The 40,523-nt window shown below is 61.5% G+C and carries 35 protein-coding genes and 1 riboswitch; of the genes, 14 read left to right on the forward strand and 21 right to left on the reverse strand.

What is annotated here, in order from left to right:
• Positions 1-298: type 1 glutamine amidotransferase family protein (locus ACYP01_RS05330; RefSeq protein WP_459678841.1), on the reverse strand; the 298-nt coding region annotated here is incomplete at its 3' end.
• A 35-nt stretch (positions 299-333) separates the two neighbouring features.
• Positions 334-909, reverse strand: a complete 576-nt coding sequence (locus ACYP01_RS05335) for a TetR/AcrR family transcriptional regulator (protein WP_058039359.1) — start codon at positions 907-909, stop codon at positions 334-336.
• A gap of 61 nt (positions 910-970) precedes the next feature.
• Between ACYP01_RS05335 and ACYP01_RS05340 the strand changes: the two genes are divergently transcribed.
• The 7 genes from ACYP01_RS05340 (at position 971) to ACYP01_RS05370 (ending at position 8,607) form a co-directional block, all read left to right on the forward strand.
• Positions 971-2,263: an NADH:flavin oxidoreductase/NADH oxidase family protein gene (locus ACYP01_RS05340; RefSeq protein WP_459678843.1), complete on the forward strand. Its 1,293-nt coding sequence runs from the start codon at positions 971-973 to the stop codon at positions 2,261-2,263.
• Positions 2,264-2,388: 125 nt separating this feature from the next.
• Entirely contained in the window at positions 2,389-3,300 is a 912-nt protein-coding gene (locus ACYP01_RS05345) for an acetoacetate decarboxylase family protein (RefSeq protein ID WP_459678844.1), read from the forward strand.
• Between the two features lie 38 nt (positions 3,301-3,338).
• Positions 3,339-4,931 (forward strand): succinic semialdehyde dehydrogenase, encoded by a 1,593-nt coding sequence (locus ACYP01_RS05350; protein WP_459678846.1) that lies wholly within the window; start codon positions 3,339-3,341, stop codon positions 4,929-4,931.
• A 70-nt stretch (positions 4,932-5,001) separates the two neighbouring features.
• Complete coding sequence (locus tag ACYP01_RS05355) at positions 5,002-5,973, forward strand: NAD(P)H-quinone oxidoreductase (protein ID WP_081558892.1); 972 nt, start codon at positions 5,002-5,004, stop codon at positions 5,971-5,973.
• Between the two features lie 97 nt (positions 5,974-6,070).
• Positions 6,071-6,508 (forward strand): nitroreductase/quinone reductase family protein, encoded by a 438-nt coding sequence (locus tag ACYP01_RS05360; protein WP_459678848.1) that lies wholly within the window; start codon positions 6,071-6,073, stop codon positions 6,506-6,508.
• 68 nt (positions 6,509-6,576) lie between these two features.
• Positions 6,577-7,332, forward strand: coding sequence for an alpha/beta fold hydrolase (locus ACYP01_RS05365; protein ID WP_269750113.1), 756 nt, complete (start codon positions 6,577-6,579; stop codon positions 7,330-7,332).
• A gap of 300 nt (positions 7,333-7,632) precedes the next feature.
• Positions 7,633-8,607 (forward strand): alpha/beta hydrolase, encoded by a 975-nt coding sequence (locus ACYP01_RS05370; protein WP_063316911.1) that lies wholly within the window; start codon positions 7,633-7,635, stop codon positions 8,605-8,607.
• A 290-nt stretch (positions 8,608-8,897) separates the two neighbouring features.
• Here ACYP01_RS05370 and ACYP01_RS05375 read toward each other — a convergent pair whose 3' ends face one another.
• The 5 genes from ACYP01_RS05375 to ACYP01_RS05395 form a co-directional block, all read right to left on the reverse strand.
• Entirely contained in the window at positions 8,898-9,461 is a 564-nt protein-coding gene (locus ACYP01_RS05375) for a recombinase family protein (protein ID WP_459678849.1), read from the reverse strand.
• Positions 9,458-10,360, reverse strand: a complete 903-nt coding sequence (locus ACYP01_RS05380) for a Fic/DOC family protein (RefSeq protein ID WP_459678850.1) — start codon at positions 10,358-10,360, stop codon at positions 9,458-9,460. The genes ACYP01_RS05375 and ACYP01_RS05380 overlap by 4 nt, the downstream gene beginning before the upstream one ends.
• Entirely contained in the window at positions 10,357-10,578 is a 222-nt protein-coding gene (locus tag ACYP01_RS05385) for a hypothetical protein (protein WP_459678852.1), read from the reverse strand. Before ACYP01_RS05385 ends, ACYP01_RS05380 begins: the two co-directional genes overlap by 4 nt.
• 313 nt (positions 10,579-10,891) lie before the next feature.
• Complete coding sequence (locus ACYP01_RS05390) at positions 10,892-11,245, reverse strand: hypothetical protein (RefSeq protein ID WP_099698358.1); 354 nt, start codon at positions 11,243-11,245, stop codon at positions 10,892-10,894.
• Positions 11,246-12,288: 1,043 nt separating this feature from the next.
• Positions 12,289-13,299 carry a plasmid pRiA4b ORF-3 family protein gene (locus ACYP01_RS05395; RefSeq protein WP_347570840.1) on the reverse strand — a complete coding sequence of 337 codons (1,011 nt, stop codon included), beginning with the start codon at positions 13,297-13,299 and terminating at the stop codon, positions 12,289-12,291.
• A 243-nt stretch (positions 13,300-13,542) separates the two neighbouring features.
• On the opposite strand from ACYP01_RS05395, the gene ACYP01_RS05400 reads away from it, so the two are divergent.
• Complete coding sequence (locus tag ACYP01_RS05400) at positions 13,543-14,133, forward strand: T3SS (YopN, CesT) and YbjN peptide-binding chaperone 1 (RefSeq protein ID WP_099698356.1); 591 nt, start codon at positions 13,543-13,545, stop codon at positions 14,131-14,133.
• Positions 14,134-14,175: 42 nt separating this feature from the next.
• On the opposite strand, the gene ACYP01_RS05405 is transcribed toward ACYP01_RS05400, so the two are convergent.
• The 7 genes from ACYP01_RS05405 to ACYP01_RS05435 all read right to left on the reverse strand — a co-directional run bounded on the left by ACYP01_RS05405 (position 14,176) and on the right by ACYP01_RS05435 (position 24,488).
• Positions 14,176-15,171 carry an HNH endonuclease gene (locus tag ACYP01_RS05405; RefSeq protein WP_099698355.1) on the reverse strand — a complete coding sequence of 332 codons (996 nt, stop codon included), beginning with the start codon at positions 15,169-15,171 and terminating at the stop codon, positions 14,176-14,178.
• A gap of 176 nt (positions 15,172-15,347) precedes the next feature.
• A complete protein-coding gene (locus ACYP01_RS05410; RefSeq protein WP_459678853.1) occupies positions 15,348-15,839 on the reverse strand; it encodes a hypothetical protein in 492 nt (163 codons plus the stop codon).
• Positions 15,836-16,690 (reverse strand): ParA family protein, encoded by an 855-nt coding sequence (locus ACYP01_RS05415; protein WP_003940667.1) that lies wholly within the window; start codon positions 16,688-16,690, stop codon positions 15,836-15,838. The genes ACYP01_RS05410 and ACYP01_RS05415 overlap by 4 nt, the downstream gene beginning before the upstream one ends.
• 33 nt (positions 16,691-16,723) lie before the next feature.
• A complete protein-coding gene (locus tag ACYP01_RS05420) occupies positions 16,724-19,648 on the reverse strand; it encodes a Z1 domain-containing protein (RefSeq protein WP_459678854.1) in 2,925 nt (974 codons plus the stop codon).
• Positions 19,645-21,162 (reverse strand): ATP-binding protein, encoded by a 1,518-nt coding sequence (locus ACYP01_RS05425; protein WP_459678856.1) that lies wholly within the window; start codon positions 21,160-21,162, stop codon positions 19,645-19,647. Before ACYP01_RS05425 ends, ACYP01_RS05420 begins: the two co-directional genes overlap by 4 nt.
• Positions 21,155-23,278 (reverse strand): hypothetical protein, encoded by a 2,124-nt coding sequence (locus tag ACYP01_RS05430; protein WP_459678857.1) that lies wholly within the window; start codon positions 23,276-23,278, stop codon positions 21,155-21,157. Before ACYP01_RS05430 ends, ACYP01_RS05425 begins: the two co-directional genes overlap by 8 nt.
• Before the next feature lie 109 nt (positions 23,279-23,387).
• Positions 23,388-24,488: an LLM class flavin-dependent oxidoreductase gene (locus tag ACYP01_RS05435; RefSeq protein ID WP_042447952.1), complete on the reverse strand. Its 1,101-nt coding sequence runs from the start codon at positions 24,486-24,488 to the stop codon at positions 23,388-23,390.
• Between the two features lie 297 nt (positions 24,489-24,785).
• Between ACYP01_RS05435 and ACYP01_RS05440 the strand changes: the two genes are divergently transcribed.
• Positions 24,786-25,787 carry an MBL fold metallo-hydrolase gene (locus ACYP01_RS05440; protein WP_029255764.1) on the forward strand — a complete coding sequence of 334 codons (1,002 nt, stop codon included), beginning with the start codon at positions 24,786-24,788 and terminating at the stop codon, positions 25,785-25,787.
• A 42-nt stretch (positions 25,788-25,829) separates the two neighbouring features.
• Here ACYP01_RS05440 and ACYP01_RS05445 read toward each other — a convergent pair whose 3' ends face one another.
• Positions 25,830-26,750 carry a universal stress protein gene (locus ACYP01_RS05445; RefSeq protein ID WP_459678858.1) on the reverse strand — a complete coding sequence of 307 codons (921 nt, stop codon included), beginning with the start codon at positions 26,748-26,750 and terminating at the stop codon, positions 25,830-25,832.
• Positions 26,747-28,192 carry an amino acid permease gene (locus tag ACYP01_RS05450; protein ID WP_007729264.1) on the reverse strand — a complete coding sequence of 482 codons (1,446 nt, stop codon included), beginning with the start codon at positions 28,190-28,192 and terminating at the stop codon, positions 26,747-26,749. The genes ACYP01_RS05445 and ACYP01_RS05450 overlap by 4 nt, the downstream gene beginning before the upstream one ends.
• 160 nt (positions 28,193-28,352) lie before the next feature.
• On the opposite strand from ACYP01_RS05450, the gene ACYP01_RS05455 reads away from it, so the two are divergent.
• Positions 28,353-30,146, forward strand: coding sequence for an alanine racemase (locus tag ACYP01_RS05455; protein WP_047269829.1), 1,794 nt, complete (start codon positions 28,353-28,355; stop codon positions 30,144-30,146).
• A gap of 31 nt (positions 30,147-30,177) precedes the next feature.
• The gene (locus ACYP01_RS05460) at positions 30,178-31,020 is read left to right on the forward strand and encodes a hypothetical protein (RefSeq protein ID WP_047269828.1); all 843 of its coding nucleotides are present in this window, start codon (positions 30,178-30,180) and stop codon (positions 31,018-31,020) included.
• Here the strand turns inward: ACYP01_RS05460 and ACYP01_RS05465 are convergent, their stop codons facing one another.
• The gene (locus ACYP01_RS05465) at positions 31,021-31,995 is read right to left on the reverse strand and encodes a TauD/TfdA dioxygenase family protein (protein WP_047269840.1); all 975 of its coding nucleotides are present in this window, start codon (positions 31,993-31,995) and stop codon (positions 31,021-31,023) included. It abuts the gene before it with no gap.
• Between the two features lie 111 nt (positions 31,996-32,106).
• Between ACYP01_RS05465 and ACYP01_RS05470 the strand changes: the two genes are divergently transcribed.
• Complete coding sequence (locus ACYP01_RS05470; protein ID WP_231783527.1) at positions 32,107-32,655, forward strand: nuclear transport factor 2 family protein; 549 nt, start codon at positions 32,107-32,109, stop codon at positions 32,653-32,655.
• A gap of 3 nt (positions 32,656-32,658) precedes the next feature.
• Here ACYP01_RS05470 and ACYP01_RS05475 read toward each other — a convergent pair whose 3' ends face one another.
• A complete protein-coding gene (locus ACYP01_RS05475) occupies positions 32,659-32,892 on the reverse strand; it encodes a hypothetical protein (RefSeq protein WP_047269827.1) in 234 nt (77 codons plus the stop codon).
• A gap of 280 nt (positions 32,893-33,172) precedes the next feature.
• Here ACYP01_RS05475 and ACYP01_RS05480 point away from each other — a divergent pair, with 280 nt between their 5' ends.
• Positions 33,173-34,666, forward strand: coding sequence for a stealth family protein (locus ACYP01_RS05480; protein ID WP_459678860.1), 1,494 nt, complete (start codon positions 33,173-33,175; stop codon positions 34,664-34,666).
• Positions 34,667-34,717: 51 nt separating this feature from the next.
• Here ACYP01_RS05480 and ACYP01_RS05485 read toward each other — a convergent pair whose 3' ends face one another.
• The 3 genes from ACYP01_RS05485 to ACYP01_RS05495 form a co-directional block, all read right to left on the reverse strand.
• On the reverse strand, positions 34,718-36,085 hold the full coding sequence (locus ACYP01_RS05485) for an NtaA/DmoA family FMN-dependent monooxygenase (protein ID WP_047269826.1): 1,368 nt from the start codon (positions 36,083-36,085) through the stop codon (positions 34,718-34,720).
• Between the two features lie 20 nt (positions 36,086-36,105).
• Positions 36,106-37,452 carry an LLM class flavin-dependent oxidoreductase gene (locus ACYP01_RS05490; protein WP_047269825.1) on the reverse strand — a complete coding sequence of 449 codons (1,347 nt, stop codon included), beginning with the start codon at positions 37,450-37,452 and terminating at the stop codon, positions 36,106-36,108.
• A riboswitch (SAM riboswitch) is annotated at positions 37,435-37,548 on the reverse strand. Its footprint overlaps the gene before it by 18 nt.
• A gap of 78 nt (positions 37,549-37,626) precedes the next feature.
• Positions 37,627-38,532 (reverse strand): phosphodiesterase, encoded by a 906-nt coding sequence (locus ACYP01_RS05495; protein ID WP_081558138.1) that lies wholly within the window; start codon positions 38,530-38,532, stop codon positions 37,627-37,629.
• A 339-nt stretch (positions 38,533-38,871) separates the two neighbouring features.
• Between ACYP01_RS05495 and ACYP01_RS05500 the strand changes: the two genes are divergently transcribed.
• Entirely contained in the window at positions 38,872-40,245 is a 1,374-nt protein-coding gene (locus ACYP01_RS05500) for a dicarboxylate/amino acid:cation symporter (protein WP_003940669.1), read from the forward strand.
• Positions 40,246-40,523: the final 278 nt, after the last annotated feature.

Raw genomic sequence — 40,523 nt, forward strand, 5'->3', positions numbered from 1 at the left:
AGATCGCATCGTAGTCAGCGGAGTCAACCTGTTCGGGGCTGGCGGTGGAGTCGAGTAGCGCCATCCGAGCAGGGTTGGACCGCCATGCCTTTGCGCTCTTGTCGTAGTTCGGGAACTTGAGCGATCGCGGTTCCAAGGGCACCGCTCCGCCCTCGGGGCTGACTAAAGTCTGCTCGAAACCGTGGTCGTCGAAAACCTGCCAGGCATGACTGAGCTCGGACAGCCACAACCCGGTCTTATGAGACGGATCGTCGTAGTGGCCGACGTTGGTGACTACGTTCAAGATTCGCTTGGTCATCGAACTCTTCTCTCGATCGCTTTGGTCAGTGGATCTCACCCTTGTACCGCCAGAATCGCAGCAAAAGCTGCTCGCACCCGATCTGCAGCCTCACCGGCCGTGGCCGTCGACATTTTGCCGTCGAGATGCAGACAAGCCAAACCGTGCGCCAATGCCCATGCCGCCGACGCCAACGCCTCGGAATCCGCATCCGGAAAGACAAGCGTCATCCCCATCTGCATCAACAGATGAATCTCTCCAGCCGCTTGCACGCGCTCGTCGTTACCCGTGTCGCACTCGTTGCCGAACATCAACCGGAAGAGCGCCGGTCGCCGCAGCGCGAACTCGACGTAGGCGACTGCGAATTCGGCAAGATCCGCCGACGTCGACGGTAGCTCGCGGCCGTCTGTCAGGTCCGCCTTCAGATCGCGCAACCCTTGCGCGGCGAGAGCAGATTCGAGCGCTTCACGATCAGCGAAATGTCGGTACGGCGCAGTCGCCGACACACCGACCTCGCGCGCGATCGCGCGCATCGAAAACGGCTCACCTGCCTCGAGCATGCGCATCGCCGACGCCAGCAGCGAGGCCTTCAGATCACCGTGATGGTAGCCACCCTTGACTGATGTTGACACCGTTAACTTTCCTTTCTACGCTCATGTGAGCAATGTAAACATACCGCATTCAGGAGCGCCGATGCCATTCACCGACCCTGCACCCGACAAGTTGGAGACTGACAGCACAGTCTCTCCGGTCTTCGCCCCGTTCACTCTTCCCAGTGGGGCGACACTCCCCAACCGGATGGTCAAGGCAGCCATGGAGGAGAACATGGCCGCAGCTGGACAGCTCCCCGGCAAAGAGCTGTTCGAGCTGTACCACCGCTGGAGCCGAGGAGGGGTGGGAACGATCATCACCGGCAACGTCATGGTTCACGCGGAGGCGCTGACCGGGCCGGCCGGCGTCGTTCTCGACGCACAATCCCCAATCGGGCCGTTCCGCGAATGGGCGGATGCCGCAAAGGGCGGAGGTGCGAAAGTGTGGATGCAGATCAATCACCCCGGTCGGCAGATTCAAGCCGACATGCCCGGTGTCGCATGGTCTCCGTCCGCCACTCGCGTCGAACTCGGCAAGAACAGCAAGCGATTTGCGCATCCCCAGGCCATGACCGCCCTCCAGATCAACGACACCGTCAACCGTTTCGCAACAACAGCACGTCGCGCAGAGGAAGCTGGTTTCGACGGCGTGGAAATCCATGCCGCACACGGCTATCTGCTCTCGCAGTTTCTCTCTCCGTTGGTCAATCAGCGCACCGACGAATGGGGCGGCACCCTAGAGAACCGAGCGCGATTGCTCCTCGACATCGTCCGCACAGTGCGCAGGGTTGTCGACCCGACGTTCACGGTTGCCGTCAAACTCAATTCCGCGGATTTCCAGCGCGGAGGATTCGACTCCGACGACGCAGCGCAAGTGATCGCCATGCTCACACCACTCGGTGTCGACGTCGTCGAACTGTCCGGAGGGAGCTACGAAGCACCGGCCATGACCGGCCAAGGCCCGGACGATCGCACCCTCGCTCGGGAGGCCTACTTTCTGACTCTTGCAGAGGAACTGGCCGAGGCCAGCCCGGTGCCGTTGATGTTGACCGGCGGTGTGGTTCGGCGACCTGTTGCCGAGCAGGTCCTGGCGAGCGGTGTGGATTTGGTCGGCATGGGCAGTGCGTTGGCGATCGATCCCGATCTGCCGAATCGGTGGCGCCTCGATGCCGCAGCCTCCGTCGAATTAGCCCCGGTGACCATCAAGGACAAGGCCATGGCGTCGGCGGCGAGCATGGCTCGCGTGCGACAGCAGCTTCGACGATTAGGGCGAGGCAAGTCCACGCGGCCGACGGCCAGCCCTGTGGTCGCACTATTGAAAGAGCAGCTGCTGCAGCGCCGCGCGCTCCGGCGGTATCGCCGCTGGTTACAGCACCGCACCCCCTCGATCGGGTAATGCGGACAGTTTCCCGTCATTTCGGCGGCGAACCCAGACAGTGTTGACAGTGCTTACATTCACCTTTAGCCTGATGTAAGCAATGTAAACATTGAATGGTCGACAGAACGAACGGAAGCATGAAAATGACGAACACAGCGACAACCGTCAAGGTCGATCTGGGCGGCCGGACCGTCGAAATCCCGAAGGAGGGCCTGTTCGACCGCTACCGGATGGATGTGCCGCTCGACAAGGTCGCCGCCGACCCGCGGGTCCCGAGTGTCGACTTCTTCCGCACGCTTCCGAAAACGCAGGTCCAATCGCCGATCGGCACGACAAGGACGCCGAACTTCTACTACGCGATGTCCTCCGCGCGTTTGACCATGGTGGCCCCGAGCAGGGCGATCCGTAAGCGGATCCCAGAGGAGCTGGCGCCGCTGGAAATCGCACCCGGGTTCGGGCTGGTGTCAGTGATGGCGTTCCGCTACGACGTGTGCGACATCGATTTCTACACCGAGGCGGCTGTGGGTGTGGCGGTTCGCCCGGCGCGCCACGGCGGACTTACCACGGCCGCTGCCGATCTGGTTGCCGCCCTCGGTGACGATCACCTGCACTCCTATGTGCTCTCACTTCCGGTCAACACCGACATCGCCCAGGTGCGCGGCCATGACGGGTACGGGTTCCCCAAGTGGGTCACCGATCTCGATGTCGGCATCGACCACGCACGCACCACGGCCCGCATCGCCAACGCGGACGGCGGCGCCGACATCGCCTTCTCCGCCCCCACCCCGGAGCAGAAGACGTTCGAAACGGGCACGAACGTCTCCACCCTCACCTCGTACACGAAGCGAGACGGATCCTGGCACTCGACCCTCAACCAAACCAACGTCCTCGCCAGCGGAACGTCGTTGTTTCCTCGCGGATTCGATCTGACTCTCGGCGAGGGCAGGATGTCCGACGACCTACGCGCACTCCGGCCCATCCGCACGATCAGATTCGATGCCACCACCTCGGCTCAGGCCGCTCTGCACATGCCGGTCCCGGTCTCGGTTCGCTGACACCTCGTATCGACCGAACATCTCAGGAGTACACCGACATGACCACAACGACCGACACCTCCACAGATCCCCGCGCGGCGCTGCCTGCCACACTGACCACAGGATTACTCGATCGGCTGACAGAACGAGTTACGGCCTCGCCCGACGCTCCCCGCTCGATCACCACTGCCCCGTACACCGGTTCACCACTCGCAGACTTCCCGGTCTCGGCCCCGGCTGACGTCGACGAAGCATTCGTTCGTGCCCGCCGCGCCCAGGCGAGATGGGCAGCGACTTCCGTAGCGGAGCGTGCCAGCGTGTTACTGCGTTTCCATGATCTGGTCCTGAAGAATCAGAACACCGGGCTCGACCTGATGCAGGCTGAGAACGGCAAGACTCGTCGCGATGCGTACCTCGAGATCGCCGACGCTGCCATCGCCGCCCGCTACTACGGCCGCACCGGACCGAAAGTTCTTGAACCCGAACGTCGCCGGGGGGCTCTGCCCTTCCTCACCCGCACGTCCGAGCTGCACCACCCGAAAGGGGTGGTGGCGATCATCTCGCCATGGAACTATCCACTGTCGATGGCGGCGACGGACGCCATCGCCGCACTGATGGCCGGAAATGCTGTGGTGCAGAAGCCCGACACCCAGACCGCGCTGACCGCCTTGTGGGCCATGGACCTGATGTACCAAGCGGGCCTACCGGCCGATGTATGGCAGATGGTGATCGGCCGAGGCAGTTCGATCGGGGACCCACTCTCGGCGAACGCGGACTACATCATGTTCACCGGATCCACGGCGACCGGTCGAGACATCGCCCGCGGCGCCGGCCAGCGGCTGATCGGGGCGTCACTCGAACTGGGCGGCAAGAACGCGATGCTCGTCCTCGACGACGCAGATCTCGATCGGGCAGCCGAAGGGGCCGTGCGCGCTGCGTTCCCGTCGGCAGGACAATTGTGCGTCTCGGTGGAGCGCCTGTATGTCGCCGAGTCCGTACACGACGAGTTCGTTGCCAAGTTCGTTCAGCGAACCTCTGCCTTGACCATCGGAGCCTCCTACGACTACGGGGTCGACGTCGGGAGCCTCACCACCGACAAACAACTGAAGACAGTGTCGGCTCATGTCGACGACGCCGTCGCGAAGGGCGCACGCCTTCTGGCCGGAGGGAAGCCACGTCCAGACCTGGGGCCGCTGTTCTACGAGCCGACCATCCTCGCCGACGTCACACCAGAGATGACGTTGCACACGGACGAGACGTTCGGTCCGGTCGTCTCGATCTACGCCGTCGCCGATGACGACGAGGCAGTTGCACGGGCAAACGACACCGTCTACGGACTCAACAGCAGCGTGTGGGGTCGCGACGCCACCCGCGCCCGCTCAGTCGCTGCCCGATTGCGTTCGGGGACCGTGAACATCAACGACGCCTTCGCCGCGGCATGGGGCAGCATCGACTCGCCGATGGGCGGAATGGGCGATTCCGGCCTCGGGCGTCGGCACGGTATCGACGGCATCCTCAAATACACCGAAGCCCAAACCATCGCCCACCAGTCGCGATTCGGTTTCTACCCACCAGCGGCAATCCCCTGGAACGCATGGGCACCCGTGGTGAACGCCGCGCTACGCATCTGGAAAACCATCGGCGCACGCTGACAAACACCGCCTGCCAACCGATTTCGACCACCACCACAGGAGAGGCAAGATGAGCACCGTCACCCCCACCATGCGAGCGATCGTCGTCGACGATAAGAAGAACCTCGCCGTAGAGGAAGTACCAACCCCAACGCCCGCACCTGGCGAGGTCCTGATTCGCGTTGCCGCCGCCGGTATCAACCGCGGTGACGTGATGCAGCGGCAGGGACTCTATCCGCCACCGCCGGGTATCAGCGACATCATGGGTCTCGAAATCTCCGGCACCGTCGTCGCCCTTGGTCCCGGCGTCGACGGTCCGGCACTGGGCCACGAAGTGTGTGCCCTGATCGCCGGAGGCGGGTACGCAGAATACGCAGTAGTCCCCGCATCTCAGTTACTACCTGTACCCGCAGGCGTGACTCTGATCGATTCCGCTGCTCTGCCCGAGGTGGCGAGCACCGTCTGGTCCACGATCGTCACCGACGCAGGCCTGCAAGCCGGCGATCTGCTTCTCGTCCACGGCGGCGGCAGCGGAATCGGAACCCATGCCATTCAGGTGGCCAAGGCGCTGGGGGCGCGCGTCGCGGTCACCGTCGGATCAGAGGCCAAGGCGCAGCGCTGCCGAGACCTCGGTGCCGACATCGTGCTCAACTACCGAGATCAGGACTTCGCAGCCGAACTGGCGGGCCAGGTAGACGTCATCCTCGACATCATGGGTGGGAGCTACCTCAGCCGCAACATCGATGCCCTCGCTGTCGGAGGTCGGCTGGTGATCATCGGCATGCAGGGAGGCTTCACCGGTGAGGCGAACGTCGGTGCACTCATCGGTAAACGTGCGCGAATCATCGGCCTCAACGTGCGCAACCGCCCGCTGACTGGCCCCGGCTCGAAGGCGGAGATCGTTGCGGCCGTCGCCACTGACGAGTGGCCGTTGATCGAACAAGGGCTTATTCGACCGATCATTTCGGCAAAGCTACCCCTGGCCGATGCAGACGAGGGGCAGGCGTTGCTCGAATCGAAAGACTCGGTGGGAAAAGTCCTTCTCCTGCCGCAGAGTTCGTGACAGATCTCAACCGACTGGAGCGAATGGCCCCTCACAGGGCACCCACCGCGCACGCACACACAGAATCACCCTCACCACCTTCATGAAGGGATGAGAAATGTCGAACACCGACACCGTCAAAGACCTCGGCGCCAAGCTGATGAACGGTGCGCACAAAATCGTGCTCACCGTCAGTGGAGGGCGACTGCTGTCCAAACCCTTCGGAATGCCGGTCGTCGAGCTGCACACGATCGGACGCTCGTCAGGACTCCCGCGGTCGTGTTACCTGACAACCCCTGTCCGAGAAAAGGACTGGATCGTGCTCGTCGCGTCGAAAGGCGGCGACGACCGCGATCCGGACTGGTACAAAAACCTCCAGGCCCACCCCGACGCCGAACTCGTCATGGACGGAGAACGCTTCGCGGTACACACACGCACCGCGTCCGCAGGAGAACGAGCCGCACTGTGGCCCAAAGTCGTTGCTGCCTATAAAGGCTACGCAGCCTACCAACGACGAACACAGCGCGAAATACCACTGGTGATCTGCCAACGGTGAGAAACGACCACCACGCAGCACAAGACGAAGGCCCACCTCGTCCGTTGTGCACTCCGATTCGTCACCGCTTGCACAGCTCGAGCGCTCCCCTTGTCCTGATCGCGCCCGCGATGGCAATAGGGTCGCACTTCTACGAACCGCTGGTCGCAGAGTTCGCACGGCACGGGTGGGAGGCCCATGCTATTCGACGACGAGGATTCGAACGCGGCGAGCCCCGCGCCGACCGCAGACACGATTGGTCCTACCAGGACGAAATCGACGACATCGAGGACGCAATTACCTGCGCGCGGAGGGATCATCCCGAGCAGCCAATCCTGTTGCTCGGGCACAGTCTCGGCGGTCAACTCGTCGCCGGACACCAACTGAACCACCCGGCGGTCGAGGCAATGGTCACCGTAGCTGCTGCGCTCCCCCACCATCGAACCTACCGATTCTGCGGGCTACACGTCTTGCTCATGGGCGCAGTAGCCGTCCCGCTGCTCACCACACTGTTCGGCTACGTACCGACACCGGCTTTCGGCGGCCCCGGCGCTCGCACGTTGATGCGGCAATGGGCCCGCACGGTCATCACAGGCAACCCACCGTACAAAGCCGATCGGCCGATCGCGACGCCCGCTCTCGTCATCAGTTTCGCATCGGACGCCATGGCCCCACCACGATCGGTGGACATCTTCGCGGAGAAACTGTTCGACACACGCGCGGTGACACGATGGCAGTACGAGCACGACGACGTCTTGCCCGGTGCGAGCAACGATCACATCAGATGGGTCCGGGGAAGTTCACAGGTGGTCGCACGCATCGTTGCCTGGTGGGAGAAGCCATGACGGTCGCCTCCGACACGCGCGAACATCAATCCATTGACGACCCGACAGGCAATATGTTTAGGTCATGTGAGAGGTGCACACATTCAACCGAACGTCGATCGCTCGTCGGCAGTGCGGGGTCGAAGTAGCGACTACTACCCGATGCAACTGGAGCACGAAACTACTTGCTATGCAGCGGGTTTGCGTACTTCTGCCAGGTACCCTCCCTTCGAATGTACCGGCACTTCTGGACCGAGTTTTCGAAAGACCAACCATCGCCTGCTTCGTCCCATCGTTCCCCCACCCGAGAGGCCAGCTGACATGTCCGAACTACCACCACCGCTCACTCCCTACCTCGAACCGGCAGCGAAGGAGCTGTGCGAGGCCACCGACCCCCACCCCCGAATCTACGAAGTGCCACCCGAAGAAGGACGAAAGATACTGCGGGACCTACAAAGTGGCGACGGCGTCGCACGACCCGACGTCGACGAAGAGTGGGTGGACGTCGATGCAGGCCAATGGGGAACGGTCCGCACTCGCATCATTCGACCGAAAGGCGCTACCGGACCACTGCCGGTGGTGTTCTACATCCACGGCGCCGGATGGGTTTTCGGAGACGACAAGACACACGATCGACTGTTTCGCGAACTCGCGGTAGGCGCCGACGCTGCCGGAGTATTTCCCGTCTACGACCGCGCGCCCGAAGCCCAGTACCCGACCCAAGTCGAACAGAACTACGCGGTTGGGCAGTGGATACTCGAGCACGGAGCCGAGCACGGCCTGGACACTACCCGCATCGCGGTGACCGGGGAGTCCGTCGGCGGATGCATGTCTGCGGTCTTTGCACTCATGAACAAAGAACGTGGAGGCATCGACCTCAAGGCACAGGTGTTGCTCTACCCAGTCACCAACGCGGACTTCGATACTCCGTCCTACCTGCAGTTCGCCGAAGGCTACTACCTCACCCGCGACGGCATGAAATGGTTCTGGGACGCCTACACCTCCGACCCCGCGAAGCGCGCAGAAGTGCACGCCTCGCCGCTACAGGCTTCCCTAGAGGACCTCGCCGGACTCCCGACCACGTTGGTCATCACCGACGAAGCCGATGTCCTTCGGGACGAAGGAGAGCAGTACGCGAATAAGCTCCGCGAGGCAGGTGTCGACGTGACATCGGTGCGCGTGGCCGGAATGGTTCACGATTTCCTGTTGCTCGACAGCCTCCGAAACACCCGCGCTGCCAATGTTGCACGGACCCTCGCCGTGGACGCACTCCGTGCCGCACTGCACGGCAGCTGACACAAGTCCGAGCCACGACAGGTAGGCGACAGCGGCGGCACGGAATTAGATCAGTTTCCAAGAGAAACCAACCCCCACCTGTACGGATGCGGCGCCAACTGCACTGCACACTGCGCTAATAGATGTTGCTGCCAAGCCGGCATCAGGAGCGGACGACGGTAGAGCTGCGCCCAGGAATCGCCGCCCACGTGGCGGCCATGCCTGGGTGACGAGTGCGCGTGGCGATATCGTGCGCGCACTGCATCGCCCGGCTCTATGCCCTGCTCACGTGGTTATCGACACCAATCGATCTATTTAGCGCCCGTCAGGAGTGCGCGGCTGACCGAGGATCTGCCGACGCCGAGCGTTGCGGCTATGGCGTCGAGGCTCTTGCCCTGTTCGCGGAGGGTACGGGCGAGTTCGGTGCGTTCGGGTGTCATGACGGTCGGGCGGCCGCCGTGTCGGCCTTGGCGTCGGGCGGCTTCGAGGCCGGCGTGGGTGCGCTCGACGATCATGCGGCGTTCCATCTGAGCGAGGGCTGCCATGATGTGGAAGAGGAATTCGCCGCCAGCGGTGGTGGTGTCGAATCCTTCTGTGAGGGAACGGAATGCGATGCCGCGTTCGCCGAGGGTGTGGACGGTGTCGATGACGTGGCGGACGGATCGTCCGAGGCGATCGAGTTTCCAGACGACGAGGACGTCGCCGTCATTCTCGCGGAGGTAGTTCAGGCATTCGGTGAGCTGGGGGCGCTGCGCTGTGGAGCCTGATTCGTAGTCGGTGAAGATGCGGATCGCGCCGGCTTGTCGGAGGGCGTGCTGCTGCAGTTCGGGGTTTTGTTCGAGGGTGGAGACGCGGGCGTATCCGATGATGCTCACAGTCTCGGTCCTTCTGGTCTGCTGCTGTGTTGTGGGATAGTGTGGCTGTTCATGAGCTGGAGGTCGACCTCGGGGCTCCAGTGGGTGTGAAACTTGGTGGTGTCGAGGTCGGCAAGTTCTGGCTCCGGAGTGAACGGCTTGGGGGTTGGTCGGATCTCGGTCGGCTGTGGGTCATGTTGTGGTGCTTCGGGTTTGATCTGGCTAGCCCACGTGTAGGTCTGTTCGGGCATGGTGTCGTAGTGCTCGATCATGGCCTGCCAGTGTTCGGGGAAGGTCATGGTGGCGCCGCGGGGTGATGTGGAGTCCGCGGGTACGTCGGTGACGGGTTTGATCGCGGGCCTTAGGACGTCGGCGAGGATGGTTCCGCCGTCGATGTAGGCGAAGTTGCGGGCCGCTTGGACGGCGTCGACGCTGAGTTCGCGCCACTCGATCGCCCATCCGACGTCGCGGGCGAGTTGGTCGAAGAAAACCCTTTGGGTGCGGGAGTTTCCGTCGACAAACGGGTGGACGCTCGTGAGATCTCCCCAATGTCCGGCGAGGTCGTGGACGAAGGTTTCGTGGCTGTGGTGGTTGAGGTAGACGTCGCTGTTGATGTCGGCGAAGACTCGATCGAGTTCGCCGGGAATGGCGGCGGGCGGGTCGTGGAAAATGCCGAGATCGCCTGGCGCGGTGTCGATAGCGCGAATTTCACCAGCCCACTCATACAGGTCACCGAGTAGGTGCCGGTGGATCGCTTGCAGGTGTGCGAAGTCGAAGTGTCCGTCGATCGGGTTCGCTGCCAGTTCCGCCATTCGTGTTGCGGCGATGAGGGCTTCGGCCTGCGCGAGCGTGTGAGGGTCGGTGTATCCGAGTCGATTTCGCAGGACCGTCGTACCTGGATAGCAATAGTCGCTGCTCACTGAGCGGTGCGGGCGTTCAGTTCGGCGAGTCCGCGGGCGATCGCTTTGTCTCCGGTGATCTCGCCGTTGAGGACAGCTCGGGCTGCTGCTTCCGCTTCGGCAGTGAAGGGGACGCCACCCATTTCGAGGCCGGCGCGGATGCCTGCTATTTCCCGTTCGATCTCACCTGCGGTCAGGATGCGGGTGGGTTTACGCGGAATCTCGTCTCGTGTCGTCATGGTCCGCTCCCCCGGTTCTCGTTTTGCGGCTGTACGCGTTTCTGCGGTTTCGACGCCGCCGACCCTATGTCGGAGGTCGCCGGCGGCGTGTTCGTCGTTCTGCGTTGAGAGTGATGCTATCGAACCGACCGAAAACGGTCTCCTCCACCGTTTCGGTCGATCTAGTTTCGGTCATGAGTTTCGGTCGACGGTTTCGCGTGGTCGCTCGATCGCGCCGATTCGGGTCGATTCGTGGGCCGAATACGAACGTTTGCGGTCCGCCCCCTCCAATCGAACTTGCCGCCACGTCATGCCTCCTTCGAACAGAATTTGGCTAGCCGACGGGCGGGCCGAAAATTTGTCCTCCCGCTTGCCGCCTGTAGTACAGAGCAATTCCAAAGCAGATAGACGACGCGATAAGGAAGCCACCGGCGATACGGGTGAAGACCGCATCTTGAGTGATCAGTAGCACTACCCCGATCGCGCCTAGTGCCACGCTCGCACTCACTTGGCCAAGCAACCGCAGTCGCGATCCATTGCCATTCCGCATAGATGTGGACTTGCCCTTGTCGCGCCACAACGTGATCCAGCCAATGACGAGCAGCGCGATCCACAAGATCTGGATCCAGTCACCGCGAATAGCGCCCTCCACCAGTAGGAAAAGCGCGGCAACGGCCACGGTTGCCACTGCGCTGACTCGAAGACACTTGGATTGAAGCATGACTGAGCTTGAGGCTCGACCGCCTATGTCGTCAACGTCAGTCGCTCGTGAATCCATTTCGCACAGAGGAAATTCTGTTTTCTGACGTAACAGCTTCGGTCCAGGTCCCACGAATCGATCGTTTGCGGTCGGACCTTGGAATCGACATATTGATTTAGCTGGGCGCCGGGTTTGGGCGACATCGCGGGCACATAGAGTCAAAGCAGCGCGAGAGTACTTGGCGAGTGCTGAGGCCTACTCCATTGAGAGGATCATTCATGGCTCGTTGGGGACGACGCATCGCCGTTGCATTAGCAGTCAGTGTGGCCGCGGCGATGGTAGTTGGTCTTTTGTATATCGCGCTAGGTACCCGCTCGATTGATTCCTCCTCGACGGATCCGACGACTTCCGAGCAGCCGAACCACGACGCTCCCCAGACGAACGAGGACTTCAAGAGGGATTCGAAGTTGGGGCGAAGCCCGAGAGAGACCCCGGTGCCAGGCGAGTCGACGATCGGCACTTCGGGTGGATACACAGCCGGTTCCTAGCCGAGTGGAATCTGATTGACCGAATTCGGCCGTTTCCGGTCAGGCTTCGGATCGTATGAGGTGATCAGGGTTTCGCCGACAACACAAGTTGCTGCATCAGCAGCGCACTCTCCCGGCTGGCGAAGCCCGTACCTGAGGCTGGCCCGATTCAGGCCCTGTGACTCACCTTGACCTTCAGCGCTGCAACGATCACTACGAGCGAAACTGCGGTTGTGATGGAGTTTCCCCACCCGAGCGCGAAGTAGTTCGCGGCTGAATCGAAATCCAATGTCTTGCAGGAGGATACGGGAAATGGGACCCACGCCCACCCTGCTTCTTCGAGCACGCCGCTTGAATACAAACTTGATCGACAGAGCTCCGGCGCTGAGGCCGGGAACCCCCACCGAGAGGTCGCACCGAAACTGACGATCAATCCAAGTACGCCGAGAGCCAGCGCGAAGGAGGAGGCGTTAAAGAAAGCTCGAACTACGCCCCCGGATGAATTCATGTGCACAGCGTACGTTCTCTCTGGATATAGAAACTGACCAATTGCGAGTCACTCCCTGCCGTGACATCGATCCACTCACTGTCCCAATCGAGTTCGTCTCGGGCAGACGCACCAAGGTCCGCAGGCAGTGACCCGGACGCCGTCAACACGATCCCACCACCTCGCGCAGAGTTCAGTAGCCACAGCAGCTGGCGGGTTGCTCCCTCACGCATCACCTCGAAATAGTTGTCATATCCGCCACGAAGCTCCGATTTGGCAACTGCGGCAAACAGTTTCGGCGCGGAATGAACCGACAGGCGACGCAAGAACTTCTCGAACAGCGAACTGCCCACAGGCGGTGACCTATGCAGTGCCACTGCAATGGTGACTGCTGCATTGGACTCTGCGGGAACAAAACGTTCGGGATCGAACAGTCCGTTACTCGCCTGCACGTTCAGGAACTCGCGATACCCGATCGGACCGCCAGAATCCTCCGGCGGGCACGCCCTCGCACCGTCGAGACACGATGGCTCAGAAATCGGCTGGTCTTCGACAATCTGCTCGAGAACCAACGTGTGACTCCACCTTGCGCGGGCGTTGTACTCATAACGGACGTACTCCCCTACCGCGGTAACTGCCTCGTCGATCCGGACTTCGTCCTCACCAAACTCGTCTTCCTGGTATCCGTCGCGCTCGATCACCTCTGGCGCGATATACCGATCTGGGCCATTGTCCGTTGAATGATGGACACTCACCCACTGATGAGCGTGTTGATCTCCCCACCCCATCACCGCCTGCACAATCGAATGAAGTTGGTCCAGTTCGATATTCGACGGAACCGAAAACCGTCTCCAAATAGGCGGCGTGATGCAGTCGATTTCGATCCGCATGACAAAGTTCGCCACCTCCGGCCGTCGACGCTGATTCCGCATCTGCCTCGGCGTAAGGACCTTCATCGGGCTTTGCGCCGCTTGATATGCAGGTACCAAACGCAGATGTGAACCTTTCCGAACTCGCTGACCTGTCATCTATGGAGGCTAGATCTACCTACCGACAGCCGAGATACTCACTGCCACAAGGTTGCCCGATTTGTCGGGGCTCGCACCTCGTCGCTGGTCGGCTGTCAAGTCCTGATCAACACGGACCTGCGCAGGCATTATTAATCATCCACTGCGCGGACAATAGTGTGCGCCGATTACCGTAGACCTGACAGCTACCGTACGAAAACAGTGCCCAGCGCCTGCTCGGACTGGCACAGAACATGAGGATCCATGAGCGACCAAGACACGACCGCCGACCAGCCCCTCCACATCAACGGCGCAATTGCCTTGGTGACGGATGAGCGCGACGAGTTGGTTCGCCTGTGCGTCCAGACCCTCGCCGAACTACTGGGCAGTGAGCCTGCCACCGATGACGATGGCGACATCGTCGTGCCGGTTCACGGGTTTGTCGTCTACGTAACTGTTGCGGATGACGGCCCTCAGATCAACGTCTGGTCCTCGGTCCTGACGGGCCTCGGCAATCCCTCGCACGCTGCGACTCGACTGATCGAACTCGCGCAGGAATGGCCACGCCTGCGCTTCGCCTTCAGCGGCGACCACCTACTGGTCTCCACGATGCTCGACGCCGATCCCTTCGCTCCGCAGCATCTGCTGAACCTGATCGACGAGGTTCACGACTTCACTCACGAACTCGACGACGATTTTGCTGAATCCTTCGGAGGGTCCCTCGACTGCGACGCGGATGACGACAGCTACGCCGGCGACTGCAATCCCGGCGGTTGCGACGGAGACTGTGACTGTGCGTGCGGCGATGAAGCAGACGCCGTCGACGGAGATCTCGGCATTACCCCAGTCAAATAGGCTGGCTCTCCGATCAGCTCCGCCAAGCACTCCATGGAGTCGTCACGATGCGACGTAGATCTGTGTGCGGTGCCAGTCCAGATAGACAACATCTGGACGCTCCGCCTTGTCCGGCAAGATCAATCGGTCTCTCAACGGCGGCTTTCCGAGTGCCGCGCGAAGGGGACCTTCGATCTCCATATCGCTCTCGACGCCGGCCGCATAGTGGAGGTTCAAGTCCTCATCGACGGTGATGAGCCCTGTATCGAAGGCAATGTCATGCGTCGGGCAAGCGGTGAAACCGTTGCGATGATCGAGTCGCTCTTTGTCAGTGCTGTCCCGCCAGGGCTTGATATGACTTGCAGTCAGTAGGCGCGGCCGGCGTCGGCCAGCGATGTTCGCGCTGAGGCCGCAGAACACGCAGCGGTGCTCGTGATTGCTGAGTACCCCAGCGGCGAACCGATGCTGGCCGATCCGAACTCTGGAGGTCAGCAACCGCTGAGTGGTAGCGATGGGGATATCTTTACGCTCGCTAGACCACTTTTCGAGCGACTGCTCCAAGGATCTCTCGATCTCACTTTGGACTAACTCTTCTTGTCCCGCCAACCACAACGTTTCGCCGTTTTCCAATTCGAGGAAGTCTGGCAACGCATGTTCGTCAATTCCGTGGGAACGCGCCGACCGCAGAATTCGAAGGTATACGTCCTGCATCAACACGCTGTCCGAAAGCATCAACGACGCGACTTCGACCTCATATCGCCCGCCATGACTACGTGTTCCATCCAGGTTCGCCATCTTTGCGATAAAGCTCGTGGGCGGACGCTTGAACAAACTCGCAAGATGCTGGACCGGCATTCCCGCTCGATGTGCAGAAGAGCTACCGAACCGGCGATGGTCAACCAACAGCGATGCGCAGAGCGACAACACGACCTCGCTCGGAACGAACGGCACCTGTCGGCTTCCCTTCGGTACCTCCTGACGTGCGAGTACCGATTTCCACTGCGCCTCCAGCGCGGCGGGCGATGGGTCAAGAAACTCGGAGATCACCGAAGGTGCCACTATGCGCCTTCCTTGGTAAGCGTCCAACCCGCAAGTTCACACACTAGCCGGCGCCGCGCGGAATCATTCGAAGCCACTCGTGTGGTATCGCCATCCACTGATGAAGGAGTCCGGCGAACCAGTGCGCCAATCTGGCGGCCCCAAGGACCACAACGGCGCGCTGAGAGGAGGAGCAACTACCGGAACGCACTGCCCTTCGAGGTCAGTGCCTTCACCCGCTCGACGGTCCAGACTGCAAGCACATCAACCTTGCGCTTGCGACCCGTCTCCTTGTGCGTGTCGATTTCCTGTTCCGCGATGATGTCCTTGATCCCGTCGGCATCGAGGGCCGAAAGACGCTCCAACAGAACCTCTTCCCCATCGGCTTTGAAGACCTCGAACGGATCGAAAGCGCCGGGCTCCCGCTTCACCTTCGGAGCCGCCGCACGACGGCGCGGCGCCGGCGCAGAAGCAGGTACCACAACGGCGGATCCATCCGACGGAACTGCGAAAGCGCTTTCGATTGCCTTCGCGAAGCGCGGGGTACGGGCAGCTTCCTCTGCAACTACCTGAACCAGTTTGGCCAGCAACACCGATGCCGAGGCATTGGTTGCTCCCAACTTGAGGAGCGCTGCACCGGTTTCCTGCACCTGCACGCGACGACGCGCCTCATCGATACCCGCACTCATAGCTTCGCCTGCGCTTCCGTGAGAATGTTCTGCGTAATTGCACGCATCTGATCGAACTGACCTGCATTGCCGTACTTCACCTTCAAAGTGCTGTACGGGTGAAACTCCGCCGACGCGGCAATCTGATTCGACTCCGCGAGATACTCCGGCAATACGTGAGGGACGTTGGGATCGCGTCGAAGATTTCGCACAGTCGTGCGGTGCACCGCCGAGTTGGACTTGTACTTGGTGATCACCAACCCGAGTTCGAAGAGTTCACGGCCGAGTTCTTTGCCGAACTTCGCGATGTGCGTCTGGATCTGCGGAATGCCGTACGTGGAGAGCACATCCGGGATCGTGGGGATCACGTAGCCGTCAGCCATGGCCAATCCGTTGAGTGTGATCGGCCCGAGATTCGGCGGGCAATCGATCAGAACGTAGTCGTAGTACGGCATCACCGGGGCGACGGCATCCCTCAACAATTCAACCGGCTTGGTGGAGTTCCGATCAGCAACCCGAAGGGCACTGATCTCCTCCTGTAGCTCGATCAAATCGAGAGATGAGGGAAGCAGATCCACACCCGTCACTCGCTTGACCGGAGAAACTCCGCGCTGAATCGAAGCTTCAAGATCGAAGTTCGACGTGCCATCGACAGCGTCACGGAAAATGGTTGCGCTGGTCAGCCCTTGCTTGTTGAGTTCGAGCCAGTGATCCTCACTGATCATCATCGTCGTCAGATTGATCTGCGCATCGAGGTCGATCAACAGCACGCGCTGACCGAATTCGAGCGACATGAACTCGGCCAACCCCGCGGTGATCGTCGTCTTACCGACGCCGCCCTTGAGGTTGATCGTCGCAATCGTCTTAGCCATCAGAACCCATTCCTGTCTCCCACCACAACACACCTAGTTCGCATCGACGATCGCCCCTGTCCCTGACTGCTTCACCCGAAAACCGATTCGCCCCAACGGCTCCGCCGCGTGCGGAAGCGCGTACGAGAACAACGTCGCAAAATCGCGCGAGTCCACGGGACCAGCCTGTGCCCGTTTCAACTGACGAGGAGCCGGATCGTTCGCCAATACCAGAATCAATGCACCGCGAGTCTTCCGATGAAGAGCACCCGCAAGCGGTCCACCGTTCTTCTTCGGGCTGCCCGCAATGTGCTCGATCGCATCGCGCTCACGGACGGCCGTACCGGTGAAACCTGTTCGGTACTCGCGTTCCTGACGCTTGCGATTGACGATCGGAAGTTTCTCGTGCCAACCCTTGATCTCGATCGGCTCCCGGGTCTTGGGGTACGGCAGCAGAACTGCAAAATCCTCGAGCAATCCGGATTCGATTGCGGTCGAAAGCGCTTCGCGGTGGGGACCGAAATCCCACCCGTTCGCCCACTCGAACTGGTCGACGGCCTCTAACACCACATGGGCAGGGACAATGCCGTATCGCGCAGTGAACGATCGCGAAACATCATCCTTGTCAACGAAATTGAAGGACCCTGTTTCGCCCAACGACTTCAATAATGGTGCAACCGCGTCGAAGTGCCGAGCGTTGATCGAACCGTCACCTCGCGGGGGCTGCATCGTGAAGCTGAAACTTTCACCGCCCATGCCTCGATAAACCAGATCGGCGTTGAACATCTTGTTTCGAGCCGTCGGCCTCAGCCACGGCAGCTGCTGAAACACCATCGGCGGCACATCGCGTGGAGTGACCCACGGTTCGCCCTTCTCGTTCACGCCGCTGAACCGAGTGAGCTCGTTCCGGAACTCCTGCTCGTCCCGAACGATCGCCTCGAACGCCTTGTACATGTCGTAGTCCGCGCCGGCGGGTCCGCCAACCGTGCGGCCGATGAACAGGCGCACCAAGTCTCGGTACCCGGGGCGGAATCCGAACCATCGTCCCATCTGCATCAATGTGTCAGCTTGGCCCGTTCGACGCGTGTAATAAGTGATGGTCAGGCCCTCGACCGTGAAGCCGCGACTCAGCTTCGTGCCGCCGACCAGAATCTTCCACACGCCGCGTTCCTGGAAATCGAGGGAATCCTGTTTGTAGTCCTTCTCGGCCGCACCGTTGACCACGATAACGGGGCTGGTTCCCTCGGAAATCTTGTCGTAGGCAGCGCCGATGAATTCCTCCAACTCGGCAAACGAACCAGGATTCTCCAGTTCACTGCCCCGAGCCGCACTCACCACCGCAAAGTCTTCGGCCCAGAGCTTGTCCAGCCGGGAAAGACTCTTGGCCTGGCTGTATCCGGCCGATTTCCACAAGGCCTTGAAGTCGTCGGCTACGGCGTCATGCTCGGCCTGCTTCACCGATTCGTGCACCAGCATCGTGTGGTGCCGATACGGCTCGGCGCCCTTCGATTCCCGGAATAGCTTGATCGCCCCGGTCAGGACAAACGAGTCGAGCGCTCGCAACTGCTCGGCTGAGCGATCCTCGTCGCACTCGGCCCGGAGATCCCGTACGTACGCTTTCTGGTTCGAATTGGCCGGAGTCTTGTCGTCGTCTTCGAGATCGTCTAGATCGTGGAAGTCCGCACCACCCATGTACGGGCCGGGCCGCTCGAGACTGACGATGAAGTCCGAAGGAAAGACGTTGACGCTGTCTTCCGGATCGACAAACACATTGGCAAAAGGTGTTGCGGTGTAACCGATGTACTGGGCACGCTCGAGTAGACCGAGGATCTCAGCAATCTGACCGTTGATCGCCGTCCGCTCGACCTGCTCGGTTTTCATCTTCTTCGGATCGATCGTGTTCACCGATGCCTGATCGGCTTCGTCGTCGATGATCAGGGCAGGAATCTGATCGAGTTCGGTCGGCACTTTCTTCAGATCGGCCACCAGCTTCTTGAGGCTGGAGACGTTCTTCTTCACGACCGCGATGCGAATATTGCTCGGGTACAGATTCTTCGGATCATTCAGAGGAAGAGAGTGATCCACTGTTTCGAAGTGCAGTGCGCTCAGGCCCGCGAGCAGGCTCTTGTAGTCAAAGGTCGAGGTGGTGAGCCGGCGGATAGCCGGGATTTCATTCGTCTTGTTCGGATCGATTTCGTGTTCGAGAAAGTTCCCGTTTCGCCAGTCCTCGTCGTTGGCGTAGTCGTCGTCCACGCCGGCACTGATGTTTTGACGACCGACCAATTCCATGTCGAGGCGTCGCTGAGTCTGGCTCCGGAGAATCTCGATCGTGCCGGTCAGAACGATGACCAAGCGGTATCCAGCGTCGATCGCCTTGGCCACGACGCCACTGAAATTCGCCGTCTTCCCGCTCTGGACGTAGCCGACCACCAAACCTTTGGACTGATACGGCTCCGGCCTGGTTGGGTCGGCGAGTCGATGCACAACCTCGGTCGTTGCGATGTCCAGCTTTCCGATTGTCGCTTCGTCCCAGTTCTTGTCGGCTAAAACTCGCTTGTAAGCGCGCCAATAGAAGTCGTGCTCGCGGCGGCGTTCGGAGGTGTACCAGGGGTCCCACGGCTGCTGAGCCGCAATGACAACGGGCCCACCTTCGCGAGGGAAGTGCGCATCCATCTCGGCGTGGGCGTCGACCGGCAATCCCAACAAGTCGTAGATCCGAGCCCGCCGTTCCGGACTTTGCGGAACAGTCGAGCCTACCCACGTCTCGACACTTTCCGCATCCCACTGCCGTAGACGCGAGGTGAGCGCCGTTCGTACACCGACAGCACTCTCATCGAGGAACACATCGATGATGTCCGCGATGGTCAGGCCATCCGGATAGCTCGCTCGCAGGCGCGCGTTGACCGGGTAGAGCACGTTCTCGGGCGGAAACCCGTCACCGAGTTCACGTGCAACCGCACGGAATACTTCATCACTCACTGCACTACCTGCTCCCGGTGCGCTGCCACTGCGGAAATCAACACTTCCTGCCACGCCTGCATCTTTTCCCTCTGACGAGCGCCGATTCTCGTTCGTTCGAACATCTCACTCACCAACAGGAAGACAAGAGTCTTGAGCACCGGAGCATCAGCCGGGTCGAGACTGCGACGTCCGAGCAGATCACGCCGAAAACGCGCATTGACCCACAAAGTTCGAGTCTTGAGGTCGACTTCGAAGAACTGATCACGCGCCAAGGCTCGCCAACCCACCGCAACAGGATCATCACCGACGCTGAATTCGAAGGCGTCGCTGAAGGAATCGAGCACGTCTTCCGGAAAGCCGGATGCCGGCTCGATGACGCTGATCGGCCGAGGTGCAGAACTTCGGGCTGCCCGCACGACGCGCTCGGCATCGGTCAGATACGAACGGAATCCACCGTTGCCATCCGTGAAGACGGCCCCGTCGACGGCAGCCGACGCAGTGGCGTCGAGCGTCACCCCCGATTTCTCGGGATTGATGGTGATGTGCTGCAGCAGAGATTCGTTCAGGTCGACAGCAATTCGTGCCAATCCGTAGTCCGGTCGGCCCCGCACTATCGCGTTCCAGCCGCCGATCTGCAGGAGTCGATCGTGCCGATAGAAGTAGAGCCCCTGCTGGTCACGGCCAGGGGCGCCGTGGATGCGAAATTCCGGTGCATTGCTCCGGGCGGGCCACAGGTGAGCTTCGGCGGTTACTGTGGCACCGGCGATCGACACGGTAAGTGTCCGAGGGTAGTTGGGGTCGCCGGTGCGCGGATACCGGAACGGGTCGATGACACTGACTGTGCGCAGCGCGCCGGCGCGTCCCGCTTCGACGTCGAAGACATCGACAGTCAGAGCGATCCGGCCGGATTCGATGAGACGGTGAAATACGACGCCGAGGTGACTGCGCACGTCGTTGATGGTCTGTTCGAGCCAGCTGGTCTGCTCGTCCGCGTGCGCGGACATGAGAAATGTTGTGATGCCGCGCCATTCGACAACAGTTCCGGTGTCGAAGGGAAAGCGGGGCGTGACTGCGTCGAAGAATTCTTCGGCTTGCCGGTCCTCGATCACCGAAACTGACTGACGCCCCTGCACTGAGGCCGAGTCGATCTCGCGGCCCTGCGTCGGGTGCCCGGACTTTCGAGACCACACTCGGAGCAACCGAGCCTGACTCAACGACGCCGCCTTCATCCCTACACCGAAATGACCCAGGTCCCCGGCGGCATAGTCGCGTCGGCGGCCGTAGGTCATCGCGGAATCAATGGTGTCACTGTCCATGCCGGAGCCGTTGTCGATCACCATCATCGACACGATCCGTGTGCCGTCCTGAACGAACCTGATCAGCACGTGGGAGGCCTCGGCGTCGAGGCTGTTGTCGATCAGATCGGCGAGCGCTGTCGCGATGGTGTGGTGCAAGCCGATGGCGCCGGCGAGGGACTCGTCCGCAGCAAGGATCTTGGTGCCCACTATGCGGGTGTCCGCGACGTCAGTCATGGGATGCATCCTTACCCTCTACCTCGTCGATTTCGGATGCTTCGCCGCGCCTCCATGCCGCCTCCAGGAAGTCCAAAACCACGTCTTCACCACGATCTTCGTACGCGCGCAGTATCTTTCGTGGACGGTCTTCGCCGTCCAGACACACGGCTTCGGCGAGAATCCGCACCACATGTCTCTCGGCAGTTCGCAATGGCTCGCGATTGCCAACCTCTGCAAGTGCCTGACGTAGTGGGTCGATGTCAGAGTGAACGATCGCCGGTCGGACCACGCGGAAGGTTCCGTCTTGCCACAGCTCGAGCAACACGTCTTCGCCCTCCACAGCGGAGAGTTCACGCAGGAATCGGCGGATAGTGCCGAACGTCGGCTGCGCTCCGGTCCATCGAACTGCTTGAACGCCGAGGTGACTCTCCAACTCGATGTTCGCGCCGCGCGCACAGCCGGCAGCGACCGCGACACCGGCGGGTACAGCAAACCCGGAGCCCCGCAGATGATCAGAGGTCACGGTCAGTCGATACCGCCACGTACTACCTGACCGGTACAGGCGGCGAGTCAACTCTGGCGTCTTCGCAGTGTTGCGTGTCCGCTTGCGCCGGACTATCCCGTCACCACCAATGTTGAACTCACTGGTTCCTTCAGCCTCTCCCGAAGAAACCGATTCCTCCCCAACGGAATCCGCGCTTCCCCAGGCGTGCAGCCGCCACACTGCGCCGTCGAGCGCCACGCGATCGTCGGCCTCGAGCGCGCGCTCGATCGACCGGTCACTGCGATCGGACTTCAGCAACTCCACAAGCTCGACGACGGACTTCGGCGATCCGACGGCTTCGAGCGCGCCGACTGCCAGATCGGAGATCCGACGCGCACGCGTCAGCGCAGAATCCGCCACTACGACAACGCCGCACCACGCAAGCCACTTCTCCAGTTCGCCGCGTGACATCGACACAACTTCGGCGACGTCGTCGAGTGCAACTACACCGTTGGGGGACTCAAAGTCTTCCAGCAAGGTCTGAGTGCGTTTCTTGGCCGCCGCGACGCCCGGAGCGGCTGCCCAACCGTCAGTCACCTCGAAGTAGTCGTCGAGACGGTCCAGAACCAACCACAGCGGAACTCCGTAACCAGGCACCTCCGCCGCGATGCTCGGATGCACGTCGAGGAGGCGATCAAGCGAAGCTACCGGCTGAATCTCGACGCGCAGGCTGGCAAGCAGGTTCCCCACGGCTGTCCCGAATCCGCACGCCGCGTTGAGTTTGGCTTTCACGTCGGCCTCGATCTGCCCGACCCGCCCCGAGCCCACACCGAGCTTGGCTCCGATCGCTCCCCTACGCTGCGGCACTCGCGCTACGATCCGCTCACGCAACACCAACGACTCCCGCTCGTCCAACTGGGAGAAGAGATTGTCGATTTCGTCAATCGCGTCGGTACGGTCGGTGTCGGGCAAGTCGTTCGGCGTCAGAGCCGAGATCCGGGCGGCGACTTCCTGAATCGAGGCCGGAGATTCGTCGTCGATCTCGACGGTGACGAGTGGTCTGCTGTCCTGACCTCGGACCCGTCGCCACATAGCAAGCTGAGCGAGATCGTCGAGCAGCGCTGTGATCGCGGGTGGGGCACCTGCTTCCTCAGTGGCCTCGACGCGGGCGAGCGGAGTCGTCATGACCGCACAGACCAACAGGTTGAGCACTATGTCGTGCACCGTCTGTTCGCTCGTTCCGCGCACGCCGAAGATCTCAGCGGTCGTGTGCATCAGCAGTCCGCCGATTGCTTTGTCGGTGGTGAGCCGAGACAGTGCAGTCACTGCGCGAGTATCCAGACTCAACGCCTCCAGCGGGAGATCTTCACCAAGTAGCGGAAAGCTCGCTCTTAATACCGCTGCCGCGTGGTGAGCGATGTAGAGGGACGCCAGCTCGGAGAGAACCTTCTCGAGATCGACCTCGAGAACAGTGAACGACGGCGCTTCGCTGAACCACCAATCAGGTGACGGTGCCAGCGGCTCGAGCAGCGCAGCACGATCGGATACGTAGTCGTCCAGCCAAGGAAACAGATCGACCCACAGCGTCTGACTCAGCTCGTTCGCGGGAAGCGAGTTCACACCCAACGTCAACGCACTACTCCCACTCACGGATACCTTCATTGCGGTCAAAACCGACCGCGATGTCGGTAACAAGTTACTGCAGCTCGTGAGCGGTCGCAGCGCCGGACCCGCTTACCCGACAGTCAGACTTCTCCGCTCAGTCGACGGCGGTGAAACCCTTCGCCCGATCTTTGTCGGCCGAGGTCCACAGCGTCGTCGACAGTTCGGCCTTCACCAGCGGGATAACCTCTTCCGCAAATCGGCGCAGGGTGTCCTTCTGCTGCTCGAAGTCGAGCACGTGATTGACCGACACCGATTGGAAATCGTGGCCGTAGCTCTCGTGATAATCGAGGATCTTCTCGGCGACTCGCTCCGAAGACCCGACCAATGCCGGCCCACGGTCGACGGCTTCCTCGATGGTCCGGAAGCTTGTCGACTTTCCGACCGCTTTGGGATCGTGCTTGCGTTTGTCGGCCTGCGCAACGGCGCCTTCGTAGATCGGACGGAACTCTTCGATGGCCTGCTCGGTCGTGTCGGCGAGGAACAATCCGCCCGAACCCGAACCGACATACGCCTTGGCCGGGTCATGTCCGTACGCCAGGTACTGCTCGCGGTAGTGGTCGATCAGCACTTTGTAGTTCTCACGAGGCTGGAAGGCGTTGGCGGTGACGATGGGGTCGCCCCACTTCGCCGCGAGTTCGACGGCCTCGAACGAGGTAGCCGATCCGTGCCAGATACGGAACGGGCCGTCGAAAGGACGCGGTAGCGTCGTCGCGTCCTCGAGCGAAGGCCGGTGCGTTCCCACCCACTTGACGTTTTCCTCGCTGATCAGCAGTTTGAGGAGTTCGTAGTTCTCGGTGAGGTACTCGTACTGCTTGGCGATGTCCAGACCGAGGAGCGGGAATTGAAGAACCTCGTTGCCCTTGCCGATCACGATCTCGAGGCGTCCCCGGCTGAGTTGATCGATGGTTCCGAAATCTTCGGCGACTCGGATCGGGTCGAGTAGCGACAGGACGGTGACACCAGTCGAGAGCAGGATTCTGTCCGTAGCCTGCGCAATCGCGCCCAAAACGACGGTTGGCGCCGACGAAAGAACCGGCCCGGCGTGGCGCTCACCCACCGAGAACGAATCGATACCCAGTTCTTCGGCGAGAACCGCCAGTTCGACGACGCGGTTGAGCCGATCGGACGGGGCAACTTCCTCGCCGGTCACTGGATGGGGTGGGTTGAAAATGATGTCCAGAACCTGAAAACGCATGACCCGTCTTTCTCGATAACCACACAGCACGCCTGTCCCTCGGAGGCTAGTGCGCGACTGCTCGACGGATCCGCGATCCGAGGACGCGCCCAACGCAACGAATTCGCGAAATACGCTATTCAGCAAGATCTTTCGACTCAATGAGACCATTCAGTCGATAAAACTCTCACCGATCCGAAGTCGACCGAAAACATGCCGAACTCCCGCCAGGCAGGACCTGTGTCACCGACCAATCAAGCGCACGGTAAACATGAAGTACTAAGAGTGCGTTCCCTTACTCGTTAAGAGGTACTTGTTATGAATGGTGCGGCAGCCATCGGTGATGGCATATTCCAGATTCCTGTCCCGATCACGGACAACCCGCTCGGGCACACGCTCGTCTACGCCATGGAATCCCCCGGCGGACTGATCTTGGTCGACGCTGGTTGGGGTGACGACAACGGCTGGCAGGGCCTCAACGCGGGGCTCGCCGAGATCGGACATTCGGTGACCGACATCGAGGGCGTTGTGGTCACGCACTTCCATCCGGACCACACCGGACTGTGCGGACGGGTCCGCGAGGCATCCGGCGCCTGGATCGCCATGCACGAGGACGACCACTACCTGTTCGATCAGATGGCCACTGCGCGTAATGAGGAGTGGATGGCGTACCAGCTCGACAACATGGAACGTGCCGGAGCGCCCGCAGCTGACCGTGATGCCTTCCGACTGGCTGCCGCGGGTGAGTCTCCGGTGGGCCCCGAGTCCGCTCCGGACCGCCTTCTCGCCGACGACGAGATCATCGCGCTCACCGGCCGCGGCCTCCGCGTTGTCTACACCCCCGGCCACACGCCTGGCCACGTCTGCTTCTACCTCGACGACGCCGACGTCATGTTCACCGGCGACCACGTCCTGCAGAAGACAACACCGCACGTCGGCAACTTCGTGTACCCCCTCGACGAGCGTGACGCCCTCGCCGATTTCCTCGACTCGCTCGCACGGGTGCAGAACATGAACATCACCCGCGGTCTCGGCGCTCACGGCATTCCGATCGACGACGTCGGAGGTCGCGCCGGCGAGTTGATCGAGCATCACCAGGAGCGACTCGATCATCTGCTCCAGGAGTTCGCCGACGACAAGCTCACCGTGTGGGACGTCGCGGCAAAGATGAAGTGGTACAAGCCGTGGGCCGAGATCTCCCCGATGGGAAAGACGATGGCGTTGTCCGAAGGTGCAGCTCACCTTCGCCATCTGGTTGCCCGAGAGCAGGTCTCTCAGGTTCCCGGCTCCGAGCCCGCGCTCTTCGCTCGCTCCATCTGAAAGATCAGGGCCGACAAGCACTCCGCTCGTCGGCCCTGATCTCTATTCCGCTTCGGCCTGATCGACTATTCGGGTCGACGCCGATCGCGGGACCACCACCACCGGAACCGGTGAGTACCGCACGATCTTCGCCGCCCGACTGCCGAGGAACACCCGCGCCAGTGGACCTGCCTTGCTCGAGCCGACTGTCAGAACGTCACCTCGGTCCCACTCGACGCCCTCGAGCGCCTCGGCCCAGTTACGACCATGGCTGATAACCGATTCCATGACGTCGGGTATTTCTGGCAGTGCACGCACGCGCTCGAAGGCAGCGTTGGTCTCGCGCTCGACTACCTCGGCCCACTCGGAGATGATCGGTGAATCCCCCTCGGTCCCGAGTGTGGTCGCGTACTGCGCGTTTGCGCGAACTGCAAACGCCGCCAGTCTGAGTCCGGCATCGACACGCGCAGCCACGGTCGCGGCGGCGAGCACCAGATCGTCTTGATCGGGTGTGCCCGAGTATGCGGCGGTGACGCGGCGAACCACCTCACCGGGCTTGGTTCGAAATCCCCTCGGCGCCAGGGCGACCGGAACGTCGGAGCTGTGCAGCAAGCGTGAGGTGACACTGCCGAGAGCCACGTGACCGAACACCCCGGCTGTGGACGAATCCAGGACGATCATCTTGGCTTCGTGCTCGTGAACGAGATCGAGCAGGCCACTCGACGTCGACTGAGCCTCATGCACGACATAGGTTACGTCGACGTCGGAGGGCATGTCTGCCCGCGCTTTCGCCAGTGCCGCTTCGGCTTCGGCTCGCAACTGCTGGTGGTATTCGGCGTCGACACGCGCCATCCCGGGCGGTGGCGGCGAGGGAATCACCGCGCAGATCACCAGCGGTTCACCGGACGAACGCGCCAACAGCGTTGCCAGATGGACGGTTCCGGAGCTGTCACCGTCGGGTGCGTATCCCGCGAGCAACGTCATGACTCGGACTCCGATCCCAGTTCGGCGCGGTTCTTCGCCCCGAGGCGCGAGTGCTTCATACCGTAGGCGAAGTACCAGATGATCGCGACGGTCACCCAGACGAGGAATACGTAGATCGTGACGGTTCGGAGGTCCTTGATGATCCACAGGCAGCCCAGGATCGAGAGGATCGGCGTCACCGGATAGCCGGGAACTTTGAAGCTGCGCGGCAGGTCCGGGTCACTGCGCCGCAGGATGATGACCCCGACCGAGACCACGAGGAAGGCCACCAGAGTTCCGATGCTGGTCATTTCGGCGAGGAAGTTGATCGGAATGAAACCGGCCAGAATGCTGATGACGACGCAGACGATGATGGTGTTGGGCACCGGCGTCAGAGTCCGCGGGTTCACCTTGTGGAAGATCGACGGAATCATGCCGTCGCGTGACATCGCGAACAGGATCCGGGTCTGACCGTAGATGACCACGAGCGTGACGCTGCAGATCGAGATCACCGCACCGGCGGCCAGAAGTGTTCCCGGCCAGGTAGATCCGGTCACCTGTTCGAGAATGGCGGACAGTCCGGCTTCCTGACCTTCGAACGATGCGGAATCCTGTGCACCGATCGCGACGGCGACAACAGCGATGTAGATCGCGGTGACAGACACGAGCGCAATGAGGATCGCGAGAGGGAGATTGCGACGAGGGTTCTTCACTTCTTCGCCGGCGGTGGACACAGCGTCGAGGCCGATGTACGAGAAGAAGATGATTCCGGCGGCGGACATGACGCCACTGAATCCGAACGGTGCGAAGTCGGCGAAGTGATTGCTGTTCCATCCGGCGATGCCGACCACGATGAAGAGCAGCAGAATTGCGAGTTTGATCGAGACCATGATGGCGTTGGCCTTGGCCGATTCACTGGCGCCGCGAATGAGCAGAACACCGCACAGGCACACCAGGATCACTGCGGGCAGATTGATGATGCCGCCCTGCTCCGGCGCTTGTGACAGCGCGTCGGGGATCTGGAACCCGAAGAGGTTGCCAAGTAGCTGGTTCAAGTACTGCGACCATCCGACGGACACCGCCGCGGCCGAGACTCCGTACTCGAGAAGCAGACACGCGCCGACGGCCATGGCCGGAAGCTCTCCGAGCGTCGCGTAAGCGTAGGAATACGACGAGCCCGACGCCGGGACAGCTCCGGCCAACTCCGCGTAACAAATCGCCGTGAGTCCCGCGACGACACCGGCAACAACGAAGGAGATGATCACTGCCGGACCCGCAACCGGGACTGCCTGCGAGAGGACGAAGAAGATGCCGGTGCCGATCGTGGCGCCGATGCCGAACATGGACAACTGCGCCAAACCGATACTTCGGGTCAGCTCGCCGCCGTTGGTATCTGCGCCGGTCTCCTGGTCTATCTGCAAAGCCGGCTTGCGCCGAAGTACGTGTTTGACGAGAGTAGCCATCGACGCTCCTCTAGAGTGCCTGGTAGGAAACTGTTGTATCCTCATACTGCACGTAAGTGTCCTGCGACACAACAGTTGGAGCAAAGTTGCCCAGCTCACGCCAACCGTCCGGTCTGGAATGCCCGGATCGTGAACCGCCTTCGGAGAAAACAGGGAGATCATGACCGGACCGACCATCACCGTCGACCTGCGTCGTATCGAACAGAATGCGCGCGTCCTCGTCGAAGCGTCCAATGCCAAGGGTATTGAGGTGGCGGGCGTCAGCAAATCTACATGTGGCTCCCCCAAGGTGGCGCGAGCAATGGTCCGCGGCGGCGTCGCACAGATCGCCGACTCCCGCCTGGACAACCTGGCCCGCATTCGCCGCGACGGCATCACCGTTCCCCTGATGCTGATCCGCGCACCGTCGCTGAACGAGATCGACGACACGATCCGCTACGCGGACATCAGCCTCAACTCCGAGTTGACGACGATTGCTGCTCTGGGCAGAGCAGCACGAACGCGAGGAGTCGTCCACGACATCGTGCTGATGATCGACCTCGGAGATCTCCGCGAAGGAATCCTGCCGGCGGAGGCGTTGGACGTAGTCGCTGAAATCCTTCCCATCGAGGGCATCAGACTGATCGGAATCGGCGCGAACCTCGCGTGCGTCGGTGGCATCCAGCCGACCGTCGACAACCTGTCGAATCTGGTCTACATTGCCGACGAAATCACGAAGCGGTTCTCGATCGAACTGCCGATCGTTTCCGGCGGCAATACGTTCTCTCTGCCACTCCTCGAGACCGGAACGATGCCCGAGGGGATCAACCATCTGCGTTTGGGTGCCAGCATCGTTCTGGCCGAATCACCGACTCCCCCAGGACTGTACGAACTGCTGAATAACGACGCCTTCACTCTCACCGCGGACATCATCGAGGCCAAGATCAAGCCGTCGCGGCCGTATGGAGTGTCAGGGGAAGACGCGTTCGGCCGACGCCCCGTCTTCGACAACGAGGACAAGCCGAGCCGACGCCTGATCTTGTCCATCGGCCGCGAAGACATCTCGCCGGAAGGATTGACCCCAATCGATCCGCGCCTGAAGGTGATCAGCGCCAGTAGCGATCACCTCCTCGTCGACGCCGGAGAAACAGGCGACGAATACCGACTGGGTGGGACGGTCGACTTCACGATCGACTACGGCGCGCTCTTGATGGCGATGACATCGCCCTACGTCGAAAAGCGCTACGTCCTGGGCACTGAACCGATTGATGCCAATGCGACAGTCGAATTGATCGACCTCGAAACTACCGGCCTGGCAAGCCATCTCCTCGATCACGGTCTACGTGAGGACATGTCCGGAATCGGTTTCGACTGCGTTCAAGGAGAGAATGCCGCTGCGGATCTCACAACGCTGCCGCTGTGGCTCACTGCCGAAGCCTGGCAGAACACCAGAATTCCGATCGCCACCGAACCTGGAACCGATTTGGGTGCAATCATTTTCGCTTCACACGGTGACATCGAGCAATTGCTGTCGTCGGCGGCGGATCTGCACGGCCCCAGTTTGGAGAACACCGTCTTGGTGGGCGTCAAGAACGCCACGGTCGATCACAAGCGCGCACTCGACGAGTACGGGGTATTGCTGGTGACGATCGACGAGATCGATCGCCATGGCATGGCGGCCTTGATGCCTCGCGTTCTCGCCGCGGCGGGACAGGGTGTGAACGGCGTCCACGTCCACTTCGACATGGACATCATCGACGGGCGTGTTCTCGGCGTCGACGACACGACACATCTGGGCGGCCTCACATTCCGAGAAGCGCACCTCGCCGCCGAATTCATCAGCGAGACCGGCCTGACGAGATCGATTTCGATCGGCAGCGTTGCGGGAGCGGATTCCGATCCTCTCGGCCGTCAGGCGACCTTCGTCGACGGACTGGTTGCATCGCTGCTCGGGCGCAAGGTGGTCAAAGCCTGACGTTGTCGGCAGCCCTTGCGAGAATCGTTCGATGATCATGCGGAGCCCCGGTCAGCACGTATTCATCGCACTCGGCACGCCATGGATCGATGCCGTGGTCGCGTTTCTAGAACCCAGAGCACGCCTCGATCCCTGGATCATGCGCGGAAAGATGGACATCGGTGACCTGATGATCACGGTTCTCGACACCACTCCTCGCACGGTGCTCTGCATCGAGACCGTGGCTGCGCCGTTCGACGGCACGTCGCGGATGGAAGTCGATGAACGCCCGTACGAACTCCACGGTTTGCCCACCGTTCCAGAACTCGAACAACGATGGTCCATCACGTTTCCCACGGATCCTGGGCCGGTCGACGACGCACTGGCCGACCGGATTCTCACGGCCGGCCAGTCACACTATGCGCACTACTTCGGCGACATCGACACGCTGGATCCGACGTCCACAGCTGCCCACGCCCGAACGTTGATGAACGAGCGGGGCAACTGCACAGGTTGCGGCTCACCGATGCCGTTGCGAAAGTTCAACAGCAGCGATCGCCTTCACTTTCATTCCGCATCACGGATCTTCAGGCAGGCTGAACCTGGTGACGACTACCCAGCCGTCCTGTGCCGCAGGTGCACCGGAAGGATGGCCACGTCTGGGCACACCAACTTCATCGACTACATGCTGGCGAAAAATCCACCGTGCCCACACTGCGGTGCACACAGAACCGCTCAGTGTGCCCCGGGGATGCCGGTCCATCCGTTCGATCACCTACCGTGGCTCGCCGCAACTGGCTGCGTCGTGGGACCGGACACCCCGGAATGGACGTGCCGAGCGTGCAGTCACTCATGGGGACAGATGTTCCCGCCGGATCACCCGCAGCACGACTGATCAGTTCGCGACAAAGCCGGGAAGCCGATCGATGTCCGCGATGATCGAATACTCCGCGGCGTCACCCTGGAGGATTCGACTCTGCTCGCCGTGGACGTCGACGGGGACGTCGCCGGCCAATGTCACACGGTGCACACTGCGGGCCTGAGTCCCGTAGTCGGCGATACCGTAATGCTGAGTCGCCTGGTTGTCCCAGATCGCCAGGTCGCCGGCCGACCAGTTCCATCGAACAGTGTTTTCCAACTTGATGATTCGTGCCTGCAGGATCTGGTAAAGAGCGACCGACTCTGACGGCTTGAGCCCGACGAACTCCTTGAAGAAGTGACCGAGCAGGAGGGTCTTCTCCCCCGTCGCCGGATGGATACGCACCACCGGGTGTTCGGTCTCGTAGATCTCACGGGTGAATTCGGCGTAGTAGGCCTGGCGATGCGCGTCCACCGGGTTCGCCTGATCGACAACCTCGGCATAGTCGTAGGCATTGGTGTGAACGGCCCGCAAATTCTCGACCAAGACTTTGAGCGAAGGCGGCAGTTGGTCGTACGCAGCGGTGGTCGACGCCCACGTGGTCGCTCCGCCGTACTCGGGAATGGTCGTCGCTCGCAGAATCGAGGCTTTCGGAATGCGGTCGACAAACGTCACGTCCGTGTGCCAACTGTTGGCGGCACGGTCGAGCACCAACAGCTTGTCGCCCCTGGACTTCACCGTCGGATGCGGGGTGGTCTGGGTGCCGAGGGTTCCGGCGAATTCGTACTGCGACGTGTCGTCGAGATGATGCTGCCCACGGAAGAACACAACCTTGTGCGCTGCCAGCGCATAGTTGATCGCGTAGGCGGTCTCTTCGGACAGATCCCCAGAGAGGTGTACGCCGTCGATGCGGGCGCCGATCAGCTCACCGACCTTGTGGACAGTGATTCCGCCGGCAGCGTAGATCTGCTCCGGGGTCTGGGTGACACGTTCGAGTTCGGTGACGGACATGGCGATCTCCTGTGAGTCGGTCAAGCCTACGGGCGCGGCAGTCGTCATGGCGCTGCCTACTGTGAACACTCAATCATTTACGCTACGGGCTCGAATACGGTTGAACTCGAGGTGATCTCAAAGTTCGCCGCTCCCTCGCCGGAGAATATTGCCGCTCACTGGGACGAGGCCGTCGTCGTTGTCGTCATGAGCTGTAGCGTGCGATCTGCCGCACCCACGTCTACGGAGGACAGCATGCAACCCGAGGGCCCTGCCGAACAGATTCGTTCAACGCTCGCTCGCATCGCGCATCTTGCCGATACCGGCTCGGTCGAGGATTACGTGGAGCAGTTCACGCGCGAGGCCGAATGGAACATGCCGGCCAATCCCGATCGCGGTATCCCCGCACAGGTACGACGTGGCCGTGAAGAAATTGCTGCTGGAGTTCGCGAGCGTCGCGCGGCCGGCATTCAAGGGCCTGGCACGTTCACACGTCACGTCACCACGGCGATCGCCGTGGACGTGACCTCGGAAACGACAGCCCGCGCGGATGCGGTGTGGACGTTCTACGTCGACACGACCACCTCGCCCAAGCTCAGCGGCGTCGGGAGCTACGCCGATGAGTTCGAACTCGAAGACGGGCGGTGGCGACTGTCGCGACGAGTGATCTCGCGCGGCTGACGGTCAGTCTTCTTCGCCGGTGATCGCCTCACACCAGTCTTCGACCTGATCGATCCCCTCTTCCGTCCATTCCGGGCTCATGTCTTCGAGTGCATCGAAGACAACCTCGCAGGTCAGCATCTCCGGTGAACCCTCCGACCCCGCTGCCTCGGTTCGCTCCGCAGACGCTGTCGCAACTGGGCCGGCGGCCAGCGCAACCGCCACCGCGCCTGTTCCGACCATCGCTTTCACACGCATCGGTTCTCCTCCTTCACTCTCGCTTCGGTCCTCGGGGTACCCGACTCGCCCCGCGCTACCCATCCCCGTCACTCATGTCCGACTTTCGGCGCCGACGGCATAGACTGAGCTCGTCGCCACCACGCTCTCGCAGCGTCGGGGGCGACAGATACACAGCTGGATCAGAATCGGAAGGCATCCCATTACAGAATCTCCCGCTCCGCACGACATCTACTTCGTACCCCCGGAGCAGGACAGCCCCAATCCTGTGGAGCCGGCGTCGGCCGCGTCACGCGCACGGATGGGCGAGCTACCCGAGACCGTCCGATTCAAGAATCGTTTTGCCCTCGCGATCACGACCACCACGCCGCTCGAAGCGATGGTCGAAGATCTCCTCTTCATCCGCGACATCCTCGACGCCGCAGGAATCGAGTATCTACTCGTCCGCGGAAACGACGAGCGCCCCGTGATCGCGGTGAGCTGGACCGAGCGCAAAAACCTGCGGCAGGCACTTGTCGAGGGATGCGCAAACGCACCCTTCTATTCCAAAACCGTCGACGCGAAGAAGAGCCCCGCGCTCCTTGTCGCGGACGGTGCCCTGTCGAAAACCAACAAGTCACGGATCTTCCGCTTGTTCCGTCCGCGGGTTCACGTCGCAAGCGGCATGAACTACGGCGCGAACATCGGCGTTCAAATCGAATTGTGGTCGATTTCCGACGAAGAAATCGTCCTACCCGTCGAGAACTCACTGACACGACGAACCGTCCTCCCCGAAGAAGCTGTCCGAGGAACCGTCGAGCGATTCGGCCGGATCTGGCCGACCATCGAGAACATGTTCGCCGATCATGCCTCCGATATCAGCTTCGATATCGATCTTGTCTTTTCCTGGGTCGACGGCTCTTCCAAAGAGTTTCAGGCTCAGCGCGCCAAGCGGATGCAGAACTACATCGTCGGCGAGGGGGACGAATCAGAGGCGCGTTTCCGTCAGATCGACGAGCTCAAGTACGCGCTACGGTCCATCCACATGTACGCGCCGTGGATCCGACGGATCTTCGTCGCAACCGATTCCGATCGTCCGGACTGGCTTGCGGACGATCCGCGAGTCACGTTCATGCCCAGCGAAAAGTTCTTCGCCGATCCAAGTGTGTTGCCCACCCATAATTCTCAAGCTGTCGAGTGCCAGCTGCACCATATTCCGGGTCTGGCGGAGCATTTCCTCTACTCCAACGACGACATGTTCTTCGGTCGCCCCGTCGGCCCCGATATGTTCTTCTCCCCCGGCGGGATCAGCATGTTCATCGAGGCCGACACCAGAATCGGTTTGGGACACAACGACAACGACCGCAGCGGGTTCGAGAATGCGGCTCGCGTCAACCGCCGTCTGCTACAGGACCGCTTCGGTCTGATGACCACCAGACATCTGGAGCACGCAGCGACGCCACTGCGCAAGAGCGTGATGGCCGAGATGGAACGCGAGTTCACCGAAGACTTCGCGGCCACTGCAGCAAGCACCTTCCGCGCGAGTTCCAATATCTCGGTGACCAATTCGCTGTACCACTACTACACGCTCATGAGTGGACGGTCGGTGGTGCAGAAGTCCGCCGCCGTCAAATACGTCGATACGACGGTCAAGGCCGGTTTGCGCGACATGGACTCACTGCTCGCCAAGCGCTCCATGGACTTCTTCTGCCTCAACGACGGCAGCGCTCCGGAGATCGATCTGGAACTTCGCACACGCAAGATCACGGAGTTCCTGGAGAGCTACTACCCCATCCCGGCGCCCTGGGAAGCCTAGACGAAACAAGGGCCCAGCCGATTTCGGCTGGGCCCTTGCTACTTCGGTCGATCAGCGTGCTGTCACATGCTCCCGTTGCACCGGAATGGGCAGTCCGAGATTGTCACGCAACGTCGTTCCTTCGTAGTCACTGCGGAGAACACCTCGATCCTGCAACAGCGGCACCACGTCGTCGACGAACTCGTCGAGGCCGGTCGGCACGAGGTGCGACCCGAGGATGAATCCGTCCGAACCGTCGTTGCTGACAAACGAATCTATTTTCTCGGCAACCTGCTGCGGTGTACCCACGATCGGTCCACGCTCGAACTGATCGATCACCACTTCGCGCAGATTCAACTTCTTGCTCTCGGCTACCGCGCGCAGTTTTGCGACGGTCGCGAAACGATCTTGGTGAATGAAGGCGCGGCCCTGGATGATCGGCGGAGCCTCGGGATCCGGAGCGATATCGGGTAGTGGTCCTTCGGGGTCGTACTTCGACAGATCGAGATTCCAGATCTGTTCGAGCAGAACCAAAGCGGTCTGGCCGGTGACCTGCTGGTCGCGAATCTCTCGGTACTTCTCGATCGCATCTGCCTCCGAGGTGCCGAGAACAAAACTCGCCGACGGCAGGATCTTGATGTCACCCGGGTCACGTCCGGCCGCGACGGCACGTGCTTTGATATCGCGATAGAAATCGGCCGCCTCGGGCAACTGACCGTACGGTGAGAAGATCGCGTCGGCATTGCCGGCAGCAAAATCGCGCCCCTGCGGCGACACCCCGGCCTGCAGAATAACCGGGCGCCCTTGCGGGCTACGCGGCACTGTGAATCGGCCGTTCACGTCGAAATGCGATCCATGAAAGACGAATTCACCGGCATCCGGTCGCGCGAGAAAGCGCCCTGATGCCTTGTCTGCCACGATGTCGTCGCTTCGCCACGAATCCCACAGTTCACGCACCAGCGCTACGGTCTCCTCCGCACGCTCGTATCGTTGCGCGCGGTCGAGGTATCCGCCGCGGCGAAAGTTCTGGCCGGTGAATGCGTCGAACGAGGTGACGACGTTCCAGGCGGCACGCCCTCCGGACAACTGATCGAGCGTCGCGAATTGGCGGGCCAGTTCGTACGGCTCGTTGAACGTGGCATTGATAGTGCCGGCCAATCCGAGGTGTTCGGTTACCGCCGCCAACGATGCAAGGACCGTGAAGGTGTCCGGCCTACCGATGATGTCTTGGTCGAAAATCTGTCCCGCACGCTCACGAAGGGCGAGGCCTTCGGCGAGGAAGAAGAAGTCGAACTTCCCACGCTCGGCGGTTCGAGCGGTGTGCTCGAAAGAATCGAACTCTATCTGGCTGCCCGCCTGCGGATCCCACCACGCAGTGTGATGGTTGACGCCGCCGAGGTAGGCACCCAGGATGACCTGCTTACGCTTCTGAGAACTCATGAGAATCTATTCCTCGTCTGTCAGGCGGCCGGAGTACCGGCGGCGTAGCGGTTGGGAACGTCGATGGGTAGACCAAGGAGTCCGCGAAGATTCGCCTGCGGATATTCGGTGCGGAATACGTTGCGTCGCTGCAATTCAGGCACCAGCTCACCTGCGATGGCGTCGAGGTCGTCCACGACAACGCCCGGCCGCAACCGGAAGCCGTCGATTCCCAACTGCTGCCACCGGAGCAGAAGATCTGCCAACTCAGCCGCGGTGCCGGTGAAGGTCAGCGCGTCCGAACGGTATTCGGCGCCGGCCTGCGCGTCGAGGCGAGCGAGCCGTTCCTTTCCGGTTTCTTCCGGCGTATCGAAGAAGACGACGATGTCGGTGAAGACCCGAAGAGGTTCGCCGGTGCGCTGCACGTGTTCTTCGGCTGCTCGCACTTCACCCAGGATTGCCGTGACCTGCTCCTCGTCGAACGGCGTCACGAACACCAGATCGGCCGTCCGCGCCGCCAGTTCGTACGCGACCCGCTGATGTGCCAACGCGGTAACGACGGGATGCCCCTGCGGCGGGCGCGGGGTCACCGACGGTCCACGGACCGAGAGGTACTTTCCCTCGAAGTCGATGTAGTGCAACTTGTCCCGGTCGATGAATCGACGCTGTTCGACATCACGGATCTCGGCGTCGTCCTCCCAACTGTCCCAGAGTCGCCGGATTACGTCAGCCGCCTCCGCAGCTTCGTCGAACAGGTCGCGCACGAAGTCCGGGAGGACGCCTGAAACGATCGACTGACGGTCGGCATCGGTGAGCGCTGGGATGTCGCGACGCCCGAACTGTGCTGCCTCGGATTCCGACGCCGAAACCTTCACCTGCCATCCGGCGCGACCGCGTGAGGTGTAATCCAGCGTGGCAACGGCTTTGGACACGTGAAACGGCTCGGTGTGAATGGTGGTGATGGTCGGGATCAAGCCGATGTTGCTCGTGATCGGTGCCAGTCGGGCGGCCACGAGATGCGCGTCGAGCCGAGCGCGCACCCGATCAACCGCGTCGTCGACGGGCTCGAGTGGGTTGGCCGGCACCGAGAGACTGTCCTCGATGGTGACGAAATCGAGCAGACCACGCTCGGCGGTCGTCACCACGTCAGTCCAATACGACGCGCTGAACAGCTCACTCGGGCGCGAGTGTGGCTCTCGCCAGGCTGCAGGGTGCCAACCGGCACCGTCCAGCGCTACGGCGAGATGCAACGGAGCAAGATGAGAGGAGGGGGTGGAGGTCATCGGCGCATACTCCTGTTCGAGAACTACTCGGGAGCGCACAGTGCCGACCGCAGAAACCGTCAGCACCCGACTGACGGTTCTCGTGGCGACTGCCGCTTGCGACACGCACCACGCGTATCGCCAGGTGTGATTCCGGGGCACCCCATCGGCATGAAGGGTTGCCGTCCAGCTAGCCGGTCCTTGTTGCTGGAGCTCTGCACCTACCTCGACGGTAGTGAGTACGCGACAGCCCGGCAATCGCCCAGAACTGCGCCGGAGTGCCGGAAACCGCCTGCCACCTCAGATGATCGAGCGTGCCGCCTTTTCGCTCTCGAGGATTCGAATACCGGCAGCGCTGAGCCTCCGGGCTCCCTCGGCCGCGTCGACAGGCTCACCGACCGTCACGTGCGCGCCGAGTGGAACGACCGAATGAACAATTGTCTCGTCGTACACGTGCACCAGGTTGCACCCCTGAGCCCCGTCGCGACCACGCTGCCCACCGACTTCCACGTTCAAGTCCTGGGTGTAACACGTCGACGACGCCACGGAAACCGGAATGCCGGCGAACGTCGCCGTCGTCGAATAGTGCAGATGCCCAGCAAGAATCGCCCGGACGTCGCTGCCACGCAAGACGTCTGCCAACCGGGACTGATCGCGCAACTCCACCAGAACCGCGAGATCCTGAATGCACGGAACCGGCGGATGATGCAGCGCCAGAATTGTTCCGTCGGGCGCGGGCACCGCCAATTCTGCGCGTAGCCAATCCAATTGACGATCCGAGATCTCACCGTAGTGATGACCGGGAACCGACGAATCCAGGGTGATCACCCGCAGTCCGTCAAGGTCGTAGACGTTGTCGACGGGATGATCGGTGGCGTCCTCGCCCAACAGCAGAGATCTGAAAGTAGAGCGGTCGTCGTGGTTGCCCATCGCCCAGATGACCTGCGCATCGATCTCGGCCGCCACGGGTTCCACGATGGCTTTCAATTCCGCGTATGCGTCGGGGTGTCCCTGGTCGGTCAGGTCGCCGGTGAATATCAGTGCATCCGGGCGTGCGCCCGAGGCCACGATCCCGCTGAGCACTTCCCGCAATCTCGTCGACGCATCCACGGCGTCGTACAACTCCCCCTGAGCCACCAGATGCGTGTCACTGAGGTGCACCAGGAAATGCTTCGGACGCGGGTACTCGGCATTCCGAACGCTCATCGGTCTCTCGCTTCCGCTTGCCGACGCTTAGGCGCCGGTGCGGCACCTACTGATCGTCGAGACTAGTCAACCGACCAACAGTGACTGATCGGGGCACGCCCGACGAACACGAAGCGAACTCCCGCGGCGACCCTCGGGATCGAGTAGTTGAAGCTGCGAGTAGTGTGTGGACAGTGTTGTTCCTGACCAGTCGGCGTTACGTCGACCTTCGCCTGCAGGCGAGCGCAATGTGTACGCGCTCGCTCTGACCTGACGCGTACCAGGAAACATTTCTTCGAATCTGCCCGGCCTCTGGTGCCGCGCTGCGTTTCGCTCCCTTGATTTTCGAAAGGCATAGTCATGCCCAGCTCCACCTCCACCGGCGTGCCGGAAAAGTCCACGTCCCGTTTTCCGTCCTGGGCGACGGCATTCGGACCGCAGATCGTCGCCGGTCTCGTACTCGGTGTCATCATCGGTCTCGTCGCCCGGGCAATGCCTGATGCGGCCGACGGCAACGTCAACTGGTTGGTCGGCACCGTGCAGACCATCGGCTCGAGTTACGTCAAGCTGCTCACCGTTGCGGTGATCCCGCTGGTGTTCACCGCCATTGTCAGCTCCATCGCCAACCTGCGCCAGGTCGCCAATGCAGCTCGCCTGGCCGTGCAGACCTTGCTCTGGTTCGCGATCACCGCTTTCATTGCTGTGATCATCGGCATCATCGTCGGCCTGATCACCGATCCCGGTTCACGGACCGACGTCGCCGCCGAAGCAGCGAAGGAACCCAAGAGCTCCGGCTCGTGGTGGGCGTTCATCACCGGACTGGTTCCGAACAACTTCCTGGGGCTGGGCGCAAAGACTTCCGTCGCAGAGGGAGTAGCAACCACATCCCTGAGCTTCAACGTCCTGCAGCTGCTCGTCATCGCCGGCGCAATCGGTATCGCGGCGCTGAAGATCGGCCCCAAGGCTGCTCCGTTCCTCGAGTTCAACGCGTCACTGCTCGCGATCGTCCAAAAGGTCCTGTGGTGGATCATTCGCCTTGCCCCGATCGGTACGGCCGCACTGATCGCCAACGCTGTCGCCACCTACGGCTGGGATGCAATCGGCTCGCTGGGCGTATTCACCGCCGCCATCTACATCGGTCTGGCCATCGTCTTCTTCGTGGTCTACCCCATCCTGATTGCCGCACACGGCCTCTCGGTTCGAAGCTTCTTCTCCGGCGTCTGGCCTGCGACTCAGCTCGGATTCGTCTCGCGCTCGTCGATCGGCACTCTGCCTCTGACCGAACGCGTCACCGAACGCAACCTCGGTGTTCCGCGTGAGTACGCCTCGTTCGCCGTTCCGCTCGGCGCCACCACGAAGATGGACGGTTGCGCCGCAATCTATCCCGCGATCGCGGCGATCTTCGTCGCAGGCTTCTACGACGTTCCGTTGACCTTCACCGACTACCTGTTGATCGTCGTCGTCTCGGTCATCGGCTCAGCGGCAACGGCCGGAACCACCGGTGCGACAGTCATGCTCACACTCACACTCTCCACCCTTGGTCTTCCCCTGGCCGGCGTCGGACTGCTCCTCGCAGTCGAACCGATCGTCGACATGGGCCGTACCGCAGTCAACGTCACCGGCCAGGCACTGGTCCCGGTCATCGTCGCAAAGCGTGAGGGAATCCTCGACAAGGAGCGCTTCGACGCTCCCCGCAACGGTGATCCCTTCGCCGAGGAACTTGTCGACGCGTAACCCTCGATGACTACAGCAGCGTCCTCGCACCTGAGCAATACGGTGCGGGGACGCTGCTTTTCACCCCAGATTTCACCCTTACCGAAATAAACCATTTGGTCGTTATGACCAGTATGCTCAGCCGGCACAGCCCTCCGAAGTGGAAGGGCTGCCCAGTTGAACACGAGGTCACATGAAGCTCCGCCGTCTGGCATTCAGCGTCGCAGGTTGCGCCGCAATCACTCTGGTTGCCGCGCCCGCCGCTCAGGCATCCACGGTTTTCGATTTCCTACCGATCG

The organism is Rhodococcus sp. no. 34, assembly GCF_054589475.1.

Coding starts and splice junctions, on each gene's coding strand:
- ACYP01_RS05415 (WP_003940667.1), bottom strand. CDS start 16,690: ATGGCTAAGACGATTGCGACGATCAACCTCAAGGGCGGCGTCGGTAAG.
- ACYP01_RS05385 (WP_459678852.1), bottom strand. CDS start 10,578: ATGACGACACGAGACGAGATTCCGCGTAAACCCACCCGCATCCTGACC.
- ACYP01_RS05340 (WP_459678843.1), top strand. CDS start 971: ATGCCATTCACCGACCCTGCACCCGACAAGTTGGAGACTGACAGCACA.
- ACYP01_RS05465 (WP_047269840.1), bottom strand. CDS start 31,995: ATGTCCGTCACCGAACTCGAACGTGTCACCCAGACCCCGGAGCAGATC.
- ACYP01_RS05350 (WP_459678846.1), top strand. CDS start 3,339: ATGACCACAACGACCGACACCTCCACAGATCCCCGCGCGGCGCTGCCT.
- ACYP01_RS05345 (WP_459678844.1), top strand. CDS start 2,389: ATGACGAACACAGCGACAACCGTCAAGGTCGATCTGGGCGGCCGGACC.
- ACYP01_RS05460 (WP_047269828.1), top strand. CDS start 30,178: ATGATCATGCGGAGCCCCGGTCAGCACGTATTCATCGCACTCGGCACG.
- ACYP01_RS05425 (WP_459678856.1), bottom strand. CDS start 21,162: ATGACTGACGTCGCGGACACCCGCATAGTGGGCACCAAGATCCTTGCT.
- ACYP01_RS05475 (WP_047269827.1), bottom strand. CDS start 32,892: ATGCGTGTGAAAGCGATGGTCGGAACAGGCGCGGTGGCGGTTGCGCTG.
- ACYP01_RS05410 (WP_459678853.1), bottom strand. CDS start 15,839: ATGAGTGCGGGTATCGATGAGGCGCGTCGTCGCGTGCAGGTGCAGGAA.
- ACYP01_RS05445 (WP_459678858.1), bottom strand. CDS start 26,750: ATGACGTTGCTCGCGGGATACGCACCCGACGGTGACAGCTCCGGAACC.
- ACYP01_RS05450 (WP_007729264.1), bottom strand. CDS start 28,192: ATGGCTACTCTCGTCAAACACGTACTTCGGCGCAAGCCGGCTTTGCAG.
- ACYP01_RS05370 (WP_063316911.1), top strand. CDS start 7,633: ATGTCCGAACTACCACCACCGCTCACTCCCTACCTCGAACCGGCAGCG.
- ACYP01_RS05455 (WP_047269829.1), top strand. CDS start 28,353: ATGACCGGACCGACCATCACCGTCGACCTGCGTCGTATCGAACAGAAT.
- ACYP01_RS05480 (WP_459678860.1), top strand. CDS start 33,173: ATGGGCGAGCTACCCGAGACCGTCCGATTCAAGAATCGTTTTGCCCTC.
- ACYP01_RS05485 (WP_047269826.1), bottom strand. CDS start 36,085: ATGAGTTCTCAGAAGCGTAAGCAGGTCATCCTGGGTGCCTACCTCGGC.
- ACYP01_RS05495 (WP_081558138.1), bottom strand. CDS start 38,532: ATGAGCGTTCGGAATGCCGAGTACCCGCGTCCGAAGCATTTCCTGGTG.
- ACYP01_RS05395 (WP_347570840.1), bottom strand. CDS start 13,299: ATGACAGGTCAGCGAGTTCGGAAAGGTTCACATCTGCGTTTGGTACCT.
- ACYP01_RS05435 (WP_042447952.1), bottom strand. CDS start 24,488: ATGCGTTTTCAGGTTCTGGACATCATTTTCAACCCACCCCATCCAGTG.
- ACYP01_RS05360 (WP_459678848.1), top strand. CDS start 6,071: ATGTCGAACACCGACACCGTCAAAGACCTCGGCGCCAAGCTGATGAAC.
- ACYP01_RS05500 (WP_003940669.1), top strand. CDS start 38,872: ATGCCCAGCTCCACCTCCACCGGCGTGCCGGAAAAGTCCACGTCCCGT.
- ACYP01_RS05440 (WP_029255764.1), top strand. CDS start 24,786: ATGAATGGTGCGGCAGCCATCGGTGATGGCATATTCCAGATTCCTGTC.
- ACYP01_RS05400 (WP_099698356.1), top strand. CDS start 13,543: ATGAGCGACCAAGACACGACCGCCGACCAGCCCCTCCACATCAACGGC.
- ACYP01_RS05355 (WP_081558892.1), top strand. CDS start 5,002: ATGCGAGCGATCGTCGTCGACGATAAGAAGAACCTCGCCGTAGAGGAA.